This is a genomic window from Streptomyces sp. NPDC053513 (assembly GCF_044544765.1).
Taxonomy (GTDB): Bacteria; Actinomycetota; Actinomycetes; order Streptomycetales; family Streptomycetaceae; genus Streptomyces; species Streptomyces litmocidini.
Genome location: NZ_JBITXP010000033.1, coordinates 1 through 57,671, shown reverse-complemented (window position 1 = coordinate 57,671; position 57,671 = coordinate 1). Strand labels below are relative to the sequence as shown.

At 71.6% G+C, this 57,671-nt stretch carries 49 protein-coding genes; 33 read left to right on the top strand and 16 right to left on the bottom strand.

The window, feature by feature from the left end:
* Positions 1-430: 430 nt before the first annotated feature.
* Positions 431-1,735 carry a hypothetical protein gene (locus tag ACIGW4_RS34415; protein ID WP_399585338.1) on the top strand — a complete coding sequence of 435 codons (1,305 nt, stop codon included), beginning with the start codon at positions 431-433 and terminating at the stop codon, positions 1,733-1,735.
* A gap of 63 nt (positions 1,736-1,798) precedes the next feature.
* Here ACIGW4_RS34415 and ACIGW4_RS34410 read toward each other — a convergent pair whose 3' ends face one another.
* From ACIGW4_RS34410 to ACIGW4_RS34395, 4 genes are all read right to left on the bottom strand, one after another.
* Entirely contained in the window at positions 1,799-4,018 is a 2,220-nt protein-coding gene (locus ACIGW4_RS34410; RefSeq protein ID WP_399585335.1) for an FG-GAP repeat domain-containing protein, read from the bottom strand.
* Positions 4,019-4,105: 87 nt separating this feature from the next.
* Positions 4,106-6,343 (bottom strand): FG-GAP repeat domain-containing protein, encoded by a 2,238-nt coding sequence (locus ACIGW4_RS34405; protein ID WP_399585332.1) that lies wholly within the window; start codon positions 6,341-6,343, stop codon positions 4,106-4,108.
* Between the two features lie 108 nt (positions 6,344-6,451).
* Positions 6,452-6,961, bottom strand: a complete 510-nt coding sequence (locus ACIGW4_RS34400; protein WP_399585330.1) for a DUF664 domain-containing protein — start codon at positions 6,959-6,961, stop codon at positions 6,452-6,454.
* Between the two features lie 46 nt (positions 6,962-7,007).
* A complete protein-coding gene (locus ACIGW4_RS34395) occupies positions 7,008-7,406 on the bottom strand; it encodes a DUF1992 domain-containing protein (RefSeq protein WP_123454489.1) in 399 nt (132 codons plus the stop codon).
* A 150-nt stretch (positions 7,407-7,556) separates the two neighbouring features.
* Here ACIGW4_RS34395 and ACIGW4_RS34390 point away from each other — a divergent pair, with 150 nt between their 5' ends.
* Positions 7,557-8,393, top strand: coding sequence for a M23 family metallopeptidase (locus ACIGW4_RS34390; protein WP_123454491.1), 837 nt, complete (start codon positions 7,557-7,559; stop codon positions 8,391-8,393).
* A gap of 105 nt (positions 8,394-8,498) precedes the next feature.
* On the opposite strand, the gene ACIGW4_RS34385 is transcribed toward ACIGW4_RS34390, so the two are convergent.
* On the bottom strand, positions 8,499-8,702 hold the full coding sequence (locus ACIGW4_RS34385; RefSeq protein WP_030208785.1) for a cold-shock protein: 204 nt from the start codon (positions 8,700-8,702) through the stop codon (positions 8,499-8,501).
* A gap of 261 nt (positions 8,703-8,963) precedes the next feature.
* On the opposite strand from ACIGW4_RS34385, the gene ACIGW4_RS34380 reads away from it, so the two are divergent.
* The 5 genes from ACIGW4_RS34380 (at position 8,964) to ACIGW4_RS34360 (ending at position 14,232) form a co-directional block, all read left to right on the top strand.
* Positions 8,964-9,836, top strand: coding sequence for a menaquinone biosynthetic enzyme MqnA/MqnD family protein (locus tag ACIGW4_RS34380; protein ID WP_123454495.1), 873 nt, complete (start codon positions 8,964-8,966; stop codon positions 9,834-9,836).
* 322 nt (positions 9,837-10,158) lie between these two features.
* On the top strand, positions 10,159-11,358 hold the full coding sequence (gene mqnC / locus ACIGW4_RS34375; RefSeq protein WP_123454497.1) for a cyclic dehypoxanthinyl futalosine synthase: 1,200 nt from the start codon (positions 10,159-10,161) through the stop codon (positions 11,356-11,358).
* Between the two features lie 7 nt (positions 11,359-11,365).
* Entirely contained in the window at positions 11,366-11,965 is a 600-nt protein-coding gene (locus ACIGW4_RS34370; protein WP_398710078.1) for a hypothetical protein, read from the top strand.
* Positions 11,966-12,190: 225 nt separating this feature from the next.
* A complete protein-coding gene (locus ACIGW4_RS34365; protein WP_123454501.1) occupies positions 12,191-12,883 on the top strand; it encodes a demethylmenaquinone methyltransferase in 693 nt (230 codons plus the stop codon).
* A 17-nt stretch (positions 12,884-12,900) separates the two neighbouring features.
* Entirely contained in the window at positions 12,901-14,232 is a 1,332-nt protein-coding gene (locus ACIGW4_RS34360) for a geranylgeranyl reductase family protein (protein ID WP_123454503.1), read from the top strand.
* Positions 14,233-14,405: 173 nt separating this feature from the next.
* Here ACIGW4_RS34360 and ACIGW4_RS34355 read toward each other — a convergent pair whose 3' ends face one another.
* On the bottom strand, positions 14,406-15,281 hold the full coding sequence (locus ACIGW4_RS34355; RefSeq protein WP_359591462.1) for a C40 family peptidase: 876 nt from the start codon (positions 15,279-15,281) through the stop codon (positions 14,406-14,408).
* Between the two features lie 657 nt (positions 15,282-15,938).
* Here ACIGW4_RS34355 and ACIGW4_RS34350 point away from each other — a divergent pair.
* The 16 genes from ACIGW4_RS34350 to ACIGW4_RS34275 all read left to right on the top strand — a co-directional run bounded on the left by ACIGW4_RS34350 (position 15,939) and on the right by ACIGW4_RS34275 (position 33,649).
* Positions 15,939-16,298 (top strand): NADH-quinone oxidoreductase subunit A, encoded by a 360-nt coding sequence (locus ACIGW4_RS34350; RefSeq protein ID WP_019888619.1) that lies wholly within the window; start codon positions 15,939-15,941, stop codon positions 16,296-16,298.
* A 19-nt stretch (positions 16,299-16,317) separates the two neighbouring features.
* Entirely contained in the window at positions 16,318-16,872 is a 555-nt protein-coding gene (locus ACIGW4_RS34345; RefSeq protein ID WP_123454506.1) for an NADH-quinone oxidoreductase subunit B family protein, read from the top strand.
* On the top strand, positions 16,869-17,600 hold the full coding sequence (locus ACIGW4_RS34340) for an NADH-quinone oxidoreductase subunit C (protein WP_359591464.1): 732 nt from the start codon (positions 16,869-16,871) through the stop codon (positions 17,598-17,600). The genes ACIGW4_RS34345 and ACIGW4_RS34340 overlap by 4 nt, the downstream gene beginning before the upstream one ends.
* Positions 17,597-18,922 (top strand): NADH-quinone oxidoreductase subunit D, encoded by a 1,326-nt coding sequence (locus ACIGW4_RS34335; protein WP_123454510.1) that lies wholly within the window; start codon positions 17,597-17,599, stop codon positions 18,920-18,922. Before ACIGW4_RS34340 ends, ACIGW4_RS34335 begins: the two co-directional genes overlap by 4 nt.
* Positions 18,919-19,662 carry an NADH-quinone oxidoreductase subunit NuoE gene (gene nuoE / locus ACIGW4_RS34330; protein WP_123454512.1) on the top strand — a complete coding sequence of 248 codons (744 nt, stop codon included), beginning with the start codon at positions 18,919-18,921 and terminating at the stop codon, positions 19,660-19,662. Before ACIGW4_RS34335 ends, nuoE begins: the two co-directional genes overlap by 4 nt.
* Complete coding sequence (nuoF, locus tag ACIGW4_RS34325) at positions 19,659-21,008, top strand: NADH-quinone oxidoreductase subunit NuoF (protein WP_123454514.1); 1,350 nt, start codon at positions 19,659-19,661, stop codon at positions 21,006-21,008. The genes nuoE and nuoF overlap by 4 nt, the downstream gene beginning before the upstream one ends.
* Complete coding sequence (locus ACIGW4_RS34320; RefSeq protein WP_123454516.1) at positions 21,005-23,488, top strand: NADH-quinone oxidoreductase subunit G; 2,484 nt, start codon at positions 21,005-21,007, stop codon at positions 23,486-23,488. The genes nuoF and ACIGW4_RS34320 overlap by 4 nt, the downstream gene beginning before the upstream one ends.
* Positions 23,485-24,849 (top strand): NADH-quinone oxidoreductase subunit NuoH, encoded by a 1,365-nt coding sequence (nuoH, locus tag ACIGW4_RS34315; protein WP_359591466.1) that lies wholly within the window; start codon positions 23,485-23,487, stop codon positions 24,847-24,849. Before ACIGW4_RS34320 ends, nuoH begins: the two co-directional genes overlap by 4 nt.
* Positions 24,824-25,420, top strand: coding sequence for an NADH-quinone oxidoreductase subunit NuoI (gene nuoI / locus ACIGW4_RS34310; RefSeq protein ID WP_399585318.1), 597 nt, complete (start codon positions 24,824-24,826; stop codon positions 25,418-25,420). The genes nuoH and nuoI overlap by 26 nt, the downstream gene beginning before the upstream one ends.
* On the top strand, positions 25,417-26,244 hold the full coding sequence (locus ACIGW4_RS34305) for an NADH-quinone oxidoreductase subunit J (protein WP_123454522.1): 828 nt from the start codon (positions 25,417-25,419) through the stop codon (positions 26,242-26,244). The genes nuoI and ACIGW4_RS34305 overlap by 4 nt, the downstream gene beginning before the upstream one ends.
* Positions 26,241-26,540, top strand: a complete 300-nt coding sequence (nuoK, locus tag ACIGW4_RS34300; RefSeq protein ID WP_017239464.1) for an NADH-quinone oxidoreductase subunit NuoK — start codon at positions 26,241-26,243, stop codon at positions 26,538-26,540. The genes ACIGW4_RS34305 and nuoK overlap by 4 nt, the downstream gene beginning before the upstream one ends.
* 10 nt (positions 26,541-26,550) lie before the next feature.
* A complete protein-coding gene (nuoL, locus tag ACIGW4_RS34295; RefSeq protein ID WP_123454524.1) occupies positions 26,551-28,488 on the top strand; it encodes an NADH-quinone oxidoreductase subunit L in 1,938 nt (645 codons plus the stop codon).
* Positions 28,489-28,493: 5 nt separating this feature from the next.
* The gene (locus tag ACIGW4_RS34290; protein WP_398710088.1) at positions 28,494-30,092 is read left to right on the top strand and encodes an NADH-quinone oxidoreductase subunit M; all 1,599 of its coding nucleotides are present in this window, start codon (positions 28,494-28,496) and stop codon (positions 30,090-30,092) included.
* Positions 30,089-31,738 (top strand): NADH-quinone oxidoreductase subunit NuoN, encoded by a 1,650-nt coding sequence (gene nuoN, locus ACIGW4_RS34285; RefSeq protein WP_123454528.1) that lies wholly within the window; start codon positions 30,089-30,091, stop codon positions 31,736-31,738. Before ACIGW4_RS34290 ends, nuoN begins: the two co-directional genes overlap by 4 nt.
* Before the next feature lie 124 nt (positions 31,739-31,862).
* Positions 31,863-32,780, top strand: a complete 918-nt coding sequence (locus ACIGW4_RS34280) for a helix-turn-helix domain-containing protein (protein WP_399585313.1) — start codon at positions 31,863-31,865, stop codon at positions 32,778-32,780.
* Positions 32,781-32,821: 41 nt separating this feature from the next.
* On the top strand, positions 32,822-33,649 hold the full coding sequence (locus tag ACIGW4_RS34275; protein WP_399585310.1) for a carbohydrate-binding protein: 828 nt from the start codon (positions 32,822-32,824) through the stop codon (positions 33,647-33,649).
* 3 nt (positions 33,650-33,652) lie between these two features.
* Here ACIGW4_RS34275 and fahA read toward each other — a convergent pair whose 3' ends face one another.
* The gene (gene fahA / locus ACIGW4_RS34270; RefSeq protein WP_123454534.1) at positions 33,653-34,879 is read right to left on the bottom strand and encodes a fumarylacetoacetase; all 1,227 of its coding nucleotides are present in this window, start codon (positions 34,877-34,879) and stop codon (positions 33,653-33,655) included.
* A gap of 294 nt (positions 34,880-35,173) precedes the next feature.
* On the opposite strand from fahA, the gene ACIGW4_RS34265 reads away from it, so the two are divergent.
* From ACIGW4_RS34265 to ACIGW4_RS34255, 3 genes are all read left to right on the top strand, one after another.
* Positions 35,174-36,499, top strand: coding sequence for an LPXTG cell wall anchor domain-containing protein (locus ACIGW4_RS34265; protein WP_399585306.1), 1,326 nt, complete (start codon positions 35,174-35,176; stop codon positions 36,497-36,499).
* A gap of 295 nt (positions 36,500-36,794) precedes the next feature.
* Entirely contained in the window at positions 36,795-37,805 is a 1,011-nt protein-coding gene (locus tag ACIGW4_RS34260; RefSeq protein ID WP_093874606.1) for a polyprenyl synthetase family protein, read from the top strand.
* A 132-nt stretch (positions 37,806-37,937) separates the two neighbouring features.
* Entirely contained in the window at positions 37,938-39,116 is a 1,179-nt protein-coding gene (locus ACIGW4_RS34255) for an outer membrane lipoprotein carrier protein LolA (protein ID WP_398710097.1), read from the top strand.
* Between the two features lie 69 nt (positions 39,117-39,185).
* Here the strand turns inward: ACIGW4_RS34255 and ACIGW4_RS34250 are convergent, their stop codons facing one another.
* Complete coding sequence (locus tag ACIGW4_RS34250) at positions 39,186-40,502, bottom strand: M28 family metallopeptidase (protein ID WP_399585303.1); 1,317 nt, start codon at positions 40,500-40,502, stop codon at positions 39,186-39,188.
* A gap of 346 nt (positions 40,503-40,848) precedes the next feature.
* Here ACIGW4_RS34250 and ACIGW4_RS34245 point away from each other — a divergent pair, with 346 nt between their 5' ends.
* Entirely contained in the window at positions 40,849-41,496 is a 648-nt protein-coding gene (locus tag ACIGW4_RS34245) for an NADPH-dependent F420 reductase (RefSeq protein ID WP_123454542.1), read from the top strand.
* On the opposite strand, the gene ACIGW4_RS34240 is transcribed toward ACIGW4_RS34245, so the two are convergent.
* Entirely contained in the window at positions 41,445-42,086 is a 642-nt protein-coding gene (locus ACIGW4_RS34240) for a DUF4291 domain-containing protein (RefSeq protein WP_399585301.1), read from the bottom strand. The genes ACIGW4_RS34245 and ACIGW4_RS34240 overlap by 52 nt on opposite strands.
* 47 nt (positions 42,087-42,133) lie before the next feature.
* Complete coding sequence (locus ACIGW4_RS34235) at positions 42,134-42,583, bottom strand: helix-turn-helix domain-containing protein (RefSeq protein ID WP_123454546.1); 450 nt, start codon at positions 42,581-42,583, stop codon at positions 42,134-42,136.
* 99 nt (positions 42,584-42,682) lie between these two features.
* Between ACIGW4_RS34235 and ACIGW4_RS34230 the strand changes: the two genes are divergently transcribed.
* On the top strand, positions 42,683-44,071 hold the full coding sequence (locus ACIGW4_RS34230; RefSeq protein ID WP_399585299.1) for an MFS transporter: 1,389 nt from the start codon (positions 42,683-42,685) through the stop codon (positions 44,069-44,071).
* A 29-nt stretch (positions 44,072-44,100) separates the two neighbouring features.
* Positions 44,101-44,433, top strand: coding sequence for a DUF6401 family natural product biosynthesis protein (locus ACIGW4_RS34225; RefSeq protein WP_123454549.1), 333 nt, complete (start codon positions 44,101-44,103; stop codon positions 44,431-44,433).
* 73 nt (positions 44,434-44,506) lie between these two features.
* On the opposite strand, the gene ACIGW4_RS34220 is transcribed toward ACIGW4_RS34225, so the two are convergent.
* The 3 genes from ACIGW4_RS34220 to ACIGW4_RS34210 form a co-directional block, all read right to left on the bottom strand.
* A complete protein-coding gene (locus tag ACIGW4_RS34220) occupies positions 44,507-45,325 on the bottom strand; it encodes a hypothetical protein (RefSeq protein ID WP_399585297.1) in 819 nt (272 codons plus the stop codon).
* A 129-nt stretch (positions 45,326-45,454) separates the two neighbouring features.
* Positions 45,455-46,438, bottom strand: coding sequence for an EamA family transporter RarD (gene rarD, locus ACIGW4_RS34215; RefSeq protein WP_399585362.1), 984 nt, complete (start codon positions 46,436-46,438; stop codon positions 45,455-45,457).
* A 158-nt stretch (positions 46,439-46,596) separates the two neighbouring features.
* Positions 46,597-47,463, bottom strand: a complete 867-nt coding sequence (locus tag ACIGW4_RS34210) for an SDR family oxidoreductase (RefSeq protein WP_359591481.1) — start codon at positions 47,461-47,463, stop codon at positions 46,597-46,599.
* Positions 47,464-47,575: 112 nt separating this feature from the next.
* Between ACIGW4_RS34210 and ACIGW4_RS34205 the strand changes: the two genes are divergently transcribed.
* The 4 genes from ACIGW4_RS34205 to ACIGW4_RS34190 all read left to right on the top strand — a co-directional run bounded on the left by ACIGW4_RS34205 (position 47,576) and on the right by ACIGW4_RS34190 (position 53,256).
* Positions 47,576-47,956: a winged helix-turn-helix transcriptional regulator gene (locus tag ACIGW4_RS34205; protein ID WP_398710105.1), complete on the top strand. Its 381-nt coding sequence runs from the start codon at positions 47,576-47,578 to the stop codon at positions 47,954-47,956.
* An 85-nt stretch (positions 47,957-48,041) separates the two neighbouring features.
* Positions 48,042-48,842 carry a hypothetical protein gene (locus ACIGW4_RS34200; protein ID WP_398710107.1) on the top strand — a complete coding sequence of 267 codons (801 nt, stop codon included), beginning with the start codon at positions 48,042-48,044 and terminating at the stop codon, positions 48,840-48,842.
* Between the two features lie 5 nt (positions 48,843-48,847).
* Positions 48,848-51,082 carry a bifunctional serine/threonine-protein kinase/ABC transporter substrate-binding protein gene (locus ACIGW4_RS34195; RefSeq protein ID WP_123454557.1) on the top strand — a complete coding sequence of 745 codons (2,235 nt, stop codon included), beginning with the start codon at positions 48,848-48,850 and terminating at the stop codon, positions 51,080-51,082.
* Positions 51,083-51,084: 2 nt separating this feature from the next.
* A complete protein-coding gene (locus ACIGW4_RS34190) occupies positions 51,085-53,256 on the top strand; it encodes a bifunctional serine/threonine-protein kinase/ABC transporter substrate-binding protein (protein WP_399585294.1) in 2,172 nt (723 codons plus the stop codon).
* 65 nt (positions 53,257-53,321) lie between these two features.
* Here ACIGW4_RS34190 and ACIGW4_RS34185 read toward each other — a convergent pair whose 3' ends face one another.
* From ACIGW4_RS34185 to ACIGW4_RS34175, 3 genes are all read right to left on the bottom strand, one after another.
* Positions 53,322-54,374 (bottom strand): 2-oxoacid:ferredoxin oxidoreductase subunit beta, encoded by a 1,053-nt coding sequence (locus ACIGW4_RS34185; protein WP_359591491.1) that lies wholly within the window; start codon positions 54,372-54,374, stop codon positions 53,322-53,324.
* Positions 54,367-56,304, bottom strand: coding sequence for a 2-oxoacid:acceptor oxidoreductase subunit alpha (locus tag ACIGW4_RS34180; RefSeq protein WP_359591493.1), 1,938 nt, complete (start codon positions 56,302-56,304; stop codon positions 54,367-54,369). The genes ACIGW4_RS34185 and ACIGW4_RS34180 overlap by 8 nt, the downstream gene beginning before the upstream one ends.
* A 313-nt stretch (positions 56,305-56,617) precedes the next feature.
* A complete protein-coding gene (locus tag ACIGW4_RS34175; protein ID WP_359591498.1) occupies positions 56,618-57,289 on the bottom strand; it encodes a response regulator transcription factor in 672 nt (223 codons plus the stop codon).
* Between the last annotated feature and the right edge of the window lie 382 nt (positions 57,290-57,671).

The following is a 57,671-nucleotide window of genomic DNA, read 5'->3' as shown; positions in this document are numbered from 1 at the left end:
GACCCCATCTGTGTAACGGGTCCAGGAGGGGAGGAGCTTTCCGTCGACGGAGCGGATGGTCAGAAAGCCCGTCGGACCAGTGCCCGTTATGGACCCGCCGGGATACGGGAAGACGTCCTGCTGTGGCGACTGTCCGACGGCCGCTGCCATGGCCCCTGTCGTCGCCATGGCCGCCGGCGCGGCCGCGACTGGCGCGCTCGTCGTGACGGCGAGGGCCACGGCGGCGGCTGCCGCGAGGCGGGGCCGGGATGTGCGTGCTCGGGACAAAACGGTGGTCCTCCCCCAGAGGTGCGGGCGCGGCGCTGTCTCGCCACGCCCGCAGGACTTCCGAGGAGATCGAAAGGTTGTACGGCCGGTCGGGCAACTCTGTGGTTCCGGCGGGGGTCGAGGACGCGAACGGAAGAAAACAGACCAACCGTTGGGGAGTTCCATGGCACGACGCAAGCAGGCGACAGTTCTGGCGATCGCGGCGGCCCTGGCCGTCGGGATCGCTCCCTCGGCCCTCGGCGGGGCGTCGGCGGTCGCCGCGACCGGGCCCGGCGCGGGCGCCGCCGCCCTGGCTTCGACCGGGACCGTCCAGCAGCAGGGCGGGCCGCTGGTGGTGGCCGCGGGCGAGGAGGGGGCGGTCACCACCCGCGTCGAGGTCTACCTCTCGCGGTACATCCAGGGCAGGGTGCGGGCGCGCCTCCTGCTGCCGACCCCGCCGTACGACGCGGGCGACGAGGACCTGAGCGACCAGTACGGTTCCGTCACCTCGACCTGCGCCGTCAACGGCGGTGCGTTCCAGCCCTGTTCGTGGGACCAGCCGCAGTACGTGACGGCGCTCCCGGACGCCGACATGAACTGGAAGCTCACCTACGACATCCGGATCGACGCGTCGAGCGGCGCCGAGCGGTTCGGGGACCTGACGGCCACCCTCGAACTCTTCGACGAGAACGGGCTCGTCACCGATCGCGGGCCCGTCGCCTTCAGGTTCGTCAAGGGCACCCCGGAGGCGAACCTCCGGACGACGGTCCTCGCCCGCGACAAGTCCGGTGTCCTCTGGCAGTACCCCTCGGGGGGCCGTACCGACCAGCCGCTCCGCGCCCGCAAGCGCATCGGCGGCGGCTGGAACGCCTACACCGCGATCACCTCGGTCTCCTGGCGGAACGCGGCCGGGCACGGCGACCTCGTCGCCCTCGACCGGTCCGGGGTGCTCTGGTACTACGAGGGCTCGAACAACCCGGACGCCCCCTTCAAGCCGCGCCAGAAGGTGGCCACGGGCTGGGAGCGGTACACCGCCCTCGCGAGCTACGGCCACGGGCTCGTCGCCCGCGACAAGGACGGCGTGCTCTGGAGGTTCAACCGCGGCGGCGCGAGCGCCCCGGTGCCGCTGTTCGAGTCGCGCACCCGGATCGGCGGCGGCTGGAACACCTACGACGCCATCGCCGCCCCGCCGGGCGGCTACAACGCCGCGGCCCGCGACCGGGCGGGAGTCCTCTGGGCGTACGGCTCCGGCTATCCGACCTACAAGCCGCGCATCCGCGTCGGCGGCGGCTGGAACACCTACGACGCCCTCGCCTGGACCGAGAACCTCGACGGTGCCAGGAGCAGCGCGGACTTCATCGCCCGCGACAAGGCGACGGGGTACCTCTGGCTCTACCAGGGCTTCTACAACCAGGACAGCGTCCTGGTCCCCGTCGGCCCGCGCACCAAGATCGGCTGGGGCTGGGGCATCTACGACATGATCATCTGAGCAGGAGTCGGGGCGGGACCGGCGACGCCCACGCGGACGTCGCCGGTCCCGTTCCGGTGTCCGTCAGAACAGGGTCGCGGGCGTCGCGGTGAGGGCGTCAGGCGTTTCGAGCCCGATCCGGCCCGACAGCGGTGCCTTCCAGTCCCCGGTGCCCCGGTAGAGCGCGAGGCTGTAGCGGGTGCCGCCTGCGAGTCCGTTGACCACCACGTCGGCGGTGCCGTCGCGGTCGGCGTCGCCGATGCCGACGATCTCGCCGTACTGGTTCCAGCCGCCGCCGATGCGGGTGCGGGCGGCGAAGGTGCCGTCGCCCTTGCCGAGGTACAGCCAGAGGACGCCCGCGGTGTCGCGGGCGACGAGGTCACCGGCCCTGCCGCCGGCGATGTTCCCGGCGGCGGTGATCTTGTTGTAGACGCCCCAGCCGTGACCGATCTTGGTGCGCGGGGCGAAGGGGGCGGACGTGTTCCCCGTGCCCTTGTGGAGCCACAGGTCGCCCGCCTTGTCGGTGGCGACGAGGTCGGGACGGCCGTCGCCGGTCAGGTCGCTGCCACCGGTGATCTTGTTGTAGACCTGCCAGCCACCGCCGATCTTCATACGCGGCGAGAAGCCCTTCCCGGTGCCGCTGTGCAGCCACAGGGCGCCGCTCCGGTCACGGGCGACGACGTCGGCGTGCGGGGACCCGGCGACGTTCCCGGGCGTGACGATCTGGTCGTACGCGTCCCAGCCGGTGCCGAGGACCGTCTTCTCCAGGGGGATCGAGAAGCCGCCGAACCACAGCGTCCGGCGCCCGTCGACGGCGAACAGCGTGCCGCCGCTCCGGTAGAGCAGGTCGGGGGAGCCGCTGTCCGAGAAGTCGTGGGGGTGCGGCTTGCTCGCGACGGTGAGTGTGCCGGTGCGTACGACGGAGGGCCCGATGCCGTTGGCGGGCGTCGCCGTCACCTTCCAGGCGTACGCGCCGTTGGGGGCGGCGGTGAAGTCGTTGAGCAGGCCCTTCCATCTGTCCCCGGCAGCCCACTTCTCCCCGAAGGAGTAGGAGGTCCAGCGCTTCCCCGACGCGGTGTGGGTCAGCTCGACGTACGACTTGATGAAAGCCGTCCGGTTGAGCCGCCACCGCAGGGTCGTGTCGCCGCTCTCCGTGCTGAAGTCGATGGTGGCGGGGAGCTGCTGGCCGACGATGTCGAGGGCCGTGGGCACGCCTGTGCTCGCCACGAGCGTCGCGGTCGGGGTGCCGTCCGGGCCGGGGGCGATCCGGTAGAGGCCCTCGCCCTTCTCGATCGTGCCGCCCAGCGCCAGCTGCTCGCCGCCGGCGCCGCCGCGCAGGGATTCGACGGTGTCGAGCAGCTTGACCGTCCGTCCGTCCTTCAGGGAGCGGGCGGTGAGGGCGTGCAGGGGGTTGGGGCTGTCGGCCTTGGCGCCGCCCGGCACGGCGTACGTCACCCAGTCGTCGCCCACCGATTCGAGCGCGAGCGAGGCTCCGGAGCCGAGAGGGGTCCGGGAGACCTCGGCCTCGCCCCGTCGTGCCACCGCGAGGGTGATCGCGCCGGTGGCGGGGTTCCGCTCGGTCCAGGCCAGGTGGGTGGCGGACGCGGTGGCGTCGGCGTCGGACTGGGCCGCCGGAGCGGGACGGTCCTCCACGACCTTCGCGGTGGCGGTGTCGACGAGGGCCACGCGGCGGCCGGACACCCCGTCCTTCGTGCCGCTGTAGAGGAGGACGACGGTGTCGGGCGAGGTCATGTTGACCCAGTGGAAGACCGCGTCGGCGGGCAGACCGGGGACCGTGCGGTCCACGAGCGTGCCCTCGGGCTTGCCGAGGAGGTGGAGGTCGGTCCCGCCGCCCGCACGCGGGGCCGACATCACCAGGGTGCTTCCGGCGAGCCGGTGGAAGGTGGCGGAGGGGCCGAGGGCGCTCGTGTCGATCACGACGGGGCCGGCGCCGGTCGCCATGTCGTACAGCTTCCGGACGCTTCCCTCCGTCTTCATCACGATGTCCGTCTGGACGCCGCCCCAGTAGTCGCCCGCCGGCAGCGTCGTCGTCACCCCGTCCGCGTACCGCGTCCAGCGGTGGACGGTGCCCGACTGCTCGTACACGCGTGTCAGGAAGCCCGACGGGCCGTTGCCGGCCACCTTCGCGCCGGGCTGCAGCGTGAGCGCTTCCTGCTGCTCGGCGGCCCGGACGGCCGGGGGCGCCGCCAGGGCGGGGGCGGTCGTCAGGGTGACCGGGGCGACGGCGAGGGCAGCGGTGACGGCCAGGGCGAGCCGGCGGCGCGGGGGACGGGCAGGGGGCACGGGAGGCTCTCTCTCCAGGGTTACGGGCACGGCGGAACCCGCCATGCCCGTAACCGACTTACGAGGAGACCGAAGGGTTGTACGCGATCAGGCGACCGAGTTGAACTTGCTGCCCTCGCCCGCGTACAGGTTCGTGTTCTGGCGGCTGAACGGCGCCGTGTACGAGCCCGTCGAGCGGTAGACGGACGTGCCGCCCGCCCCGTACCCGATCAGGTCCGGCCGGCCGTCGCCGGTGACGTCACCGGCGCCGACGAGCTGGCTGAACGCCTGCCAGCCCCCGCCGACCTTGACCCGGGAGGCGAAGGTGCCGTTGCCGGTGCCGAGGTAGAGCCAGAGGACGCCCGCGGTGTCGCGGGCGACGAGGTCGCCGGCGGCGCCGCCGGCGATGTTGCCGACCGCGGTGATCTGGTTGTAGATCCCCCAGCCGCCGCCGACCTTCACGCGCGGGGCGAAGGGCGTGGTGGAGGAGCCGGTCCCCTTGTAGAACCACAGGACGCCGGAGGCGTCGGTGGCGAGGAGGTCGGAGCGGCCGTCGCCGTTGAGGTCGGAGCCGCCGGCGAGCTGCTTGTAGCCGCCCCAGCCGCCGCCGATCCTCACGCGCGGGGCCAGGGTGCCGTCGCCCTTGCCGAGGTAGTGCCAGAGGTAGCCGGAGCCGTCCAGGGCGATCACGTCGCCGTGGGAGGTGCCGGCGATGTTGCCGACGGCCTCGATCTGCTTGTAGATCTGCCAGCCCGTGCCGATCCTCGTCCGGCGGGCGGTCGCGGTCTGCCCGTCGACCGGCCAGTCGAAGAGGTCGTCCCGCCACAGGTTGCCCGAGGCGTCCCGGGCGATGACGTCGGTGGAGCCGTTGTCGTTGAGGTCGTGCGCGTTGGCCTGGCGCTGGACCTGGAAGCTGCCGGAGATGCTCGCGGGGCTGCCGACGCCGTCGGTGGGGGTGGCGGTGACCTTCCAGGTGTAGACGCCGTTGGGGGCGCTGGCGCCGTCCAGGACGCCGTTCCAGGCGTAGGTGAAACGGTTGCCCGAGACGGGCGCGTCCAGACGCTTGGTGAGCTTCCTGCCCGTGGTGACGTGCGTGAGCGTGAGGTCCACGGTGGCGTTGCCCCGCGACAGGGTCCACTCCATCGGGAGCGTGGTGCCCGCCTTCTCCAGGTCGACGTAGGTGGGGACCCGGGCGTCGGCGAACTGCACGGACAGGACCCGGCCGGTGGAGGACTCGAGCGTGACCGTCGGGCGGGCGCCGCCGCCGTCGCCGATCCGGAAGAGGCCGTCGCCGTCCGAGTTGAACCCGCGCACGAGCAGGGAGCCGTCGGGGGCGTGGGACGCGCTGGAGAAGTTGTCCAGGACCTTGTACGGCTGGGCGCCCGCGTCCATGAGGTTCCGTGCGTACAGCGGGCTCGGAGACTCCGCGGTGGCGGTGCCCGGGACGCCGTAGAAGACCGTGTCCCCGACGATGCCCGCGACGACGGCGCGGGTCAGCTCGCCGGTCAGGGGGATGCGCGCGACCGTCGTGGTGCCGGTCCGCTGCGCGCTGAACTCGACGCCGCCGTCCTGCGAGGCGTGGACCCACCCCTTCCAGGCGGCGGTGAGGGCGCCGGTCGACGACTGGTCCCACTGGGAGGTGCCCGCGCTGCCGCCCCAGTCGACGACCGAGGCGCTGTTCACGTTGGACGTGGCCGTCCAGTACACGATCCGGTCGGTGGGGATGTACGGCTCCCGGACGCTGCCCAGGACGACGAAGTCGTTGCCGCGGGAGGCGACGACCTTGTAGTCGATGTTCTTGGGGCGGGAGGAGAGCTTGCTCTTCTTGGTGACGCCGTTGACCTTCGAGAGCTGCCAGAGCTCGTGGTAGTCGTCGGTGGTCGACACGCTCACGAAGAGGTTCTCGTTGACCACGCCGACGAGCTTCGTGCTGCCGGACGGGAACTCGGCCCCGATGTTGAAAGAGGCGCGCCAGGCCCCGCCGTTCTTCATGTCGCGTACGGAGATGGTGTTGCCGTCACCGGTCACGAGGAAGTCGGAGTTGCTGTCGTAGCCGGTGGTCCCGGTGCCGACCGTCGTCACCGAGCCGTCCTCGTACGCGTGCCACTCCAGGATCGTGGTGCCGTCGCCGTCCTTGCGGGACGTGAGGTAGCCGGTGGTGCCGATGCTGACGATCTCGGCGTCGACGGGCAGGTTCGCCGCGTCGGCGGCGGAGACGGCCGCCCGGACGGCCGTCGGGACGGCGGCGACGGCCGGTACGGCGACGAGCGTCCCGGTCACGGCGGTGACGGTGGACAGCGTGAGCAGCGCGGCGGCGAGCCGGCGGCCGGACGGACGGTGCTGCAAGGAAACCCCCAGTGGAAACGGGTACGGCGCCTGCCGTACCCGTTTCCAGACTCTTGATCGACTCGGGGGGTTGTACGACCGTCGAGCAGATTTCCGGATGGGCCCGCCTCAGCCCCGCCGTTCCATCACGCCCCGCGCGTACGCCGCCTGCCCGGCGTGCTGGAGGTCGTCCGCGATCACCGACACCAGCCGGACGCCGAGGGTGACCGGCGGGTCCCAGCGGGTGTCGACGATCCGGTCCAGGTCCGCGTTCGTGACCGTACGGACCAGTTCCTCCGTACGGGCGTGCACGGCGTCGTGGTAGCCGAGCAGCAGCTCCGCCGACGCGCGGACCTCGCCGACCTGCGCGCTCGTCTGCCCGTAGCCGGTGGCGCGCTTCGGGAAGGGCAGCCCGAAGCGGTCCGCCCAGCCGTCCGAGGTCCACAGCTGGTCCGTGTCGAAGGCGTCCGCGAGGTGGTCGTCCTGGACCCGGGTGAGGTGCCAGACGAGCCAGGCGACGGAATTCGCGTCGGGATCGATCCGTACGGCGAGCTCCTCGTCCGTCAGCCCCTCCACGGCCTCGTGGACGACCTCACGGATCCGGCCGAAGGCGTCGACCAGCAGACCGGCACTGTTCATGGGAGCTCCTCGGGGTCGGGGGCCGGGACCGTCGGGACCCGGGGGTTCAGGAACGATCCTGCCGCCACCGCTCCACCGCCGCCTCCACGTCGAAGGGCCTCAGGTTCAGCGGGGGACCCGCCGGCGGGCGGACGAGCGCCTCGGCGATCCTGGTGTTGATCTCCCCGAGGACGCGGCGGACCTGGCTCTCCGAGACGGCCGCGGCGGCCTCCGCCTCCGCGTCCTCGGCCGCCTTGCGCAGGGCGAGGGAGGGCGGCAGGACGGACGCGCCCTCCCGGTGCATCTTCCCCTTGATCCACCACAGCTCGTCGTACGGGGCCGAGTCGTCGGGGAGGGGCTTGCCGAAGCCGGGCAGGCCGCGGAAATCGCCGCGCTCCGCCGCCTCGCGGATCTGTCTGTCGACGAACGACTCGAAGCTGACTCCGGGCGGCTTGCGTTCGGTCATGTGTCCAGACTACGTATCCACCGCCCGACCGGTGTGGTCCTCGCGGGCTACTGCCGCGCGCGGTCTTCCGGCACGCTGTGGTCCGTTCCACGCGCGTCGACCCTTGCCCCGCCCATGTTCCGCCGATCCCCGACCCGTACCGGAGGACGCATGCGTGCACGGATCACCCCCCTCGGCACCCTGCTCGCGCTCGTCGCGGGCCTGCTCACCGCGCTCGTCACCACCACCCCCGCCCAGGCCGCGCCGCTCTTCAAGGCGCCGTACCCCTGCGGGCAGACCTGGACCTACAGCCACCACTCGGCCGAGGTCCGCCAGGCGCTCGACTTCGTCCGTTCCGACGGCGGCGCCACCGCCGGCACCCCGGTCCTCGCCTCGGCGTCCGGCACCGCCTACCGCTACTCCCAGCCGACCGGCGCCGGGAACTACGTCGTGATCGACCACGGCGGCGGCTGGAAGACGTACTACTTCCACCTCAGCGCCTACTCCGTCGCCGACGGCGCCGCGGTCGCCCAGGGGCAGCAGATCGGCACCACCGGCTCCACCGGCAACAGCTCCGGCGCCCACATCCACTACGAGCAGCTCTACAACGGCGTCGGCCAGAGCATCGTGATCAACGGCGTCTCCCTCGCCCCCTACCCCGGCTCCTACGGCTCCAGGTTCCTGACCAGCGACAACGGCTGCTCGGGCGGGGGCGGCGGAAAGTACTGGGTCGACACCTTCGCCAACGCCACCGGCTACGCCCAGGCGAACACGAACGACCCGCAGGGCGTGCTGAACGCGGGCACGAACTACGTCTACTGCAAGGTCTGGGGCGCGGAGGTCCGCGACGGCTCCGGGAACTACAACCACTGGTGGCTGAGGACCGACCTCGACACCGTCTACGCCGGGAAGAACGGCCGCGGGGCGTACGTGTCCGCGTACTACCTGTCCCGCTGGGGCAACGACGAGGCCCGCGACAACAACGGGACCGTGATCCCGAACTGCTGAGACGCCCGCGCCCGGAAAAGGGCAGGAGCCCCGGCTCGTGCCGTGAGGCACGGAGCGGGGCTCCTTGGGTACTGCTCTAGTCGTGCGTTCGCCGACCCGGGCAACTTAGGCCGGGGTGACGTTCTCCGCCTGCGGGCCCTTCGGGCCCTGCGTGACGTCGAAGGTCACGAGCTGGTTCTCCTCGAGCGAGCGGAAGCCGTTCGCGTTGATCGCGGAGTAGTGGACGAAGACATCCGGGCCGCCGCCGTCCTGGGCGATGAAGCCGAAGCCCTTTTCAGCGTTGAACCACTTCACGGTTCCGGTAGCCATGAGCCCTCCTATGGGCCAAAGGGTCGCCCTGCTCCAGAACCTGCAAACAAGTCTGAAAACTACAAAAGCCTGCGGGTCACATGCTCCGCAGGCTCTGTACTGCAAGGGAAACCAAACTGCAACTTGCGTTGAGCGTAGCACGCAGGACGCTCGCGGCGGTAGAGGGAAAGATCACGTCACCCGCATGTTTGATTCCGTTCCGTGTGCTGACGCGCGTGCCCCGCCGATGCCCACACTCCGAGACGGGTCTAGCCTCGCGATGTGGACAAAGCAACCGACGACCAGCAGCGCAGCCGGCCCCGCGTCGGACACATCCAGTTCCTGAACTGCCTCCCCCTCTACTGGGGCCTCGCCAGGACCGGGACGCTCCTCGACCTCGAGCTCACCAAGGACACGCCGGAGAAGCTCAGCGAGCGGCTCGTCCGGGGCGATCTCGACATCGGCCCGATCACCCTCGTCGAGTACCTCCGGAACGCGGACGACCTGGTCGCCCTCCCCGACATCGCCGTCGGCTGCGACGGGCCCGTCATGTCCTGCGTGATCGTCTCCCAGCGGCCCCTGGCGGAGCTCGACCGCGCGCGCGTGGCCCTCGGCTCCACCTCCCGCACCTCCGTACGCCTCGCCCAGCTGATCCTGGCCGAGCAGTACGGGGTCGAGCCCGACTACTACACCTGCCCGCCGGACCTCGGCCTGATGATGCAGGAGGCGGAGGCCGCCGTCCTCATCGGCGACGCCGCGCTCCGGGCCTCCCTGCACGACGCGCCCCGGCTCGGCCTCCAGGTCCACGACCTGGGGCTCATGTGGAAGGAGTGGACGGGCCTGCCGTTCGTCTTCGCCGTGTGGGCGGCGCGCAAGGACTTCCTGGCGCGCGAGCCGGAGACCGTCCACGAGGTGCACCAGGCGTTCCTGGCCTCGCGCGACCTCTCCCTCGAAGAGGTCGCCAAGGTCGCCGAGCAGGCCGCCCGCTGGGAGACCTTCGACGCCGAACTCCTGGAGCGGTACTTCCGCACGCTCGACTTCCGTTTCGGCCCCGAGCAACTCGCGGGAGTACGGGAGTTCGCCCGCCGCACCGGACCCACGACCGGCTTCCCGGCGGACGTCGCGGTGGAACTCCTGCCGCCCCCGGCGCGATAAGCGGCGGAGCCGCGGGGAATGGGACGGGAAAGAAATGCCGGTGGGCCCTCCCGGGCTCCGGGCGGCTCTTTCCCGGCGCCCCCCGGAATGCTGGCGCTCCCCCCGCGGCTCCGGTAAATGCGCCGCGCCCGCGAGGCGCCCGGAATTCACCGGATATTCGCCGGACCCCCGCCCGCCCCTCCCCGGTGCCTCACTCCCCGTCCACCCTCCGCCCCCGCCCCCGGCCTCCGGCGGCCGCCGAACGGCACCCTGCGGAAGTCGCCGGAAGCACTGGCGTAGGCTGGCTCGGTCTGTCATAACCCCTCCGAAAGGGACGCACCCGGTGACCGAGAAGGCCGAACTCCAGTCCGTTCTCGACCGCGCCGCCGCGGGTGGCCGGATCACTCCCGAGGAGGCGCTCGACCTCTACCGCTCGGCGCCCCTGCACGCACTGGGCGCCGCCGCCGACGCGGTGCGCCGCCGCCGGTACGCGGGGACCGAGCACATCGCGACGTACATCATCGAGCGGAACATCAACTACACGAACGTCTGCGTGACGGCGTGCAAGTTCTGCGCGTTCTACGCCGCCCCGAAGGACACCGCGAAGGGCTGGACCCGGGACCTCGACGACATCCTGCGCCGCTGCGCGGAGACCGTGGAGCTCGGCGGCACCCAGATCATGTTCCAGGGCGGCCACCACCCGGACTACGGCGTCGAGTACTACGAGAAGCACTTCGCCGCCATCAAGAAGGACTTCCCGCAGCTGGTCATCCACTCCCTCGGCGCCTCCGAGGTCGAGCACATGGCCCGCATCTCCGGCGTCTCCGTCGAGGAGGCCATCACCCGCATCCACGCGGCCGGCCTCGACTCCTTCGCGGGCGCCGGCGCCGAGCTGCTCCCCGAGCGGCCGCGCAAGGCCATCGCCCCGCTCAAGGAGAGCGGCGAGCGCTGGCTGGAGATCATGGAGATCGCCCACAAGCTGGGCGTCGAGTCCACCTCCACCATGCTGATGGGCACCGGCGAGACCAACGCCGAGCGGATCGAGCACCTGCGCATGATCCGTGACGTGCAGGACCGGACGGGCGGCTTCCGGGCCTTCATCCCGTACACGTACCAGCCGGAGAACAACCACCTCAAGGGCCGCACGCAGGCCACGCTCTTCGAGTACCTGCGCATGATCGCGATCGCCCGGCTCTTCCTCGACAACGTCGCCCACATCCAGGGCTCGTGGCTCACCACGGGCAAGGAGATCGGCCAGCTGACCCTGCACTACGGCGCGGACGACCTCGGCTCGATCATGCTGGAGGAGAACGTCGTCTCCTCCGCCGGGGCCAAGCACCGCTCCAACCTGCGCGAGATGATCGACATGATCCGCACGGCCGACCGCGTCCCGGCGCAGCGCAGCACCACGTACGAGCACCTCGTCGTCCACGACGACCCGGCGAACGACCCGGTCGACGAGCGCGTCGCCTCGCACATCTCGTCCACGGCGATCGCCGGGGGCACGGCGCACCCCGAGCTGAAGCTCCTCGACGCCCACTGACGCGCCCGTGCTGACCCTCCACGTCGCCGAGGCGACCCCCGAGAGCGCCGTCCTCGTCGACGGCGCCCTCGTCGCCGCCGTCGGCCCGTACGAGGACCTGGCCGCCGCCCGCCCCGAGGCGCGGGTGCGGCGGTGGCCCGGCATCCTCACTCCGGGACTCCTCAACCCGTACGGCCCCGAGCTGCTCGAACAGACCTACTACCCGGACCCCCGGGAGGCCGCGGAGTTCGGCACCGAGCCGATCACGGGGGAGCGGGCGCGGGAGATCTTCCGCGCCGACCCGGCGCGGCTCGGCGCCGGCGCGCGGCGCGGGGTGCAGCGGATGCTGGCGCACGGCACGGTCGCGGTCGCCGGCGAACTGCGCGGCCGGGCCGCGGTGGACGCGGTGCGGAGGGCCGGTCTCGCCGTCGGGCAGCGGCCCCCGTCCCTGCCCGGTCCGCCGTCCTTCTCCCCGGTGCCGCTGATCCTGCTGCCCGCCCCGGCACCGGGCGGCCCCGCCCGGTTCGCCGTCTTCGACGTCCCCGACCGGGCGGCCCTGGTCCGCCTCGGCGCGTCGACCTGCGTCGCCACCGTCCTCGGCGGCCGTCTGGTCCACCGGCGCCGGTAGCCGGGACCCGGCTCACCCGCCCCGGACGGGGGCGTCCTTCCTCTGGACCGGGTACTCGTCCGCGTACTGCGGCAGACCGGTGACGGCATCCCGCTCCCTTCGTCAGCGCTGTCACCCTTCCTTGAGCGCGCCGGTCCGGGAGGAGGCCGAAGCCGATTCCCGGAAATCTCGTGGGCGCCGGGGCCGGTCCCCGGCCGTCCGGGGGGCGGCTGCCACAATGGCCGGGTGAGCCGAGCATCCCTGGACAAGCAGCCGCACGAAGTCGCCTCGATGTTCGACGACGTGGCGGCGAACTATGACCTCACCAACGACGTGCTCTCCCTGGGGCAGGACCGGCGCTGGCGCAAGGAGGTCGCCAAGGCGGTCGACGCGCGGCCCGCGCAGAAGGTCCTCGACCTGGCCGCCGGGACCGCGACCTCCTCGCAGCCGTTCGTGAAGGCGGGGGCGTACGTCGTCCCGTGCGACTTCTCCCTCGGGATGCTGCGGGTCGGCAAGAAGAACCACCCGTGGATGCCGTTCACGGCGGGCGACGGCATGAACCTGCCGTTCCGCGACGACGTCTTCGACGCGGTCACCATCTCCTTCGGGCTGCGGAACATCCAGGACACCGACCGGGCGCTGCGCGAGCTGTACCGGGTGACGAAGCCCGGCGGCCGGGTCGTCATCTGCGAGTTCTCGCACGCCACCTGGGCGCCGTTCCGCACGGTGTACGAGGAGTACCTGATGCGCGCGCTGCCGCCGGTGGCCCGCGCCGTGTCCTCCAACCCCGACGCGTACGTGTACCTCGCGGAGTCCATCCAGTCCTGGCCGGACCAGGCGACCCTGGCGGGCATGATGCAGAAGGCCGGCTGGTCGAAGGTGGCCCACCGGAACCTGACGGGCGGCATCGTGGCCCTGCACCGCGGCTTCAAGGCCTGACCCCGCCCCTCCGCCCGATGAAATTCCCCCATCCTTCCCTCGACCCCTCCGGGAGATCCGCCGTGACCGAGCAGCCCCTCTCCGAGCACACCGCCGATGTGATCGTCGTCGGGGCAGGCCCGGCCGGCTCCACCACCGCGTACTACCTGGCCAAGGCCGGACTCGACGTCCTGCTCCTGGAGAAGACCGCCTTCCCGCGCGAGAAGGTCTGCGGCGACGGCCTCACGCCGCGCGCCACCAAGCAGCTCGTCGCCATGGGCATCGACATCTCCGAAGAGGCCGGCTGGCTGCGGAACCGGGGCCTGCGGATCATCGGCGGCGGCGTCCGCCTGGAGCTCGACTGGCCGGAGCTCGCCTCGTACCCGGACTACGGACTCGTCCGCAAGCGCGACGACTTCGACGAGCAGCTCGCCCGCCAGGCGCAGAAGGCCGGCGCCCGGCTGTACGAGCGCTGCAACGTGGGCGCGCCGATCATCGACGACCGCACGGGCCGGATCACCGGCGTCCACGCCAAGCTCGGCGAGGAGAAGCGCGAGGTCACCTTCCACGCCCCGCTCGTCGTCGCCGCCGACGGCAACTCCACCCGGATCTCCCTCGCCATGGGCCTGCACCGGCGCGAGGACCGGCCGATGGGCGTGGCGGTCCGGACGTACTTCACGAGCCCCCGCCACGACGACGACTACCTGGAGTCCTGGCTGGAGCTGTGGGACCGCCGGGGCCCGCAGGACCGTCTGCTGCCCGGCTACGGCTGGATCTTCCCGATGGGCGACGGCACCTCCAACGTCGGCCTCGGCATCCTCGACTCCTCGAAGGCGTTCCGGGAGCTGGACTGGCGCGAGGTCCTCAAGGCCTGGTGCGCCTCCATGCCGGAGGACTGGGGCTACACCCCGGAGAACATGACGCAGCCGATCCGCGGCGCCGCCCTGCCGATGGCGTTCAACCGCCAGCCGCACTACACCAAGGGCCTGCTGCTGGTCGGCGACGCGGGCGGCCTGGTCAACCCGTTCAACGGCGAGGGCATCGCGTACGCCATGGAGTCGGGCCAGATCGCGGCCGACGTCATCGTCCAGGCGCACGCGCGCGCGACGCCCGCCCAGCGCGAGCTGGCCCTGCGGAACTACCCGCAGGTCCTCAAGGACACCTACGGCGGCTACTACACGCTGGGCCGCGCGTTCGTGAAGCTCATCGGCAACCCGAAGATCATGAAGCTCGCGACCCAGCGCGGTCTGACCCACCCGATGCTGATGAGGTTCACCCTCAAGATGCTGGCGAACCTCACGGACCCGACGGGCGGCGACGCCATGGACCGCATCATCAACGGCCTGTCGAAGGTGGCGCCGAAGGCCTGAGCGCCGTCAGGCGTGGCGCCCGGAGACCCCGGCGAACCGCCGGCCCACCGGGGGCCGGGGCACGCGGGCGCCACACCGCCCCGGCCGAGGCGCTGCGCCGCTGATCCGCCGGCACGCCGAAGGGCCGTCGCTCCCCCGAGGAGTGACGGCCCTTCGGCACGCTGCGGGACGGATCAGAGGATGCGGACCGCGCCCGAGGGGGTGTCCCAGTCCATGGAGTGCTGGACCACGCCGCTGGACGGGTTCTGCGCGCCCACGTACTGGCCGCCGCCGACGTAGATGGCGACGTGGTACGAGCCGCTGCGGCTGCCCCAGTACAGGATGTCGCCCGGCTGCAGGTTGCTCAGGGAGACGGAGGTGCCCATGCTCGACTGCTCGTACGAGATGCGGGGCAGGTCGATGCCGGCCGCGCGGTAGGCGGCCTGGACGAGGCCGGAGCAGTCCCAGGAGTTGGGGCCGGTGCCGCCGGAGACGTACGCGTCGCCGATCTGGGCCTTGGCGAAGGCCACGATCGCGGCGGCGGAGCCGGTGGGGGCCTGCGTCTGGCTGCCGCTGTCCGAGGCGGTGGAGCCGCTGTCCGAGGACGAGCCGCCGTCGTTCGAGGAGCTCTGGGTGGAGAGCTGGGTGCGGGCGGCGTCGCGGGAGGCGCGGGCCGCGGCCTCCTGGCGCTCCTGCTCGGCCTTGAGGCGGGCCTCCTCGGCCCGCTCGGCCGCGGCCTTGCGGTCGGCCTCGGCCTTGGCCTTCTTGGCCTCCTTGGCGGCCTTCTGCAGCGCCGCGTCCTCCTGGGACCGGAGGCTCTGGTCGAGCGCCTCCTGCTGGGAGGCCTCGGCGGAGGCGGCGACGGCGCTGGCGAGGCCGCCGGCGGCGTCGAGGGAGCCCAGGGTGGGCATTTCGATGGTCTCGGTCACCGGCTCGGCATTCGCCGGCCCGGCAGCACCGGCCACCGCGATGGTGCCGAGGACGCCACCGGCAACTCCGGCGCGGAGCGCGAGCTTCGAGGCGCTGCGGCGGGGCTTCCGGTGGCTGGGTATGTGAGCGGTGTGGGACATGGGAACAACCGCTATCAGGGCGCGACGGTTCCCTTCAAGAAACGTGGGGTGCGCCACAGTTGCGTTTGGAATCCGTGAATCCGCTCCCGTCGCAACCTTATTGACGCCGTAACGGGCAAATCGGGCATGGCTCATCCGGCCCTTGATCACGGGTTTTCATTGAAAAGCCCGAATTGCCCGACGCTTACCACCTCTTGACGCCGATGGCCAAGCCCTCTTCTTTTGAAGCTCCTGTGACGTGACGCAGGTCACACGCCGCTCGTGAAAACGCGCACGCGTCCACCTCCGTACGCCGGACCCCCCGACCGGGCGACGGTCGGTTTCCTTATCACCCGGACGCGTTCCCCGCCAATTTGCCTGCACTGGCCAACACTTGATAGTGCGACACCCCTTCCGAACAGCTATTTCCGGTCCGGATGTCACATCTGGTGATCACCTGCGTGCTTCGCGCAACAAGATCACCGCTCATCCGACTTCATGATCCTTCGTCAGGTGGTGGAGATCACAAAGTCCGCGCTGTACCCCGTGTCGCAGATCACAGAGGGGCGGGCATAAGATGCGGGGCAGCCGGGCTTGTGAACTGCCTCACATGGGGCGATCTTCCGGGGCCCGGCGGTGCGGTCCAACGGTCAAGGACGACTGGAAGGAGCGAGGAGCGTGAATGCGTACGCGCCCGTCCTCGTGCTCGGTGCCCTGGGTGCGGGGTTTGCGATCTTCTCCGTGGTCATGGCCACGCTTATCGGGCCCAAGCGGTACAACAGGGCCAAACTGGAAGCGTACGAGTGCGGCATCGAGCCGACGCCCACTCCCGCCGGGGGCGGCCGCTTCCCGATCAAGTACTACCTGACGGCGATGCTCTTCATCGTCTTCGACATCGAGATCGTCTTCCTCTACCCCTGGGCCGTCACCTTCGACGCCCTGGGGCTTTTCGGGCTCGTGGAGATGTTGCTCTTCGTGCTCACCGTCTTCGTCGCCTACGCGTACGTGTGGCGTCGCGGCGGCCTGGAATGGGACTGAGGGGCTGAGAGGCACACTCATGGGACTCGAAGAGAAACTCCCCAGCGGCTTTCTGCTGACGACGGTCGAACAGGCCGCGGGCTGGGTGCGGAAGGCGTCCGTGTTCCCCGCGACCTTCGGCCTCGCCTGCTGCGCCATCGAGATGATGACCACCGGAGCCGGCCGGTACGACCTGGCCCGCTTCGGCATGGAGGTCTTCCGCGGCTCGCCGCGCCAGGCCGACCTGATGATCGTGGCCGGACGGGTCAGCCAGAAGATGGCGCCCGTCCTGAGGCAGGTCTACGACCAGATGCCCAACCCGAAGTGGGTCATCTCCATGGGCGTCTGCGCCTCCTCGGGCGGCATGTTCAACAACTACGCGATCGTGCAGGGCGTCGACCACATCGTGCCGGTCGACATCTACCTGCCCGGTTGCCCGCCGCGTCCGGAGATGCTCATGGACGCGATCCTCAAGCTCCACCAGAAGATCCAGTCCTCCAAGCTCGGCGTGAACGCCGAGGAGGCGGCCCGCGAGGCGGAGGAGGCGGCGCTCAAGGCGCTGCCGACGATCGAGTTGAAGGGTCTGCTCCGTTGAGTGACGAGACACCCAACCCCGACAAGGACCTCAGCGCGCAGAACCTGCCAGGTCAGCGCGGTGATCACGGCGAGGAGGTCCGCGTCCAGCGCGGCATGTTCGGCGCCCAGAGCGGGGCCGACACCTCCGGCTACGGCGGCCTGGTCCGCTCGATCCGGCTCCCCGGACCGGCCGCCCGGCCGTACGGCGGCTGGTTCGACGAGGTCGCCGACGAACTGGAGGGCGCCCTGGAGGAGCAGGGCCTCCTGCCCGGGAACGCCATCGAGAAGACGGTCGTCGACCGCGGCGAGATCACCTTCCACATCGAGCGCGAGCACCTCGTCCGCGTGGCCCGCACCCTGCGCGACGACCCGGCCCTCCGCTTCGAGCTCTGTACCGGCGTCTCCGGCGTCCACTACCCGGCCGACAAGGGCCGCGAGCTGCACGCCGTCTACCACCTGCGCTCGCTGACCCACGGCCGGCTGATCCGCCTGGAGGTCTCGGCCCCCGACGCCGACCCGCGCATCCCGTCCCTCGTCGCCGTCTACCCGACGAACGACTGGCACGAGCGCGAGGCGTACGACTTCTTCGGCATCGTCTTCGACGGCCACCCCGCCCTCACCCGGATCATGATGCCGGACGACTGGCAGGGCCACCCACAGCGCAAGGACTACCCCCTCGGCGGCATCGCCGTCGAGTACAAGGGCGCCCAGATCCCGGCTCCGGACCAGCGGAGGTCGTACTCGTGAACAGCACCGACGCGTCGTCCGCACGCGAGACGACAGAAGGCGCCGTCTACACGGTGACCGGCGGCGACTGGGAAGAGGTCGTCCAGTCCGCCGCGAAGGCCGACGACGAGCGCATCATCGTCAACATGGGCCCCCAGCACCCGTCCACCCACGGCGTGCTCCGCCTGATCCTGGAGATCGACGGCGAGACCGTCACCGAGGCCCGCTGCGGCATCGGCTACCTCCACACCGGCATCGAGAAGAACCTCGAGTACCGGACCTGGACGCAGGGCACCACCTTCGTCACGCGCATGGACTACCTCACCTCGTTCTACAACGAGACGGCGTACTGCCTGGGCGTGGAGAAGCTCCTCGGCATCACCGACCAGATCCCGGACCGCGCCAGCGTCATCCGCGTGATGCTGATGGAGCTCAACCGGCTCTCCTCGCACCTGGTCTGCATCGCCACCGGCGGCATGGAGCTCGGCGCCACCACGATCATGATCTACGGCTTCCGGGACCGCGAGATGATCCTGGACCTGTACGAGCTGATCACCGGCCTGCGCATGAACCACGCGTTCATCCGCCCCGGCGGCCTCGCCCAGGACCTCCCGCCCGGCGCCGTCGACGCCGTGCGCGAGTTCGTGAAGACCATGAAGAAGAACCTGCCGGAGTACGACAAGCTCGCCACCGGCAACCCCATCTTCAAGGCCCGCATGCAGGACGTCGGCTACCTCGACCTCACCGGCTGCATGGCCCTCGGCGCCACCGGCCCGATCCTCCGCTCGGCGGGCCTCCCGCACGACCTGCGGAAGACCGACCCGTACTGCGGCTACGAGAACTACGAGTTCGACGTCCCGACCGCCGACACCTGCGACTCCTACGGACGCTTCCTCGTCCGCCTGGAGGAGATGCGGCAGTCCCTGCGGATCGTCGAGCAGTGCCTCGACCGCCTGGCCCCCGGACCGGTCATGGTCGGCGACAAGAAGATCGCCTGGCCCGCGCAGCTCGCCCTCGGCACGGACGGCCTCGGCAACTCCACCGACCACATCGCGAAGATCATGGGCACCTCCATGGAGGCCCTGATCCACCACTTCAAGCTGGTCACCGAGGGCTTCCGGGTCCCCGCCGGGCAGGCCTACGCGGCCGTCGAGTCGCCCAAGGGCGAGCTCGGCGTCCACGTCGTCTCCGACGGCGGCACCCGCCCGTACCGGGTCCACTTCCGCGACCCGTCCTTCACCAACCTCCAGGCCATGGCCGCGATGTGCGAAGGCGGCCAGGTCGCCGACGTCATCGTCGCCGTCGCCTCCATCGACCCCGTGATGGGAGGCGTCGACCGATGACCGACCAGATCAGCCTGGGCATGCCCCAGCTCCCCGCCCCCGCGTACCCGGCGGACGTCCGCGCCCGTCTGGAGGAGGACGCCCGGGCGATCATCGACCGCTACCCGGGCTCCCGCTCCGCGCTCCTGCCGATGCTGCACCTCGTGCAGTCGGAGGAGGGCCACGTGACCCGCACCGGCATGCAGTTCTGCGCCGACATGCTCGGCCTGACCACCGCCGAGGTCACCGCCGTCGCCACCTTCTACACGATGTACCGGCGCAAGCCCTCCGGCGACTACCAGGTCGGCGTCTGCACCAACACGCTCTGCGCGGTCATGGGCGGCGACGCCATCTTCGAGGAGCTCAAGGCCCACCTCGGCGTCGGCAACGACGAGACGACGGCCGACGGCAAGATCACCCTCGAACACATCGAGTGCAACGCGGCCTGCGACTTCGCACCCGTCGTGATGGTCAACTGGGAGTTCTTCGACAACCAGACGCCTGAGTCCGCCAAGAAGATGGTCGACGACCTCCGGGCCGGACGCACCGTCGAACCCACCCGCGGCGCCCCGCTCTGCACCTTCAAGGAGACCGCCCGCATCCTCGCCGGCTTCCCCGACGAGCGCCCCGGCGCCGTCGAGGCCACCGGCGGCGCCGGCCCCGCCTCCCTCGTGGGACTGCGCCTGGCGAAGGGCGAGAAGCCGCACCACCGAATCGTCCACCCGCGTGGTGAGACCTCCGGACAGGAGGGGGAGGAATGACCTTGGCCGCCGAGATCAACAACAGCAGCCCCGAGAAGCTCCTGGCGCCCGTCCTGTCGGCCTTCTGGGACCAGCCGAACTCCTGGACCCTGGAGACCTACGAGCGCCACGAGGGCTACCAGGGACTCAAGCGGGCCCTCGCGATGAGCCCCGACGACCTCATCGCGTACGTCAAGGAGTCCGGCCTCCGCGGACGCGGCGGCGCCGGCTTCCCCACCGGCATGAAGTGGCAGTTCATCCCGCAGGGCGACGGCAAGCCGCACTACCTCGTCGTCAACGCCGACGAGTCCGAACCCGGCACCTGCAAGGACATCCCCCTCCTCTTCGCCAACCCGCACTCCCTCATCGAGGGCATCGTGATCGCCTGCTACGCGATCCGCTCGAACCACGCCTTCATCTATCTGCGCGGCGAGGTCGTCCCCGTCCTGCGCCGCCTCCACGAGGCCGTCCGCGAGGCCTACGCCGCCGGCTACCTCGGCACCAACATCCTCGGCAGCGGACTCGACCTCGAACTCACCGTCCACGCCGGCGCCGGCGCGTACATCTGCGGTGAGGAGACCGCGCTGCTCGACTCGCTCGAAGGGCGCCGCGGCCAGCCCCGGCTGCGCCCCCCCTTCCCCGCGGTCGCCGGTCTGTACGCCTGCCCCACCGTGGTGAACAACGTCGAATCCATCGCCTCGGTTCCCGCGATCCTGAACAAGGGCAAGGACTGGTTCACGTCGATGGGGACCGAGAAGTCCCCCGGCTTCACCCTGTACTCGCTCAGCGGGCACGTCGCCTCGCCCGGCCAGTACGAGGCCCCCCTCGGCATCACCCTGCGCCAGCTCCTCGACATGAGCGGCGGGATGCGCCCCGGCCACCGGCTCAAGTTCTGGACCCCCGGCGGCTCCTCCACCCCCATGTTCACCGACGAACACCTCGACGTGCCCCTCGACTACGAGGGCGTCGGCGCCGCCGGCTCCATGCTCGGCACCAAGGCGCTCCAGTGCTTCGACGAGACCACCTGCGTCGTCCGGGCCGTCACCCGCTGGACCGAGTTCTACGCCCACGAGTCCTGCGGCAAGTGCACGCCCTGCCGCGAGGGCACGTACTGGCTCGTCCAGCTGCTCCGTGCCATCGAGAACGGGGCCGGCACCCTCGCCGACCTCGACAAGCTCAACGACATCGCCGACAACATCAACGGCAAGTCGTTCTGCGCCCTCGGCGACGGCGCCGCCTCGCCGATCTTCTCCTCGCTGAAGTACTTCCGCGAGGAGTACGAGCAGCACATCACCGGCCGGGGCTGCCCCTTCGACCCGGCCAAGTCGACCGCCTGGGCGGACAACCACAAGGAGGTGACCGCATGACCGTCACCACGTCCCACCCCGCGGGCGGCGGCAGCCCGGCCGTACCGCCCGAGGACCTCGTGACGCTGACCATCGACGGCGCCGAGATCTCCGTCCCCAAGGGGACGCTGGTCATCCGCGCCGCCGAACAGCTCGGCATCGAGATCCCGCGCTTCTGCGACCACCCGCTCCTCGACCCCGCCGGCGCCTGCCGCCAGTGCATCGTCGAGGTCGAGGGCCAGCGCAAGCCCATGGCCTCCTGCACCATCACCTGCACCGACGGCATGGTGGTGAAGTCGCAGCTCACCTCGCCCGTCGCCGAGAAGGCCCAGCACGGCGTGATGGAGCTGCTGCTCATCAACCACCCGCTGGACTGCCCGGTCTGCGACAAGGGCGGCGAGTGCCCCCTGCAGAACCAGGCCATGTCCCACGGACAGGCCGAGTCCCGCTTCGAGGGCGTCAAGCGGACCTACGAGAAGCCGGTCGCGATCTCCACCCAGGTGCTGCTCGACCGCGAGCGGTGCGTCCTGTGCGCACGCTGCACCCGCTTCTCGAACCAGATCGCCGGCGACCCGATGATCGAACTCGTCGAGCGCGGCGCGCTCCAGCAGGTCGGCACCGGCGAGGGCGACCCCTTCGAGTCGTACTTCTCCGGCAACACCATCCAGATCTGCCCGGTCGGCGCCCTCACCTCGGCCGCCTACCGCTTCCGCTCCCGCCCCTTCGACCTGGTCTCCTCGCCGTCCGTCTGCGAGCAGTGCGCCGGCGGCTGCGCCACCCGCACCGACCACCGGCGCGGCAAGGTCATGCGGCGGCTCGCCGCCGAGGACCCGGAGGTCAACGAGGAGTGGATCTGCGACAAGGGCCGCTTCGGCTTCCGGTACGCCCAGCAGCGCGACCGGCTGACCACGCCGCTCGTCCGGAACCCCGAGTCCGGTGAGCTGGAGGCCGCCTCCTGGCCCGAGGCCCTGGAGGCCGCCGCCCGCGGGCTCGTCCGCGGCCGGACCGGCGTCCTGACCGGCGGGCGGCTGACCGTCGAGGACTCCTACGCGTACGCCAAGTTCGCCCGGGTCGCCCTCGACACCAACGACATCGACTTCCGGGCCCGGATCCACTCCGGCGAGGAGGCCGACTTCCTGGCCTCGGCCGTCGCCGGACGGGGACGCGACCTGGACGGCACGGGGGTCACGTACACCTCGCTGGAGGCCGCCCCGGCCGTGCTCCTCGTCGGCCTGGAGGCCGAGGAGGAGGCGCCCGCCGTCTTCCTGCGGCTCCGCAAGGCCTGGCGCAAACACGGCCAGAAGACCTACGCGGTCGCCCCGTTCGCCACCCGGGGCCTGACGAAGGCCGGCGGCACCCTGCTGCCGGCCGCCCCCGGCACCGAGACCGAGTGGCTCGACGCCCTCACCTCCCGGGTCGGCCTCTCCGAGGACGGCGCCGCCGCGGCCGAGGCCCTCCGCCAGGAGGGCGCCGTCCTCGCCGTCGGCGAGCGGCTCGCGGGCGTGCCCGGCGCGCTCACCGCCGCCCTGCGCGCCTCGATCGCCACCGGCGCCCGCCTCGTGTGGATCCCGCGCCGCTCCGGCGAGCGCGGCGCCGTCGAGGCGGGGGCGCTCCCGGCGCTGCTGCCCGGCGGCCGGCCCGCGACCGACCCCCGCGCGCGTGAGGAGGTCGCCGCCGCCTGGGGCGTCCGCGAACTCCCGCACCGCTACGGCCGCGACACCGGCCAGATCGTGGAGGCCGCGGCAGGCGGCGAACTCGCCGCGCTGCTCGTCGCCGGCGTCGAGGTCGCCGACCTGCCGGACCCGGCACGCGCGCGTGAGGCCCTCGACACGGCGTTCGTGGTCTCCCTGGAACTGCGGCCCGGCGAGGTCACCGAGCGCGCCGACGTGATCCTGCCGGTCGCGGCCGTCGCCGAGAAGGCGGGCACCTTCCTGAACTGGGAGGGCAGGGCCCGGCTCTTCGAGGCCGCGCTCAAGCCCGAGCAGATGACCCGGCCCCTCGCGCCGACCGACGCCCGCGTGCTCCACATGCTGGCCGACGCCCTCGACGCCCACCTCGGCCTGCCCGACCTGCGGTCCGTGCGGCGCGAGATGGACCGGCTCGGCGGCTGGGCCGAGGAGCGGGCGACCGAGCCCGGCGTGCCCGGCCGGGCGGCGCCCCGGCCCGGCGACGGCGAGGCCGTCCTCGCCGGCCACCGGCTCCTCCTCGACCTCGGCAGGCTCCAGGAGGGCGACGCCGCCCTGGCCGGCACCCGGCACGCGGCGGTCGCCCGGCTCTCCGCCGCCACCGCCGCCGACACCGGCGTCAAGGACGGCGACGTCCTGGAGGTGACCGGCCCCGCCGGCTCGGTCGCCTTCCCGCTCCAGGTCACCGAGATGCCCGACCGGGTCGTCTGGCTCCCGCTGAACTCGACGGGCCGGGGCGTCCTCTCCGACACCGGCGCCCGCCCCGGCGACCTGGTCCGCGTCGGCCCGGCGACCCCGCAGGAGGTGCAGGCATGACCCCGAACGTCCTGGCCGCCGAAGACCTGTCCATGTTCGGCACGGACCCCTGGTGGCTCGTGCTGGTCAAGGCCGTCTTCTGCTTCGCCTTCCTGATGGTCACCGTGCTCTTCTCCATCGTGTGGGAGCGCAAGGTCGTCGCCTGGATGCAGCTGCGCGTCGGCCCCAACCGGCACGGCCCCTGGGGCATGCTCCAGTCCCTCGCGGACGGCATCAAGCTGATGCTGAAGGAGGACGTGATCGTCCGGCGGGCCGACAAGGTCGTCTACGTCCTCGCCCCGATCATCGCCGCGATCCCCGCCTTCATGGCGATCGCAGTGATCCCCTTCGGCCCGGCCGGCAACGAGGTCTCGATCTTCGGGCACCGGACCGCGATGCAGCTCACCGACCTGCCGATCGCGATGCTGTACGTCCTCGCGGTCGCCTCCGTCGGCATCTACGGCATCGTCCTCGCCGGCTGGTCCTCCGGCTCCACGTACCCGCTCCTCGGCGGCCTGCGGTCCTGCGCGCAGATGATCTCGTACGAGATCGCCATGGGCGCGGCCTTCGCCTCCGTCTTCCTCTACTCCGGGTCGATGTCGACCTCGAAGATCGTCGAGGCGCAGGCGGACCGCTGGTTCGTGATCCTGCTGCCGGTGTCGTTCATCATCTACATCGTCACGATGGTCGGCGAGACCAACCGCGCCCCGTTCGACATGCCGGAGTCCGAGGGCGACCTCGTCGGCGGCTTCAACACCGAGTACTCGTCCATCAAGTTCGCGATGTTCATGCTCGCCGAGTACGTGAACATGGTGACGGTCTCGGCCGTGTCGGTGACCCTCTTCCTGGGCGGCTGGCGGGCCCCGTACCCGGTCTCCACCTTCTGGGAGGGCGCCAACCACGGCTGGTGGCCGATGCTCTGGTTCGTCGTGAAGGTGCAGCTGCTGCTGTTCTTCTTCATCTGGCTCCGCGGCACCCTGCCCCGCGTCCGCTACGACCAGCTGATGAAGCTCGGCTGGAAGGTCCTCATCCCGGTCGCCGTGGTCTGGCTGATGCTGGTCGCCACCGTCCGCGCGCTGCGGAACGAGAACATCGCCTTCTCCAACATCGTGCTGTACGTGGCCGGCGCCGTCCTCGCCCTGCTCCTCCTCTCCTTCGTGGTGGACGCGCTGCGCGACCGGAAGGCGAAGGGGGCCGCGGCCGGTCCCGCCGAGGAGCCGGCCTTCGACCCGATGGCCGGCGGCTTCCCCGTACCGCCCAAGCCCGGACAGTCCCTGCCGCCCGTGCCGCGGCGCAGGTCCCGGTACGACCGCGACCTCGTTGTCAGTGGTGGCCCCGATACTGCTACTGCGAGTGATGGAAAGGAGACGGACGGTGTCTGATTTCCAGAATCCGGTGGCCGGCTTCGGCGTGACCTTCAAGGCCATGTTCAAGAAGCGGCTGACCGAGCAGTACCCGGAGCAGCAGAAGACGACGGCGCCCCGCTTCCACGGCCGGCACCAGCTCAACCGTCACCCCGACGGTCTGGAGAAGTGCGTCGGCTGCGAGCTGTGCGCCTGGGCCTGTCCCGCCGACGCCATCTACGTGGAGGGCGCGGACAACACCGACGAGGAGCGCTACTCGCCGGGCGAGCGGTACGGCCGCGTCTACCAGATCAACTACGCCCGCTGCATCCTCTGCGGACTGTGCATCGAGGCGTGCCCCACGCGCGCGCTGACGATGACCAACCAGTTCGAACTGGCCGACTCCTCCCGCGAGAACCTGATCTACACCAAGGAGCAGCTCCTCGCGGGCCTGGAGGAGGACATGGTCGACACCCCGCACGCGATCTTCCCCGGCATGACCGAGCAGGACTACTACCGGGGGCTCGTCACCGAGGCGGCGCCCGGCACGGTCCGCCAGGTCGCCGTCTCCAAGGGGGAGAAGGGCGAGCCGGAGGGGACGGACGCATGAGCGCGAACCTGGCCTCGTACACGACGTCCACCGGTGAGGCCTTCCAGTTCTGGGTCCTCGGCACCGTCGCCGTCGTCGGCGCGCTGTCCACGATCCTGATGAAGAAGGCCGTGCACTCGGCGCTCTCCCTCGCCGGCACGATGATCGTCCTCGCGGTCTTCTACCTGGCGAACGGCGCGTACTTCCTCGGCATCGTCCAGATCGTCGTCTACACCGGCGCGATCATGATGCTCTTCCTCTTCGTCGTCATGCTGGTCGGCGTCACCGCCGCGGACTCGCTGAAGGAGACCATCAAGGGCCAGCGCCTGCTGGCCGTCGTCTGCGGTCTCGGCTTCGGCATCCTGCTCGCCGCCGGCATCGGGAACGCCTCGCTGACGGAGTTCGCCGGACTCGGCACGGCCAACAGCGCCCACGGCGGGAACGTCGAGGGCCTCGCCGCCCTCATCTTCACCAAGTACGTCTTCGCCTTCGAGATCACCGGCGCGCTGCTGATCACGGCGGCCGTCGGCGCGATGGTGCTCACCCACCGGGAGCGCACCGAGCGGGCCCGCACCCAGCGCGAGCTGTCCGAGCAGCGCGTGCGCGAGGGCAAGCACGTCCCGCCGCTGCCCGCGCCCGGCGTGTACGCCCGGCACAACGCCGTGGACATCGCCGGTCTGCTGCCCGACGGCACCCCGTCGGAGCTCACCGTCATGCGGACCCTGCGCAAGCGGGGCCAGATCCGGGACGTGTCCACCGAGGCGATGGCCGACCTCAAGGCCCTGGAGCAGCGCTCCGAGGAGCGGCTCGGCCGGGACCGGGACGAAGAGGAGGCCACCCGGTGAACCCCGTCAACTACCTGTACCTCGCCGCCCTGCTGTTCACCATCGGTGCGGCCGGGGTGCTGATCCGGCGCAACGCGATCGTCGTCTTCATGTGCGTCGAGCTCATGCTCAACGCCTGCAACCTCGCGTTCGTCACGTTCTCCCGCATGCACGGCAACCTCGACGGCCAGATCATCGCCTTCTTCACGATGGTCGTCGCCGCCGCGGAGGTCGTCGTCGGGCTCGCGATCATCGTGTCCGTCTTCCGTGCCCGCCACTCGGCCTCGGTCGACGACGCCAGCCTGATGAAGCTGTGAGGGGCTGACCGTGGAAAATCTCATTGCGCTGCTCATCGGGGCGCCCCTGCTCGGCGCGGCCGTCCTGCTCCTGGGCGGGCGGCGGCTGGACAAGAGCGGGCACTGGCTCGGCACGCTGCTCGCGGCCGTGTCCTTCGTGATCGGTCTGGCGCTCTTCGCCGACATGCTCGGCAAGGGCGCCGAGGACCGGGCCCTGCACCAGCGGCTCTTCACCTGGATCCCCGTCGAGGGCTTCCAGGCGGACATGGCCTTCCAGCTCGACCAGCTGTCGATGACCTTCGTCCTGCTGATCACCGGGGTCGGCACGCTCATCCACGTCTACTCCATCGGATACATGGAGCACGACGAGCGCCGCCGCCGGTTCTTCGGCTACCTCAACCTGTTCGTCGCGGCGATGCTCCTGCTCGTCCTCGCCGACAACTACCTGCTGCTGTACTTCGGCTGGGAGGGCGTCGGTCTCGCCTCGTACCTCCTGATCGGCTTCTGGCAGCACAAGCCCACCGCGGCCACCGCCGCGAAGAAGGCCTTCCTGGTCAACCGGGTCGGCGACATGGGCCTCTCGATCGCCATCATGCTCATGTTCACCACCTTCGGCACCTTCGCCTTCGGGCCGGTGCTCGGGGCGACCGGCGAGGCCTCCGAGGGCAAGCTGACCGCGATCGGCCTGATGCTGCTCCTCGCCGCCTGCGGCAAGTCGGCCCAGGTGCCGCTGCAGTCCTGGCTCGGGGACGCGATGGAGGGCCCGACCCCGGTCTCGGCCCTCATCCACGCGGCCACGATGGTGACCGCCGGTGTCTACCTGATCGTCCGCTCCGCCGACATCTTCAACGCGGCGCCGGACGCGCAGCTCGTCGTCACCGTCGTCGGCGCGGTCACGCTCCTCTTCGGTGCGATCGTCGGTTGCGCGAAGGACGACATCAAGAAGGCGCTGGCCGGTTCGACGATGTCGCAGATCGGCTACATGATCCTGGCGGCCGGCCTCGGCCCCATCGGCTACGTCTTCGCGATCATGCACCTGGTGACGCACGGCTTCTTCAAGGCCGGCCTGTTCCTCGGCGCCGGTTCGGTCATGCACGGCATGAACGACGAGGTCGACATGCGGAAGTACGGCGGCCTGCGGAAGTACATGCCGGTCACCTTCGTCACCTTCGGCCTCGGCTACCTCGCGATCATCGGCTTCCCGGGCCTGTCCGGCTTCTTCTCCAAGGACAAGATCATCGAGGCGGCCTTCGCCAAGGGCGGCACCGAGGGCTGGATCCTCGGCGCGGTCACCCTGCTCGGCGCCGCCATCACCGCGTACTACATGACCCGCGTGATGCTGATGACCTTCTTCGGCGAGAAGCGCTGGCAGCCGGCGCCGGACGCCGACGAGGCGCCCAGCGCCGAGCCGGCCGCCGAGCACGCGGCGGGCGCCATGCCCCACCCGCACGAGTCGCCCAAGTCCATGATCATCCCGATGGTCCTGCTGGCCGTCGGCTCGGTCGCCGGAGGCGCCGTCTTCGAGTTCTCCGGCTTCGTCGAGTGGCTGGAGCCGGTCACCGGCTTCGCGCACGGCCATTCCCCGGTCAGCGCCGCCGCCGTCACCGCCGCCACCGTCGCCGTCATGGTGATCGGCGTCGGCCTCGCGTACCTCCAGTACGGCCGCCGGCCCGTTCCGGTGGTCGCTCCGCGCGGCTCGCTCCTCACCCGGGCCGCCCGCCGCGACCTGCTCCAGGACGACTTCAACCACGCCGTCTTCGTCACCGGCGGCACGCACCTGACGCGCTCGCTGGTCTACGTCGACCACAGCCTGGTCGACGGCGTCGTCAACGGCACCGCGGCCGCCGTGGGAGGCCTCTCCGGCCGGCTGCGCAAGCTCCAGAACGGCTACGCCCGCACGTACGCGGTCTCCATGTTCGGAGGTACGGCGGTGCTGATCGCCGCGACCCTGCTGATGAGGGCGGTGTGACTCCCATGTCCCCAGTGGTCAACGCGGGCTTCCCGCTCCTCACGGCGACGGCGCTGCTGCCGGCGGCCGGCGCGGTCCTCACCGCCGCCGTCCCCGCCGCCCGCCGCACCGCCGCCAAGTGGCTGGCGCTGCTCGTCTCGCTCGCCACCCTCGTGCTCGCCGCCGTCGTCTTCGCGGGCTTCGAACCGGGCGGCGACCGCTACCAGTTCGTCGAGTCGTACTCCTGGATCAAGGACTTCGGCGTCCGGTACGAACTCGGCGTCGACGGCATCGGCGTGGCGCTCATCGCGCTCACCGCCCTGCTGGTCCCCTTCGTGATCCTGGCCGGCTGGCACGACGCCGACCCCCTGGAGACCTCCTCCAGGCGGTGGCGCCCGACGCAGGGCTTCTTCGCCCTGATCCTCATGGTCGAGGCGATGGTGATCCTCTCCTTCGAGGCCACCGACGTCTTCCTCTTCTACATCCTGTTCGAAGCCATGCTCATCCCGATGTACTTCCTCATCGGCGGCTTCGGCGACCGCGCCCACAGCGGATCCGACGAGAACGCGGCGGCCCAGCGCTCGTACGCGGCGGTCAAGTTCCTCCTCTACAACCTCGTCGGCGGCCTGATCATGCTGGCCGCCGTCATCGGGCTCTACGTGGTCGCGGGGAACTTCTCGCTCACCGAGATCACCGCGGCCCGGGCGAACGGCTCGCTGGAGATGGCGGCCGGCACCGAGCGGTGGCTGTTCCTCGGCTTCTTCTTCGCCTTCGCCGTGAAGGCGCCGCTCTGGCCGCTGCACACCTGGCTGCCGAACGCGATGGGGGAGGCCACCGCCCCGGTCGCCGTCCTCATCACCGCCGTCGTCGACAAGGTCGGCACCTTCGCGATGCTCCGCTTCTGCCTCGGGCTCTTCCCCGAGGCGTCGAAGTGGGCCACGCCCGCGATCGTCGTCCTCGCCCTCATCAGCATCGTGTACGGGGCGCTGCTCGCCGTCGGCCAGCGGGACATCAAGCGCCTGGTCGCCTACGCCTCGATCTCGCACTTCGGCTTCATCATCCTGGGCATCTTCGCGATGACCAGCCAGGGCCAGTCCGGTGCCACGCTCTACATGGTCAACCACGGCATCTCGACGGCCGCGCTCATGCTCGTCGCCGGCTTCCTGATCTCCCGGCGCGGCTCGCGGCTCATCGCCGACTACGGCGGTGTGCAGAAGGTCGCCCCGGTGCTCGCCGGCACCTTCCTGATCGGCGGCCTCGCGACCCTGTCGCTGCCCGGACTCGCCCCGTTCGTCAGCGAGTTCCTGGTGCTCGTCGGCACGTTCGCCCGGTATCCGGTGGCCGGGATCGTCGCCACCACCGGCATCGTCCTCGCCGCGCTCTACACCCTCGTCCTGTACCAGCGGACGATGACCGGGCCGGTGAAGGAGGAGGTCCGGGCGCTGCCCGACCTGAGGGCGCGCGAGCTGGCCGTGGTCGTCCCGCTGATCGCCGTCCTGATCTTCCTCGGGGTCTTCCCGAAGCCGCTGACGGACGTCGTCAACCCGGCCGTCCGGCACACCCTGTCCGACGTCCAGAAGAAGGACCCCCAGCCCCAGATTCAGAACGTGGAGGCGGCCAAGTGAGTTCCATGGCTGTCCACAGCTTGTGGACGACAGCTGCCGGGCCGCTGGAGAAGATCCCGGCACCCCACATCGAGTACACGCAGCTCTCGCCCGTGCTCATCGTGCTCGGCGCCGCGCTCGTCAGCGTCCTCGTCGAGGCCTTCGTGCCCCGCAGGGCCCGCTACCACAGCCAGGTCTTCCTGTCCGTCCTCGCGCTCGCCGCCGCCTTCGCCGCGATCGTCGGCCTGGCGGCGGGCGGTTACGGCTCCACCAAGGCCCACATCGCGGCCATGGGAGCCGTCGCCGTCGACGGACCCGCCCTCTTCCTCCAGGGCACCATCCTCCTCGCCTCCCTCGTGGCGGTCTTCACCTTCGCCGAGCGCAGGCTCGACCCGGCCGACCACGGCCACAAGGTCGACTCCTTCGCCGCCGAGGCCGCCGCCGTCCCCGGCAGCGACCAGGAGAAGGCCGCGATCAAGGCCGGGTTCACCACCACCGAGGTCTTCCCGCTCGCGCTCTTCGCGATCTCCGGCATGCTGGTCTTCCCGGCGGCCGACGACCTCCTGACGCTCTTCGTCGCCCTGGAGGTCTTCTCCCTCCCGCTGTACCTGCTCTGCGCCGTCGCCCGCCGCAAGCGGCTGATGTCGCAGGAGGCGGCCGTCAAGTACTTCCTGCTCGGCGCCTTCTCCTCGGCCTTCCTGCTCTTCGGGATCGCCCTGCTCTACGGCTACGCGGGCTCCGTCTCGTACGCCACGATCGCCCGCGTCGTCGACGGCTCCATCGGCGCCGTCGACCCGGCGCTCGCCGACACCATGGGCAACGACGCGCTGCTGCTCATCGGCTTCGCCATGGTCCTCATGGGGCTCCTCTTCAAGATCGGCGCCGTGCCGTTCCACATGTGGACCCCGGACGTCTACCAGGGCGCCCCGACGCCGGTCACCGGCTTCATGGCCGCCGCGACCAAGGTCGCCGCGTTCGGCGCGCTGCTCCGCCTGCTGTACGTGGTGCTCCCGGGCCTCACCTGGGACTGGCGCCCGGTCATGTGGGGCGTCGCCATCGTCACCATGCTGGGCGGCGCGATCGTCGCCATCACCCAGACCGACATCAAGCGGCTCCTGGCGTACTCGTCGATCGCGCACGCGGGCTTCCTGCTCGCGGGCGTCATCGCCGCCACCCCGAGCGGGATCTCGTCCGTCCTCTTCTACCTGGGGGCGTACTCCTTCGTGACGATCGGCGCGTTCGCCGTCGTCACCCTGGTCCGGGACGCGGGTGGCGAGGCCACCCACCTGTCCAAGTGGGCCGGGCTCGGGCGCCGTTCGCCGCTCGTCGCGGCGGTCTTCGCGGTCTTCCTGCTGGCCTTCGCCGGCATTCCGCTGACCTCCGGCTTCTCCGGCAAGTTCGCGGTCTTCAAGGCGGCGGCCGACGGCGGCGCGGGCGCCCTCGTGGTGGTCGGCGTGATCTCCTCGGCGATCGCCGCGTTCTTCTACATCCGGGTCATCGTGCTCATGTTCTTCAGCGAGCCGAAGGCGGACGGCCCCACGGTCGCCGTGCCCTCGGCCCTGACGAGCATCACGATCACGGCGGGCGTCGCGGTCACCCTGGCCCTCGGCCTCGCCCCGCAGTACTTCCTGGACCTGGCGAACCAGGCGAGCACGTTCGTGCGGTAGCCCGGACGGCACGCGCGAAGGGCCCGGCTCGGGGGCGAGCCGGGCCCTTCGCGTTCCTGACACGGCCCGCGGCGCATGGCATCGTGGACGACCGAATGGTCTGGACCAGGCGAGGAGGCGGGCGATGCGCGGGACGACGGCCTTACCGGGGACTCCCTGTCTCGCTCCCCGGGGCGGGGAGCCGCCCGTCCACCGGCTGGAGGTGCGGGCGCCGGGGGAGGTGCCCTTCGCGGCGGGCGGCTTCGACGCCATGGGGCCGATGTCGCGGGCCGCGTTCCCGCACCGGCACACCTTCTACGAGATCGTCCACGTGGTGGAGGGGAGCGGCGCGCACGTGCTCGACGCCGAGCGGTACGAGGTGCGGCCGCCGCAACTGGGGGTGATCCTGCCCGGACAGGTCCACCACTGGGAGGGCGTGCGGGGCCTGGAGGGTTCGCTCGTGCTGTTCACGCCCGAGTTCCTGCTCGGCGACGGCGACGAGGGCCTGCTGCGGCGGCTCGGCGAACGGCCCTGGGTGGGGCTCGACGACGCCTCCCACGAGCGGACCTCGCTGCTGATGGCGGAGCTCGCCGAGGAGTACCGCTGCGGCGCCGACGGGTTCGCCGGAGTGCTGCGCTCCCTGCTCCACGTGCTCCTCGTGCGGGCCGCCCGGCTGCCCGGAGCCGCCGTCCGGCCGGCGCCCGTGCGGGGGATCGCCGAGGAGTTCGTCCGGCTCGCCGGGCGGGCCGGGGCCGACGGCCTGTCCGTACGGGAGTGCGCCGAGCGGCTCGGGGTCAGCCCCGGCCACCTCGCCGAGGCCGTCCGGGCCGCCACCGGCCGCACTCCCGCCGCCCTCCTGCGCGAGGCCCGCACCCGCGAGGCCCAGCGGCTCCTCGTCAGCACCGGAATGTCGATACGCCAGGTCGCGTCCCGGGTCGGCTTCGCGGATCCCGCGTACTTCTGCCGCTTCTTCCGCCGGGAGACCGGACGGACCCCGGGGGACTTCCGAAAACACCACGACCGCCGGGATCCGTCCATCGAAGCCGGCGGCCCGCACGCCTAGGTTCGTTGCCATCCCCCCAGGCCCCCCACGGAGGAGCAGGCATGGACAACGAGACCGCCGCCGGACACCTCACCCGCAAGACCGTGCTGCGCGCCGCGCTCGCGGCCGGGATGGCGGCGCCCGCCGTCCTCATGGGCGTCCCGGCGCTCGCCCGCACGCTGACCGACGCGGAGGCGGCGCCCGCGCTCACCCCGGAGTGCGACGACGGCGACGACCCCACCCCGGAGCAGACGGAAGGACCGTACTTCAAGCCGAACTCGCCGCTGCGGACCAGCCTCCTGGAGGCCGGCACCCCCGGCGTCCGGCTCACCGTCAGCGGTTACGTCTTCGGGCGCGCCTGCCGGCCGATACCGGGCGTCCTGCTCGACTTCTGGCAGGCGGACGTCAACGGCGCCTACGACAACACCGGATTCCGCTTCCGCGGCCACCAGTTCACCGACGCCACCGGCGCCTTCGAGCTGACCACGATCGTGCCCGGCCTCTACCCGGGCCGCACCCGCCACATCCACGTCAAGCTCCAGGCGCCGGGGCGGCCGGTGCTCACCACCCAGCTGTACTTCCCGAACGAGCCGCGGAACAACACCGACACGATCTTCGACCCCCGGCTCCTCATGACCGTCCGGGACGCCGGCACCGCGAAGGAGGCCGCCTTCGACTTCGTCCTGAACGTCCCGCAGGACCCCGGCCCGACGCCGACGCCCACCCCGACGTCCACGGGGGTCCCCGGCGGGACCTGGGCCGCCGGGACCGCCTACCGGGCGGGGGACGCCGTCACGTACGGCGGCCCGGGCTACGTGTGCCTCCAGGCGCACACGGCCCAGGCCGGCTGGGAGCCGCCGAACGTCCCCGCCCTGTGGCGGAGGACCTGAGGCTCAGGCCGAGGGGACGATCCGGCCGCGGACCTCGCCGAGCGCCACCCGGGTGCCGTCCGGGCCCGGCGCCCAGGCCGTGAGGACGACCTCGTCGCCGTCCTCCAGGAACGTCCGCTTGCCGCCCGGCAGTTCGAGGGCGTCACGGCCGTTCCAGGTGAGCTCCAGGAGCGAGCCGCGCTGGTTCACCTCGGGCCCGGAGACCGTGCCGGAGCCGTACAGGTCGCCCGTGCGGAGCGAGGCGCCGTTCACCGTCATGTGGGCGAGCTGCTGGGCCGCCGTCCAGTACATCGAGGAGAACGGCGGCTCGGCCACCACCTCGCCGTTGATCTCCACCGAGATCCGCAGGTCGAAGCCGCCCGGCTCCTCCTCGGCCGCGTCGTCCAGGTAGGGGAGGAGCGGGTAGTCGCGGGCCGGGGGTGCCGTACGGGCCGCGTCCAGGGCCTCCAGGGGCGTCACCCACGCCGACACCGAGGTCTGGAACGACTTGCCGAGGAACGGGCCCAGCGGCACGTACTCCCAGGCCTGCACGTCCCGCGCCGACCAGTCGTTGAGCAGCGTCAGACCGAAGACGTGCTCCCGGAAGTCGGAGAGCGGGACGGGCTTGCCCAGCTCCGAGGGCGTGCCGACGAGGAAGCCGACCTCCGCCTCGATGTCCAGCTTGACCGACGGGCCGAAGACCGGGGCCGGGTCGGTCGGGGCCTTGCGCTGCCCGGAGGGGCGCACGACGTCGGTGCCGGAGACCACGACCGTGCCCGCGCGACCGTGGTAACCGATCGGCAGGTGCTTCCAGTTGGGGGTGAGCGCGTCGCCGTCCGGGCGGAAGATGCGGCCCACGTTCGTCGCGTGGTGCTCGCTCGCGTAGAAGTCGACGTAGTCCGCGACCTCGTACGGCAGGTGCAGCGTCACCGCGTCCAGCGGGTGCAGCAGCGGCTCGATGTCCGCCCGGTGCGCGGGCACCGTCACCCAGGCCGTCAGCGCCCGGCGGACGTCGCGCCAGGCGGTCCGCCCGGCCGCGAGCAGCGGGTTGAGGCTGGGCTGCGCGAGCAGCGCCGCGTACGGGGAGCCGAGCGCGTGCGCCGCGGCACCCGCGTCCAGGACGTGCCCGCCGATGCGGACGCCGAGCCGGCGCCGCCCGGGCTCGTCGGCGGTGGAGAAGACGCCGTACGGGAGGTTGTGCGGGCCGAAGGGATCGCCCTCGGCCAGATCGAGCGGGCTGTGCTCGGACATCGGTGCGTGCCTCGCTTTCCACGTGTGTGGGGGACACGTTACGGGGCGGGCCGCCGGGCGCTGATGACATGGATCACACAGAAACCGCGGCCTCCGTGGGCAACTGCCCGCATTCGCGCGGTTTGTGTCCCCGGTGCCCCCGGAACACCCCTGCGAGCTGTGGAAACAGGGCTCCCCGCGACCCCCTCCCCGCCCTACGATCATGCCGGGTGCCGCGCCGCGTGAGGTAGCCGCTGGCGCGCACCCGCCACCATTCTTCGCAGCTTTCTCTCTGACCAGGAAAAGGTCCGCAACGTGAAGATCCGCCGCATCCTGGCGACCGCAGTGGCCGCCGCCGTGACCACTCCGGTCGTGTTCCTCTCGGCCGCCCCCGCGTTCGCCGACACCAAGCCGTCGGCCCCGTCGACGCAGAAGCCCGCGACCCACGAGGACGACCCCGACGAGGACATGCCCTCGATCGAGGAGCTGAAGGCCGCCGTCGCGCTCGCGCAGAAGGAGTACGACGACGCCGTCGTCGAGCTCGCGAAGGCCAAGACGGACGTCGAGGCCCTCACCAAGGCCGACCACCCGCTGGCGGTCGCCGCCGCCGAGGCGAAGAAGGCCGCCGACGAGGCCGCCGCCAAGAAGACCGCCGCCGACGAGGCGCTCGGCAAGGCGGAGCAGGCCGTGAAGGACCTGCCCGTCGACGCGACCGAGGAGCAGAAGGCGGCCGCCGCGGCCGCCGTCACCGAGGCGAAGAAGGCCGCCGACGAGGCCGCCCTCGCGAAGACCGCCGCCGACACGAAGGCCAAGGCGGCTTCCACCGCCCTGGACGACGCGCGCGTGCAGGCGTTCCGGGTGCTGGAACTCGCCAAGAAGGCGAAGAAGGCCGCCGAGGAGAAGCTCGCCGAGGCCAAGGACGAGCTGGAGTTCGCCGAGGAGATGGAGGGGGAGTGCGCCGACGAGGCCCCCCTCAAGGTCGCGCTGACCGGCCCCAAGAAGGTCACGGCCGGCAAGAGCGCCCTCTTCTCGCTGCGCGTCAGCAACGAGACGGGCCGGAACCTGGACGCGGTCGAGGCCTACGTCAACGCCCTGCGGGCCCCCGAGTCCGACGACGAGGTCATCGACGAGGACACGGACCTGACCGACCGCTTCATCACCGTCGAGTGGTCCTCCGCCGACCACCTGGAGTGGACGCGCTTCACCGAGAAGTACCCCTCCATCGAGATCGGCGAGATCGCCAAGGGCGGTCACGCCGACGTGAAGCTGCGCCTCACCGTCGACGCGGACGCCCCGGCCGGCAAGGGCGTGGCCTTCGCCTTCAGCGCGTACGAGAACAACGACGGCAGCTGCGGCACCGGCGACGACTTCGCGACCATCGACTTCCAGATCGCCGCCGCCGACAAGGGCGACAAGCCGAAGCCCACGGACACGCCGACCCCGGCGCCGACCGTCACCACCGGCGGCAACACGAACACCACCCAGCAGGGCGGCTCGTCCGCCACCCCCGTGAACGGCACCCTCGCCGCCACCGGCGCGAACGACACCCTGCCGCTCGGCCTCGCCGCCGCCGGGGCCGTCGTCCTGGGCGCCGGCGCGCTGGTCGTCGCCCGCCGCCGCAAGGCCGGCGCCGACGCGTAAGGACCGCCCGGATCCCCCGTACGGCCGCGCTCCGGCCGCCGTGCGGGGGATCCGCCGTACCGGGGGCGCCGCCCGCCGTTCGGATCCCCGTCGCTCACCGTTCGGGATGAAACGCTCACTTCCGGTCGTATGAGCTGATCGCGAACATACCGGGGGTGACGGGAAGGCGCCCACGGTGATCGAAACGTGACCGGATACGCTGGCTTGAGTGAATGGACCGACACATCGACAATCCGAATGAGCGGTGTGCGGTCCGGACAGCGTCAGCAGGCGTCAGCAGACAGGAGACCCCCTCGTGACCGTCGTCGGGCCGTTCGGTCTTAGCGTGCGGGACCAGGCTCTTGAGGCCGATGTCCAGACCGGTTTGGCGGCTGTGGAGGCGGGCCTCCTGGACGCCACCAAGAGCGATGTCCCCTTCATCACGGAGGCCGCGCAGCACCTCGTCCTGGCCGGGGGGAAGCGGTTCCGCCCCCTGCTCGTGATGCTCGCCGCCCAGTTCGGCGACCCCTACGCGCCGGGCGTCGTGCCCTCCGCCGTGGTCGTCGAGCTCACCCACCTGGCCACGCTCTACCACGACGACGTCATGGACGAGGCCGACGTCCGCCGCGGCGTCGACAGCGCCAACACCCGGTGGGGCAACTCGATCGCCGTCCTCACGGGTGACTTCCTCTTCGCCCGCGCCTCGCACACGCTCGCGGACCTCGGCCCCGAGGCCGTACGCATCCAGTCCGAGGCGTTCGAACGGCTCGTGACCGGCCAGATCCTGGAGACGGCCGGCCCGATGGACGGCCGCGACCCCGTCGAGCACTACCTCGACGTCCTCGGCGGCAAGACCGGCTCCCTCGTCGCCGTCTCCTGTCGCTTCGGCGCCATGATGTCCGGCGCCGACGAGAGCGTCGTCGACACCCTCACCCAGTACGGCGAGCGGCTCGGCGTCGCCTTCCAGCTCGCCGACGACGTCCTCGACATCGCCTCCGACTCCCACGAGTCCGGCAAGACCCCCGGCACCGACCTCCGCGAGGGCATCCCGACCCTCCCCGTCCTCCACCTGCGGGCCGCCGCGGCCGCCCACGGGCGCCCGGAGGACCTGGAGCTCGTCGCCCTGATCGACGGCGACCTCAGCGACGACGAGCGGCACGCCGAGGCCCTGCGCCGGCTGCGCGCCCACCCCGCCCTGGAGCAGGCCCGCCGGGACACCGTGCGGTACGCCGAGGAGGCGCGCGCCATGCTCGCGCCGCTGCCCGACGGGTACGCGAAGGCGGCCCTGGCGGAGATGTGCGACGCCGTGGTCCACCGCGCGGGCTAGCCCTTCTCAGGGTCGGGTCATCCCGAAGCAGTACGCGAGGTTGATCCCGAGGGCTGACGATTCCGTGCCCCCGCCTTGGTGAGATGGAGACATCATCCACAGGGGCAGCACGGCACGGAGGTAACGCAGACCATGGCAGAGACCCGTAAGGCGAGCCGGTTCGTCGTCCCGGTCGCGGTGGCAGGAGTGGCCGCGGCGACCATCGGGCTCGTTCCGGCGCTGGCGGCGTCCGGCGACCCGGACCTGCCGAAGATCACGGCCCGGCAGCTCATCGAGAAGATCGCCGCCTCGGACACCCAGACCCTGTCCGGCACCTTCAAGATCTCCACCGACCTGGGGCTGCCGTCCCTCGGCGGCCTGGCGTCCGGCCTCGGGGGCCTGGACGGCGGCTCCGCGTCGGCGGACCCCTCCCAGAAGCTCACCGAGCTCGTCTCGGGCAGCCACACCCTGCGCGTGGCGGCGGACGGCCCCGAGCGCCAGCGGCTCACCCTGCTCGACGGATCCGACGAGTACAGCCTGATCCACAACGGCGACGACGTCTGGGCCTACGACAGCAAGTCGAACGAGGCCTTCCACGAGAAGGGCGCGTCGTCCGGCGCCCCCGAGAAGGACCGGGAGCTCCCCGGCACGCCCAAGCAGCTCGCCGACGAGGTCCTGAAGGCCGCGGGCGACACCACGTCGATCACGGTCGACGGGACGGCGAAGGTGGCCGGCCGGGACGCGTACCAGCTGGTGATCAAGCCGAAGCAGAGCGGTTCGACGGTCGAGTCGGTGAAGATCGCGGTGGACGCGGCGAACGGCACCCCGCTGAAGTTCACCCTCTCCTCGGTCGAGGGCGGCAAGCCGGTCGTCGACGCGGGCTTCACGAAGGTCGACTTCGGGAAGCCGGCCGCCTCCGAGTTCGCCTTCACCGCGCCGAAGGGCGCGAAGGTGACGGAGGACGCGGCGGAGAGGGCCGAGAAGGGCGAGAAGGTCCCCGGGGGCCTGCCGGAGGGCTTCGAGGAGGCCGTCCCCGGCCTCGGGGACTTCGGGAAGGACTTCGGGGAGGGCGGCGGCCCGGACCTCATCGGCGAGGGCTGGACGACGATCGCGAAGATCGACACGGGCGCGCCGGCACCCAAGACCGACGAGGCGCCGAAGGAGGTCCAGGGCTTCCTGGACTCCTTCGGCGACAAGGTCACCGGGAAGTTCGGCTCGGGCACCGTCTTCAAGACGAAGCTGGTGAACGCCCTCCTCACCGACGACGGCAAGGTCTACGTCGGCGCGGTGACGAAGGACGCCCTGGTGGACGCGGCGAACGCCGGCGAGTAGCGGCCGGGTTGGGACCCCGGGCGGGTCGGGGGCGATGGTCACCGACCCGCCCGGGAGCTCTTCGCGGTCCTACGGGAACGTCAGCTTGAAGCCGCTGATGTAACCCGTGTCGACCGACGCCTTGTCCTGGACGCGGAGCTTCCAGACGCCGTTGGCGACCTCGGAGGAGGCGTTCACGGTGTACGTCTGGTTGATGTTGTCGGCGCTGCCGCCGGCCCGGTTGCTCAGGTTGTAGACCGAGCCGTCGGGGGCGATCAGGTCGACGACCAGGTCGCCGATGTAGGTGTGGACGATGTCCACGCCCACCTTGAGGGTCGAGGGCGCGTTGCCCGCGACGCCGCTGACGGTGACCGAGGAGGTCACCGCGGCGCCGTTGTCCGGGATGGGGACGTCCGCGGTGTTCTCGAAGACCGTGCCGGTCGGCGGGGTCGTCGTCCCCGAGGACAGGTTCCAGACCGCGTACGCGATGGCGTCCGCGTTCCGGTCCAGGGCCGTGTCGTTGATGTTCGCCGTGGTGTCGCAGGACGAGTGGTAGCAGCGGTCGAAGGCCTGCCCGGCCGTACCGCCCCACTTCTGCGCCTGCGCCGACGTCTTGGTGTAGTCGGCGCCGGAGAACAGGCCGCCGACCGGTATGCCCACGTTCTTGAAGGGCGCGTGGTCCGAGCGGCCGTCGCCCTCGGTCTCGATCTCGGTGGGGATGCCGAGCCCGGCGTAGTAGTCCTTGAAGGTCTGCTCGATCGTCGGGTCGTCGTCGTAGACGAAGTAGCCCGGGTTCGGCGAGCCGATCATGTCGAAGTTCAGGTAGCCCTTGATCTTCGAACGCTCGGTGCTGGGAAGGTTGTTGACGTAGTACTTCGACCCGACGAGCCCGAGCTCCTCGGCGCCCCACCAGCCGAAGCGCAGGTGCTTCGTCGGCTGGAGCTGGGCGCGGGAGACGGCGAGCGCGGTCTCCAGGATCGCGGCGGACCCGGAGCCGTTGTCGTTGATGCCGGGGCCCGAGGTGACCGAGTCCAGGTGCGAGCCGGACATGATCACCTGGTTGGGGTCGCCGCCCGGCCAGTCGGCTATGAGGTTGTAGCCGGTGGCGCCGTTGTAGCTGAACTGCTGGAGCGTGGTGGTGTAGCCGGCGGCGTCCAGCTTCGCCTTCACGAAGTCGATCGAGGCCTTGTAGCCGGTACGGCCGTGGGCGCGGTTGCCGCCGTTGGCGGTGGCGATCGACTGGAGGTCCGCCAAGTGCTGCTTGACGTTGGCCAGTGAGATGTCGGGCGCGGCGACGGCCGAGGCCGCGGCCGGGCTGGCGGAGGCGCTGGTGCCGGTGAGTCCGGCGAGCGCGAGCGCCGTGAGTGCGGCGGCCGCGGTGGCGCGTCTGGGAACGGAGAGGTTCATGTGGGGGCTCCGGATTCCGAACGGGGATGGGACGGAACGTGCGAGACGCCTCGGGCGGCGGTGCCACGAGGCGTTGGAGCTGTACGAGTGCATGTGCGGTGTTCGGTTGTTCTGTTGTGCGTGCTGAATGTTCAGTGAGAATTTGACTTCACGTCAAGAGCGGAAACCGGTCAGGTGTGTTCGCTCACCGGACAACGGACCCGGAACGTGGTATGCCGCTTCCTCACAGGTCACGACGGATCACGACCGGACGGCCGATGACCTCGATGAAGCGGATCCGGCCGCGGACGACGCCGAGGCACTAGGGTCGGGCTCCCGGCTCGACGTCCTGAAGGAGCGCACGCAGATGAAGATCGCCGTACTGGGAACGGGCGAGGTCGGGCGCCGGCTCGCCACCAAGCTGGTCTCCCTCGGGCACGAGGTCGCCATGGGGTCCCGCACCGCCGACAACGCCGAGGCCGCCAAGTGGGCGGAGGAGCACGGCGGGACGCACGGCACCTTCGCCGACGCCACCGGCTCCGCCGAACTGGTCGTCAACGCGACCGGCGGGCTGGTCTCCCTCGCCGTCCTCCAGGCCGCGGGCGCCGCGAACCTGCGCGGCAAGGTCCTGATCGACGTGTCCAACGCCCTCGACTTCTCGGAGGGCTTCCCGCCCAAGGTCGGCCTGCCCGACGGCAGGAGCGTCGCCGAGCAGCTCCAGAGCGCCTTCCCGGAGACGCGCGTCGTCAAGACGCTCAACACCATGACCAACACCGTCATGGTCGAGCCCGGCCGGGTTCCGGGACACCACAACGTCTTCCTCAGCGGTGACGACGCGGACGCGAAGGCCGTGGTCGCGGAGCTGCTCGCCTCCTTCGGCTGGGCCGCCGACCGGATCATCGACCTCGGCGAACTGTCGAGCGCCCGCGCCACCGAGCAGCTCCTGCCGCTGTGGCTGCGGCTCTACGGGATGCTGGGCACCGGCGACTTCAACTTCGGCGTCGCGGGAGCCTGATGCCGCAGGTGGTCCAGGAGGCCCTCCGGCTCCGGGTAGGGCTCCTCCCGGGGCAGCAGCCGGCCGGCGGCCTCCAGGTCGCCGGCCCGGACCAGGGCGTGGGCCTCGTGGGCGAGCGCGGTCACGTCGGTGACGGAGACCGTCCACTCGTCCGCGTACCGGCGGGTCGCCTCGCCCGCCAGGCCGAGCTGGAGCGAGCGGTACGGGAGGGGCCGCAGGTGCGGGTCGCGCTCGGGGTCCCACTGGACCCGGGCCGGCGACTGCCGCAGCTGCCGCTTCCAGGAGGCCTGGTCGGTGTGGAAGCCGCGCTTGTAGTGGGAGAGGCAGGCGTTCCGCAGGGCCCACTCGAAGCCCTCGCGGGTGATCTCCACGGCGAGGACGGTCTCCTGGCCCTCCTTCGTTCCCCATCCGGAGCGGTACATCATCCACAGGAACGACGGCTTGATCCACGTCATCCGGTCCCGCTTCCAGGCCGCGGGGAAACGGCCGTCGCGGGCGGCGGCCCGGCCGATCTCGGGCCGGTACGCCTGGTAGACGGTGATCGTGCGCCCGGTGTGGAGCGCGCGGATCCGGTACTTCGGTTCTTCCATGCGCCCCAGGGTGCGGGGGCCGCCCGCGGGCGGGCCACCGGTTTTTCTCAGGACGCCCCCGCCGCCTCCCGCGCGTCGTAGGCCTCCCGGGCCGCCGCGATCTCGTGCTGGTGCTGCTCGGTCCAGGTCACCAGGGAGCGGATCGTGGTGTGCAAGGTCCCGCCCAGGGGCGTCAGTTCGTACTCCACGCGCGGCGGGACCACCGGGTGGACCGTGCGCCTCACCAGGCCGTCGCGCTCCAGCTGGCGCAACGTCACCGTCAGCATGCGCTGGCTGATGCCGTCGATCTCGCGCTTGAGCTCGGTGAACCGCAGGACGCGGCGGTCGAGGAGGGCGATGACGAGGAGGGACCACTTGTCGGCGACGCGGTCGAGGATCTGGCGCACCTCGCAGTCCTCGCGGGTGTCCCACTGGAAGGGGTCCGGATCCCCCGCGCCTCCGTGGGTTCCCCCGGTTCCCGCGCAGTGACCGGGGTACTTCGAAGTGCCTTCTTCCATGGCATCCGATGCTCCCGCAGGATGCAGGTGGTTACAAGAGGGAACCGAACCCCACGTTCGTAACCGGCCACCCCAACCCACCCCGCCCTGGAGACAGTTGTGTCCCTCCGTGCCTGGAGTCTGCTCCTCGTCCTCTGCGGGACGATCTTCCTCGAAGGCATCGACGTCGCCATGCTCGCCGTCGCCGTCCCCACCGTCCGCGCCGACCTGGGCCTCACCACCGGCACCGCCGCCTGGGTCATGTCCGCCTACGTCCTCGGCTACGCCGGCTTCACCCTCCTCGGCGGCCGCGCCGCCGACCTGCTCGGGCGGCGCCGGATGTTCCTCGGCTGGCTCGTCGTCTTCCTGGTCTTCTCCGGCCTCGGCGGATTCGCCCAGGAGGGCTGGACCCTGATCCTGGCCCGCTTCGTGACCGGCGTCGCCGCCGCCTTCATGACCCCGGCCGCCCTGTCGATCATCACCACCTCGTACGAGGAGGGTCCGCAGCGCAATCGGGCGCTCCTCGTCTTCGCCGGCACCGCCGCCGGCGGCTTCTCCCTCGGCCTCGTCAGCGGCGGGCTGCTCACCCAGCTCGGCTGGCGCTGGGTCTTCTTCGCCCCCGTCCTGCTCGCCGCCGCGATCCTGCTCGCCGCGCTCCGGCTGGTCCCGAAGGAGCCGCGCCCGACCCGGGCGAAGGGCGGCTTCGACCTCGGCGGGGCACTCACCGCCGCCGGGGCGATGCTGCTCCTGGCGTACGGCGTCGTCCGCCTGGAGCACGGGCTCGACGACTGGACGGTCACGGCCGCCGCGCTCGCCGCCGGGCTCCTCCTCGCCGGGGTCTTCGTCGCCGTCGAGCGCCGGGCCGCCACCCCGCTCGTCCGCCTCGGCATCCTCCGCAGGGCCCCGCTGCTCCGCGCCGACCTGGGCGCCCTGCTCTTCGTCGGCTCCTTCTTCGGCTTCCAGTTCGTCGCCACGCTCTACCTCCAGGAGCTGCGCGGCTGGTCCTCCCTGGAGACGGCGCTCGCCCTGCTCGTCATGGGCTGCGACGCGGTCCTCGCTCCGACGCTGACCCCACGCCTTGTGGCCCGCTTCGGCAACGCCCGGGTGATCCTCGGCGGCTTCGTCCTCGCCGTCGTCTCGTACGCGCTGTTCCTGCCGGTCGGCCCGGACTGGTCGTACGCGGCGATGTTCCCGACCCTGCTGCTCACCGGGATCGCCTTCGCCCTCGCGTACGGGCCGCTCACGATCGCCGGCACGGAGGGGGTCGCGGAGGAGGAGCAGGGGCTCGCGAGCGGGCTGCTCACCACGGCCACCCAGTTCGGCTCGGCGGTCGGCATCGCGGCGGTGACGGCGGCGTACGGTCTCGCGGGCGGCGGCCTCGGCGGCTTCCGGGCGGCGCTCGTCGTGCCCGTGGTGATGGTCGCGCTGGGGGCCTTGATCACGGCGACGGGGGTACGGGGCGGGCGGCGGACCGATGTCCCGGAAGGTGCGACCGAAGTCACGGCCTGAACGCCCCGGTACGCCCCTAATCTGGAGTGATGAACGATTCGCCCGGCAGCCCGCTGATCGAGGTCGCCGCCGCGTACATGCCCCGGCTCTCGGAGTTCTCCTTCGAGCCGGGGCTCGTGGCCGCCGTCGACCAGCACGCGGCGGCCGTGTGCGACGCGCTGATCCCGCCCCAGCGGGGTCCGGAGGGCCGGACCGTCCACCGGGAGGAGCTGGCCGACTACGTCCTCGGGTTCACCGACTGGCTCTCCGAGGTCGACTGGACCGAGCCCGTGGGCCACGACTTCGCGACCCTCCGCCTGACGGCGGTCTGCTGGCTGATCCGGGAGCACGACCTGCTGGGCGGTGTGAGTCCCGGCGCCTGAGCCGGACCGGCGGGCGCCTCCCGGAAGGCGCCCGCATCGGATCCATGGGCGGCTCCATCGGGGCCATGGGCGCCTACATCGGGTCCATGGGCGGCTCGTGGGACCCGCCGCGCTCGTCCCCCTCGCGTCGCACCGCGCGCTCCTGCGCCGCCGGCATCCCGCTCCGGGCGTCCTCGCGGCCCCGCTGGTAGGCCGAGATCTGGTCCTTCGCCCGGCCGCTCTCCTGCTCGGCGGCCGACAGCCAGCGCTCCCAACGGCCCCGCATCGGGGTGACGAGGCCGCCGCCGACGCCGACGATCACGACACCGGCGATCATGGCGAGCACGGCCGTGAGCACCGGGCCGGTGATCGCGGTCGCGATGCCCGCCTGGCCCAGCGCGGCGATGACGCCGAGGCCGACGATGAACGCCCAGGCCGCCGTGGCGAGGACCTTGCCGTAGGAGGCCCGGCCCAGCGCGCCCTCCACGATGTCCCGTACCGCGCGGGCGATGGCCATGGCGACGACGACGATGACGCAGGCGACGATCGCCCGCGGCAGCCAGGCGACGATACCGTTGATCATGACGCTGACCGGGTTGGGACCGAAGACCCCGAAGGCCAGCTGGAGGGCGATCAGCAGGATCGCGTAGTAGAGGATCTTGCAGATGATGCCGGTGGCGTCGTACTTCGATCCCCGGAGGGCGTTCGCGACGCCGCTGCGCTCGGCCATCCGCTCGAAGCCGACGCGGCGCAGGACGCGGTCGGCGACCTTGGCGATCATCTTGGCGACGAACCAGCCGATGAGCAGGATCACCAGGAAGCCGATGAACTTCGGGACGAACGCGGCGACGGCGGACCACGCGTCCGTGAATCCCTTGCCGAAGTCGACCGAGAGGGCGAGGGGCTGCGACATGGGGCCATCACTCCGCTCAGGAGGGGCCCCGTACCGCCGGGGCCTGGACTTGCGACACAACTACGCGCGCGTGCCGCACGCTCCTTGCCGGCGTCCGGGCTGGGCCGATGGGGTGGAAACCGGCGCGGCTCAGGCCTCCCCGCCGGCGTGCCCGTTCGCGGGGACGGCCTGCTGGGGAGCGGCCTGCGCGGAAGGGGCCTGCGTGGAGGCGGTCTGCGCGGAAGGGGTCTCCGCGGAAGCGGTCTCCGTACGGGCCGCGGAGACCGCCGCCTCGACCGCGGCCCGGCTCTTCCGGGCCGTCCGGAGCGCGTCCCAGGTGAGGAGCGTCAGGGCCAGCCAGACGAGGGAGAAGCCGGCCCAGCGCTCCGGCGGCATCTCCTCGTGGAAGTAGAGGATCCCGAGCAGGAACTGGAAGGTCGGCGCGAGGTACTGGAGCAGTCCGAGCGTGGACAGCGGTACGCGGATCGCCGCCGCCCCGAAGCAGACCAGGGGGGCCGCCGTGACGAGGCCGGTGGCGGCGAGCAGCGCCGTGTGGCCGGCGCCGTGGGAGCCGAAGGCCAGCGTGCCCCGCGTCCCGAGCCAGACGAGGTAGCCGAGGGCGGGCAGGAACTGGACGGCGGTCTCGGCGGCGAGCGACTCCAGTCCGCCGAGGTTGACCTTCTTCTTCACCAGGCCGTAGAGGGCGAAGGAGAACGCGAGGGTGAGCGAGATCCACGGCGGCCGCCCGTACCCGACGGCCAGGACGAGCACGGCCGAGAAGCCGACGCCGACCGCCGCCCACTGCGCGGGGCGCAGCCGCTCCTTGAGGACGAGGACGCCGAGGGCGATGGTGACGAGCGGGTTGATGAAGTAGCCGAGGGAGGCCTCGACGACGTGGCCCGTGTTGACGGACCAGATGTAGAGGCCCCAGTTCACGGTGATGACGGCGGCGGCCAGGGTGATCAGGCCGAGCTTGCGCGGGCTGCGCACGAGCTCGGACACCCAGCCCCAGCGGCGCAGCGCGAGCAGGGCGACGCCGACGAAGAGCAGGGACCACACCATGCGGTGGGCGAGGATCTCGACGGCCCCGGCGGGCTTGAGGAGGGGCCAGAAGAGCGGGACCAGTCCCCACATGCCGTAGGCGCCGATCCCGTAGAGCAGTCCTGCTCGTCCCTCGTTCTTCTCGGTCTTCACCCTGGACCTCCCGCCCTGTGCGCCGCGCCTGTCCCGTCGAAGGTAGCGCCGCACGGGGCGGGTTGTCATGCCCGTATCGCCATACGGTCATGACAGCGTCAGGAGGCGGCGAGCGCCTCCTCGATCGACACGGCGATCGGGGTGGTCGGGCGGCCGATGAGCCGGGCCAGGTCGCCGGTCCGCAGGGCGAGCGCGCCGCCCGCGACGGCCCGGTCGACGTCGACCAGGATCTCGGCGAAGGGGCGCGGGACCCCGGCGCCGGTGAGGATCTCCAGGTGGGTCGCGGCGGGGACGTCGCTGTACGTGATCTCCCGGCCGGACCGGGCGGCGACCTCGGCCGCGTACTCGGCGAAGGACCAGGCGGTGTCGCCGCTCAGCTCGTACGTCCTGTTCAGGTGCTCCTCGGCCGGGCCGGTCAGGACGGCGGCCGCGGCGGCGGCGTAGTCGGCGCGGGAGGCGGAGGCGACCCGGCCCTCGCCGGCGCTGGCGACGACGGCGCCGTGGGCCAGGACGGGGGCGAGGTTGGCCGTGTAGTTCTCGGAGTACCAGCCGTTGCGGAGGAAGGTGTACGGCAGGCCGGACGCCAGGATCAGCTCCTCGGTCGCCTTGTGCTCGTCGGCGAGCGTGAAGTCGGCCTCCGGGCCGCCGAGGACGCCGGTGTACGCGAGCTGGGCCACGCCGGCGGCCTTGGCCGCGTCGATCACGGCGCGGTGCTGGGCGACCCGCTGCCCGACCTCGCTGCCCGAGATGAGGAGCACCCGGTCGCCGGCCTCGAAGACCTCCGCCAGGGTCTCCGGGCGGCCGTAGTCGGCGACGCGGAGCTCGACCCCGCGCTCGGCCAGGTCGGCGGCCTTGGCCTTGTCGCGGACGACGGCGACGACGGACTCGGCGGGGACGGTCTCGAGGAGGGCGTCGACGACGAGACGGCCGAGCTGTCCGGTGGCTCCGGTGACGACGATGCTCATGGTGCTTCCTTCTTCCCGTGGGGTCCGGTGGGCGGTGCACTCACCGTGATGCACTCACCGTACGGTGGGCGCTATCTATTCGAAAGTACCCACTTTGAAGTAAGGTACTGGCATGGGAGTAAGTAAGCCGCCGAACGTGAACGAGCCGATGTGCCCCTCGCGCCTCGTCCTGGAGCACGTCACCAGCCGCTGGGGCGTCCTCGTCCTCGCGGCCCTCCTGGAGCGCTCGTACCGCTTCAGCGAACTGCGCCGCACGATCGGCGGCGTCAGCGAGAAGATGCTGGCCCAGACCCTTCAGACCCTGGAGCGCGACGGCTTCGTCCACCGCGATGCCAAACCCGTCATCCCGCCCCGCGTCGACTACAGCCTCACCGCCCTCGGCGAGGAGGCCGCCCGCCAGGTCTGGGAGCTCGCCCGCTGGACCGAGCGCCGGGTCCAGGCCGTCGAAGAGGCACGTGTGCGTTACGACACGGTGCGCGAAGCGTCCCAATGAGGTTGTAGCCCGGGCGAGTTGATCCGCGGCCCCGTACGATCTCGCTCACCGACCGGGGGATCGTGTGAGCGACCGTGGGGGAATCGTGAGGGACGCGTACGGAAGAACGCTGCGCACCGCCGCCGTACTGGCGGCGGGCGCGGCACTCCTGGCGGGCTGTTCGTCGGGAGGCGGCGGGGACGAGGCGAAACCGTCCCGAGCGAAACCGAGCACCAGCGCGCCCGGGACGCCGACCACGTCCCCGACCGCACAGGGCTTCACCCCCGACCCGGAGAAGGCGCCGCGCAACGCGGCCGACGCGAAGCGGATCGCCCTCGCGATCGTGGGGGAGCCCGACGACTGGGGGCCCGACTTCGTCAAGCGCAGCCCGTACCTCAGCGCTCCCGGCTACTGGCCGGTCCTCGACACGGACTGCGCGTGGGAGGCCGGGACCGCGCCCCGGTCCGTCCTCTACAGCGTCACCACCTACAGCGAGATCCCGGCCGCCGGCGGCAAGGGACCCCTCCGGGTCGCCACCACCGTCACCGTCCACCGCACCGACACCGACGCCGACTGGGAGATGGCCTCGACCCTGGAGGAAGCGCTGCGCTGCCCGGAACAGGAGTTGCGTCAGGGCGAACGCATTACCGGCCTCAAGTCGCTCGCCGTCCCCTACGGTGCCGACGAGAACCTGGACACCCTTATGGAGCAGGGCTCGTACCTCGCCGACGCCTTCAAGGGACCGCAGTACTACAGCTGGTACCAGCTGCGCATCGGGCAGGTCAGTATCGCCGCCGTCGTCAAGGGAGCCCCCGGCCGCACCCCGGCGGAGGGCAACACCGCCCAGATCCGGGTCACCGGCCTCATGCAGGCACGCGCCAAGGCGCAGTTGGGAGCCACGTCGTGAGTCCGATGGCCGATCCCGCGCCCGGCGCGCTCCAGCCACTGCTCCCCGCCGACCCGTCCACGATCGCCGGCTACCGACTCCTCGGCCGCCTCGGCGCCGGCGGCATGGGCGTCGTCTACCTCGGCCGCACCGGCACCGGCGAGCTCGCCGCCGTGAAGGTCACCCACGCCGACCAGGCCGACCAGCCCGACTTCCGGGCCCGCTTCCGCCGCGAGGTCGAGGCCGCGCGCCGGGTCGTCAGCCCCTGGGCCGTGCCCGTGACGGGCGCCGACCCCGACGCCCCCGAACCGTGGATGGCGACCGCCTTCGTGCCCGGCCCGTCCGTCGGCGAGGCCGTCCGCGCCCACGGGCCGCTGCCCGAGCGGAGCGTACGGATCCTCGGCGGCGCCGTCGCCCGCGCGCTCGCCGCCGTCCACGCGGCCGGACTCGTGCACCGGGACGTGAAGCCCGGGAACGTCCTCCTCGCCGTGGACGGCCCCCGTCTCATCGACTTCGGTATCGCCCGCACCACCGGGGAGACCGCACTCACCGCGACCGACGTGGTCGTCGGCACCCCGGGCTTCCTCGCCCCCGAGCAGGCCGAGGCCCGCACCGACGCCATCGGTCCGCCCGCCGACGTCTTCGCCCTCGGCTGCCTCCTCGCGTACGCCGCGACCGGCCGCCCCCCCTTCGGCACCGGCGCCGTGGACGCCCTCATGTACCGCACCGTCCACGACGAACCGGACCTCGCCGACGTACCGGAGGACCTGCTCCCGCTCCTGGCGGCCTGCCTCGCCAAGAACCCCGCCGACCGGCCCACCGCCGAGGAGATCGCCGACCGGCTCACCGAGGACACCCCCGGCGCCGCCGCCGACTGGCTGCCCGCGCCCGTCGTCACCACCATCGCCGAACGCTCGGCGGCCATGCTCGCCCTGCCCGACATCGACGCCACGGCGCCCGGCACGGACCCCGACGCCCCCGCGAAGCCCAGCCGGCGCGGTTTCCTGCTGCTCGGCGCCGGTGCCGCCGTGCTCGCGGCGGGCGGCGGCGCCTTCGCCCTGTTCAACCGGGACGACGACACCGGCGCCGACGGGAAGCACCCCGCGCCCAAGCCCCGGAACACCTGGGCCATCGGCGTCCTCGCCGACCTCTCCGGGCCCGCCCGGGAGATCGGCCGGGCCCAGGAGCGCGGCGCCCGGCTCGCCGTCGAACGGTTCAACGCCGCGCACAAGGGCAAGCCCTTCACCCTCGAACTCAAGGTCTCCGACGACCGGGGGCAGAGAACCGGCGCCCTCGCCGCCGCCCGGCGGCTCACCACCGACCCCTCCGTGCTCGCCGTCCTCGGCCCCACCTCTGACTACACCGGCATCGCCGCGCTCCCCGCCTTCGAGGAGGCCGACGTGCCGCTCCTCACCACCTCGGCCGGCTACCACCTCTTCACCCTGCGCGGCGACGCCGGCGGCGTCCCGAACACGACGGTCCTCCGCGCCATCCCGCAGCACTTCATCGCGGGCGTCTACCTCGCCTGGTCTGCCACGCTCCTGCCGCAGATCCGCCGTCCCGGAGTCCTCCAGGAGCGCACCGACGACCCGTACAGCTGGCAGTACACCAGCGGCGTCCGCTACGGCTTCGACCAGGCCGGCATCACGCCGCACTTCCGGGTCGTCCCGGGCCGGGCCGTCGACTACCGTTCGATCATCGGGGAGATGATCGACGCCGGCATCGACGCCTACGTCCACAACGGCGTCCGCTCCACCGCCGTGCTCGCCGCCCGCGCCCTGAAGCAACTCGGCTTCACCGGACCCCGGTTCACCGGCCAGCACGTCTTCGGTCCGGAGTTCCTGAAGGAGGCCGGGAGCGACGCCGAGGGCTGGTTCGTCTGCGCGCCCGTCATGGACCCCGTCCAGCGGGCCGCCGACCCGAAACAGAAGCCCGCCGACCGCAAGCTCACCCAGGACTTCCTCGACGCCCACCGCAAGCGCTACGGCACCGCCCCGGCCTACTACACCGGCGAGTCCTTCGACGTGGTCGGCATGGTGGCGTCCTGGCTCGCCACGAGCGCCGCCAAGGGCCCGCTCACCCGCAAGGGTCTGTGGGGGGCCCTGCGCAAGCAGAAGTACACCGGAGCCATGGGCGGTTACCAGTTCCGTGAGAACGGCGAGCTCAAAGGCATCGGCACCTTCCTCTACGGCGTACAGAAGGGGGCCTACAAGTACCTCGGCCCCGCCCCCGCCGAGCCCAACAAGCGCAAGAAGGCCTGAGCGTGCAGCCGCTGAAGAAGGCCGACCCCTCCTCCCTCGCCGGCTACCGCCTCCTCGGGCGGCTCGGTACCGGCGGCATGGGTGTGGTCTACCTCGCCCGAACCTCCGGCGGCGCGCTCGCCGCGCTCAAGCTGATCCGCGCCGAGCACGCCGCCGACCCCGGCTTCCGGGCTCGCTTCCGCCGCGAGGCGACCGCCGCCGAGCGGATCACCGGCCGCTGGGTCGTCCGCGTCCTCGGCGCCGACCCGGAGGCCCGCGAGCCGTGGCTCGCCACCGAGTACGTGCCCGGGCCCTCGCTCGCCGAGGCCGTCGCCCTGCACGGCGCCCTGCCCGAGCCGACCGTGCGGGCCCTCGGCGCGCGGCTCGCCGACGCCCTCGACGGCATGCACGCGGCAGGGCTCGTCCACCGGGACGTCAAGCCCGGCAACGTCCTCCTCGCCCTCGACGGGCCCCGGCTCATCGACTTCGGCATCGCCCGGGTCAGCGGTGCCACCGCGCTCACCGCGACCGACGCGATGATCGGCACCCCCGGCTTCCTCGCCCCCGAACAGGCCCGGGTCGCGGGGGCGGGCGAGGTCGGCCCGGCCGCCGACGTCTTCTCGCTCGGCTGCGTCCTCGCGTACGCGCTGACGGGCGAACGCCCCTTCGGTACGGGCGCGGTGGCGGCCGTGGTCTACCGCACGGTCCACGAGGAGCCCGACCTCGCCGACGTGCAGGACACCCTGCTCCCGCTCGTCACCGCCTGCCTCGCCAAGGATCCCGCGGACCGGCCCAGCGCCGCCGAGGTACGCGACGCCCTCGGCCCATACGAGGGCCCGCCGGCCGGGAACTGGCTGCCTGCCGGCCTGCCCGCGCTGATCGCCCAGCGCTCGTCGCGGGTCCTCGACCTGCCGGTCGCCGACCCGACCGTGCTCAACCCCGAGGAGCCTCACGGGACTTCGCGGCGCCGCTTCCTCGTGCTCGGCGCGGCCGGGGCCGTCGCGGGCACGGTCGGCGTCACCGCCTGGCTGCTCGGCCGCGACCCGGGAAACGGTACGGGCGGCGGGACCGTACGGACGGCGTACACGCTCGGCGTCGTCACCGACCTCAGCGGCCCGACGAAGGTGGACGGGCGCGCCCAGGAACGCGGGCTGCGCCTCGCCGCGGAGACCTTCAACGCCCGTACGGACCGGCCCTTCGACCTGGTGCTCAAGGTGACGGACGACGGGGCCGACCCGAAGCGGGCCACCGCCGGCGCCCGCGCCCTCCTCAAGGACCCGGCTCTGGTCGCCGTCCTCGGCCCCACGACCACCGGGACGGCCAAGGCGGCGGCGGACGTGCTCGTGGATCTGAGGGTGCCCATGCTGGGCCTGGTGCCGTCGGTCGCGATCGGGGAAATCCGGGGCCAGACAGACGAGCTGCGCACGTACTTCGAGATGCGGCCCAGCGCCGAAGTGATGATCGTGCCCTTCGGCCGCTACCTCAGCGAGCACCACCTGGGCCGCACCGCCGTCATCGAGGACCGGGCCGCCGGCACCTACAGCTGGAGCGCCGCCCAGAGCGCGCGGAACTCGCCCCCCGCCGGAGGCACGGTCACGGTGCACCGGGTCGCGGCGGACACCGAGGACTTCGCCGGGGCGGTCCGGGCGGCACTCGCCACCTCGCCGACGGGCGTGTTCTACATGGGGACGTCGCCGCGCCGTGCCGCCCTGTGCGCCAAGGCCCTGCGGCAGCAGGGCTACAGGGGCCCGCGCGGAAGCGTCGAGGCCGCGCTCGGGCCGGAGTTCCCCGCCATGGCGGGTCCGGCCGCCGAGGGCTGGTACTTCGGTACGGGCTACACCGACCCCGACACGGTCCCGGGCGCGAAGGAGTTCGCGGCCGCGTACCGCAAGCGCTGGAAGCTCGCGACGACGGATCCGGTCGACCGGTTCGCGGTGGAGTCGTACGACGCCCTGAACTGGACGGTTCAGGCTCTCCGGACCGCGATCCGGAGGAACGCGGGGCACCAGGCGGCGGCGGTGGCGAACGCGTTCGCGAAGGACGACCAGGCGTACCGCGGCGTGGCCAGGTCCTACAACGCCCTCTCCAACGACCGATCGGATTCCCAGCTCGTAGGGCTGTCCCTCTGGCAGATCGTGTCCGGAAGGCCCCGCTGCCTCGGCCCGTACACCGAGGCGGCGAAGCGCGACGACTGACCGCGCGGCCGGTCGGGGTCGGCGGACCCGGACCGACCGCGCGGGCGGGCGTCGGCCGACGGGTGTCAGCCCACGACCGTCCAGGTGTCGTTGCCCGCGAGGAGCTGGCCCAGGTCGCCCTTGCCGTACCGCTCGACGGCCGTCTCCAGCTGCTCCGCCATCAGCGTGTCGTACACCGGGCGGTCCACCGAGCGGAAGACGCCGATCGGGGTCTGGTGCAGGGTGTCCGGGTCGGCCAGGCGGGAGAGCGCGAAGGCGGTCGTCGGGGTCGCGGCGTGGGCGTCGTGGACGAGGATCCGGGACTCGTTGTCCGGGGTGACCGTGACGACCTGGAGGTCGCCGGTGGCCGGGTCGCGGACGACGCCCTTCTCGTTCTCGGCGCCGAAGCGGATCGGCTGCCCGTGTTCGAGGCGGATGACCGCCTCCTTCGCCTGGTCCTTGTCCTTGAGGACCTCGAAGGCGCCGTCGTTGAAGATGTTGCAGTTCTGGTAGATCTCGACGAGCGCCGTGCCGTTGTGCTCGGAGGCCTGGCGGAGCACCTCGGTGAGGTGCTTGCGGTCGGAGTCGACCGTGCGGGCCACGAAGCTCGCCTCCGCGCCCAGCGCCAGCGACACCGGGTTGAAGGGGGCGTCGAGGGAGCCCATCGGGGTCGACTTGGTGATCTTGCCGACCTCGGAGGTGGGGCTGTACTGGCCCTTGGTGAGGCCGTAGATCCGGTTGTTGAAGAGCAGGATCTTCAGGTTCACGTTGCGGCGCAGGGCGTGGATGAGGTGGTTGCCGCCGATGGACAGCGCGTCGCCGTCGCCCGTGACCACCCACACCGACAGGTCGCGGCGCGAGGTGGCGAGACCGGTGGCGATGGCCGGGGCGCGGCCGTGGATGGAGTGCATCCCGTAGGTGTTCATGTAGTACGGGAAGCGGGAGGAGCAGCCGATGCCGGAGACGAAGACGATGTTCTCCTTCGCCAGCCCGAGCTCGGGCATGAAGCCCTGCACGGCGGCGAGGACCGCGTAGTCACCGCAGCCGGGACACCAGCGGACCTCCTGGTCCGACTTGAAGTCCTTCATGGACTGCGCGGCCTCGGCCTTCGGCACCAGGTGCAGCAGGGGCTCAGGCATCGATGACCTCCTTGAGGGCGGCGGCGAGCTGCTCGGCCTTGAACGGCATGCCGTTGACCTGGGTGTGGCTGCGGGCGTCGACGAGGTACTTCGCCCGGACGAGGGTGGCGAGCTGGCCGAGGTTCATCTCGGGGATCACGACCTTCTCGTACCGCTTCAGCACCTCGCCGAGGTTCTTGGGGAAGGGGTTGAGGTGGCGCAGGTGGGTCTGGGCGATGGCGCCGCCTTCGCGGCGGATGCGGCGGACGGCCGCCGTGATCGGCCCGTAGGTGGAGCCCCAGCCGAGGACCAGGGTGCTCGCGCCGTCCGGGTCGTCGACCTCGACGTCGGGCACCTCGATGCCGTCGACCTTGGCCTGGCGGGTGCGGACCATGAACTCGTGGTTCGCGGGGTCGTACGAGATGTTGCCGGTGCCGTCCTGCTTCTCGATGCCGCCGATGCGGTGCTCCAGACCGGGGGTGCCGGGCACGGCCCAGGGGCGGGCCAGGGTCTCGGGGTCGCGCTTGTACGGCCAGAAGACCTCGGTGCCGTCGGCCAGCTCGTGGTTCGGACCGGTCGCGAAGGGCGTCTTCAGGTCGGGGAGCTCGTCGACCTCGGGGACGCGCCAGGGCTCGGAGCCGTTGGCCAGGTAGCCGTCGGAGAGCAGGAAGACCGGGGTGCGGTACGTGAGCGCGATGCGGGCGGCGTCGAGGGCGGCGTCGAAGCAGTCGGCCGGCGTCTTCGGGGCCACGACCGGCACCGGGGCCTCGCCGTTGCGCCCGTACATCGCCTGGAGGAGGTCGGCCTGCTCGGTCTTGGTGGGCAGACCGGTGGACGGGCCGCCGCGCTGGATGTCGACGATCAGCAGCGGCAGCTCCAGCGAGACGGCGAGGCCGATGGTCTCGGACTTCAGCGCCACACCGGGGCCGGAGGTGGTGGTGACGGCGAGCGAACCGCCGAAGGCGGCGCCGAGCGCGGCGCCGATGCCGGCGATCTCGTCCTCGGCCTGGAACGTGCGCACGCCGAAGTTCTTGTGCTTGCTGAGCTCGTGCAGGATGTCCGAGGCCGGGGTGATCGGGTACGAGCCGAGGTAGAGCGGCAGGTCGGCCTGGCGGCCGGCGGCGATCAGTCCGTACGAGAGGGCCAGGTTCCCCGAGATGTTCCGGTAGGTGCCGGTGGGGAAGGCCCGGGTCGCGGGGGCGACCTCGTAGGAGACGGCGAAGTCCTCCGTCGTCTCGCCGAAGTTCCAGCCGGCCCGGAAGGCGGCCACGTTGGCCTCGGCGATCTCCGGCTTCTTCGCGAACTTCTGGCGCAGGAAGGTCTCGGTGCCCTCGGTGGGGCGGTGGTACATCCAGGAGAGCAGCCCGAGCGCGAACATGTTCTTGCTCCGCTCGGCCTCCTTCCGGGAGAGCCCGAAGTCCTTGAGGGCCTCCAGGGTGAGCGTCGTCAGCGGCACGGGGTGCACCCGGTACCCGTCGAGCGAGCCGTCCTCCAGGGGGGAGACGGTGTACCCGACCTTGGCCATCGCGCGCTTCGCGAACTCGTCGGTGTTGACGATGATCTCTCCGCCGCGCGGCACGTCCCCGAGGTTCGCCTTGAGTGCGGCGGGGTTCATCGCGACCAGCACGTTCGGGGCGTCGCCCGGGGTCAGGATGTCGTGGTCGGCGAAGTGCAGCTGGAAGGACGACACGCCCGGCAGGGTCCCGGCGGGTGCCCGGATCTCGGCCGGGAAGTTCGGCAGCGTGGAGAGGTCGTTCCCGAAGGACGCCGTCTCCGAGGTGAAGCGGTCACCCGTGAGCTGCATGCCGTCACCGGAGTCACCCGCGAAACGGATGATCACCCGGTCGAGCCGGCGCACTTCCTTCTCGGTGCCGTGGTGGGGCGTCGCCGGGGCGCTGCGCTGCTCCCCGACCAGGGCCTCACCGGCCTCGCTACTGACCTGGCTGGTCACTGAACTGGACCTCCCTCGCGGCAAGGGGACTCTCCGCCGGAGGCGGGGAGAAGGCTCGGGCGCGGCCGGTGACCACCGGTCGATCGTCGATCACTCGCCGATCCCCGGAGATCACCTTTCGTCCCGAGGCCCACCCTACGACGGTAAGGGGGCCCTTCCCGGGACTTCTCGCATCGTGGACCTCTTTTTGAGACGTCCTCTTGTCTGGAATTGTCACGATCTGCCGCCACCCGGAGGTTCCGGAAAGTCGGATTCCGCCTCATCCTTTGGACCTAGGGCCCGGGACCAGGTTATCTGACAGGGTGTCAGACGATCAGGACTTCAGGTACGTCAACACCGCGAGTACCCGGCGGTGATCACCGTCACTCGGGGAGAGGCCCAGCTTCAGGAAGATATTGCTGATGTGCTTCTCCACCGCGCCGTCGCTCACCACCAGCGCCTTCGCGATCGCCGAGTTCGTCCGGCCCTCCGCCATCAGACCGAGGACCTCCCGCTCGCGCGGGGTCAGGTTCGCCAGCACGTCCTGCTGACGGCTCCGGCCCAGCAGCTGCTGCACGACCTCGGGGTCGAGCGCCGTACCGCCCCCGGCCACCCGGACGACGGCGTCCACGAACTCCCGGACCTCCGCGACCCGGTCCTTCAGGAGGTACCCCACGCCCCGGGTGGAACCGGCCAGGAGTTCGGTGGCGTACTGCTCCTCCACGTACTGCGACAGCACCAGCACCCCGAGGCCCGGGTACTCCTTGCGCAGCCGCACCGCCGCCCGCACGCCCTCGTCGGTGTGCGTCGGCGGCATCCGCACGTCCGCCACCACCACGTCCGGCAGCGCGCCCTCGTCCGCGAGCCCCGCCACCGTCTTCACCAGCGCCTCGCCGTCCCCGACCCCGGCGACGACCTCGTGCCCCAGATCCGTCAGGAGCCGGGTCAGCCCCTCCCTGAGCAGGACGGAATCCTCGGCGATGACCACCCGTACCCGCCCCGCCACGTCTTGCGTGCTCACGCCTTGCGCCCCCATGCTCCGGTCCTCCGACAAGACCTTCAGCATGGCACCTGAGCCCCTCACCCGCGCCCACCTGCCCCATCCGGCCGCCCCCGACCCTCGCGGGGCAGCACCCCTACCGGCACGGACCCGCGCCCGCCGGGGCGGCGCCCACCCGCCCGCGCGGGACCTGCGCCCACCGGGGCGGCTCCCCCTGCCTGTGTGGGCCCGCGCCCGTGCTGGGCGTTGCCCCCTGCCCGTGCGGGCCGCGCCCGCCTGAGCGGTTCCCCCTGCCCGTGTGGGCAATCGTCCCGCTGGGGCGGGACGGGTGGGCACACGGGACGGCGCCCTGAGCGGCGCCTCCGCGTCCCGAGCCTGAACCCGCACC

What these genes read in the sequence shown, in the direction of transcription:
- ACIGW4_RS34415 (WP_399585338.1), top strand. Translation starts at nt 431, where the DNA reads ATGGCACGACGCAAGCAGGCGACAGTTCTGGCGATCGCGGCGGCCCTG.
- ACIGW4_RS34400 (WP_399585330.1), bottom strand. Translation starts at nt 6,961, where the DNA reads ATGAACAGTGCCGGTCTGCTGGTCGACGCCTTCGGCCGGATCCGTGAG.
- ACIGW4_RS34395 (WP_123454489.1), bottom strand. Translation starts at nt 7,406, where the DNA reads ATGACCGAACGCAAGCCGCCCGGAGTCAGCTTCGAGTCGTTCGTCGAC.
- ACIGW4_RS34390 (WP_123454491.1), top strand. Translation starts at nt 7,557, where the DNA reads ATGCGTGCACGGATCACCCCCCTCGGCACCCTGCTCGCGCTCGTCGCG.
- ACIGW4_RS34385 (WP_030208785.1), bottom strand. Translation starts at nt 8,702, where the DNA reads ATGGCTACCGGAACCGTGAAGTGGTTCAACGCTGAAAAGGGCTTCGGC.
- ACIGW4_RS34360 (WP_123454503.1), top strand. Translation starts at nt 12,901, where the DNA reads ATGAAATTCCCCCATCCTTCCCTCGACCCCTCCGGGAGATCCGCCGTG.
- ACIGW4_RS34355 (WP_359591462.1), bottom strand. Translation starts at nt 15,281, where the DNA reads ATGTCCCACACCGCTCACATACCCAGCCACCGGAAGCCCCGCCGCAGC.
- ACIGW4_RS34345 (WP_123454506.1), top strand. Translation starts at nt 16,318, where the DNA reads ATGGGACTCGAAGAGAAACTCCCCAGCGGCTTTCTGCTGACGACGGTC.
- nuoE (WP_123454512.1), top strand. Translation starts at nt 18,919, where the DNA reads ATGACCGACCAGATCAGCCTGGGCATGCCCCAGCTCCCCGCCCCCGCG.
- nuoF (WP_123454514.1), top strand. Translation starts at nt 19,659, where the DNA reads ATGACCTTGGCCGCCGAGATCAACAACAGCAGCCCCGAGAAGCTCCTG.
- ACIGW4_RS34320 (WP_123454516.1), top strand. Translation starts at nt 21,005, where the DNA reads ATGACCGTCACCACGTCCCACCCCGCGGGCGGCGGCAGCCCGGCCGTA.
- nuoH (WP_359591466.1), top strand. Translation starts at nt 23,485, where the DNA reads ATGACCCCGAACGTCCTGGCCGCCGAAGACCTGTCCATGTTCGGCACG.
- nuoI (WP_399585318.1), top strand. Translation starts at nt 24,824, where the DNA reads ATGGAAAGGAGACGGACGGTGTCTGATTTCCAGAATCCGGTGGCCGGC.
- ACIGW4_RS34305 (WP_123454522.1), top strand. Translation starts at nt 25,417, where the DNA reads ATGAGCGCGAACCTGGCCTCGTACACGACGTCCACCGGTGAGGCCTTC.
- ACIGW4_RS34290 (WP_398710088.1), top strand. Translation starts at nt 28,494, where the DNA reads ATGTCCCCAGTGGTCAACGCGGGCTTCCCGCTCCTCACGGCGACGGCG.
- ACIGW4_RS34280 (WP_399585313.1), top strand. Translation starts at nt 31,863, where the DNA reads ATGCGCGGGACGACGGCCTTACCGGGGACTCCCTGTCTCGCTCCCCGG.
- ACIGW4_RS34275 (WP_399585310.1), top strand. Translation starts at nt 32,822, where the DNA reads ATGGACAACGAGACCGCCGCCGGACACCTCACCCGCAAGACCGTGCTG.
- fahA (WP_123454534.1), bottom strand. Translation starts at nt 34,879, where the DNA reads ATGTCCGAGCACAGCCCGCTCGATCTGGCCGAGGGCGATCCCTTCGGC.
- ACIGW4_RS34255 (WP_398710097.1), top strand. Translation starts at nt 37,938, where the DNA reads ATGGCAGAGACCCGTAAGGCGAGCCGGTTCGTCGTCCCGGTCGCGGTG.
- ACIGW4_RS34250 (WP_399585303.1), bottom strand. Translation starts at nt 40,502, where the DNA reads ATGAACCTCTCCGTTCCCAGACGCGCCACCGCGGCCGCCGCACTCACG.
- ACIGW4_RS34245 (WP_123454542.1), top strand. Translation starts at nt 40,849, where the DNA reads ATGAAGATCGCCGTACTGGGAACGGGCGAGGTCGGGCGCCGGCTCGCC.
- ACIGW4_RS34240 (WP_399585301.1), bottom strand. Translation starts at nt 42,086, where the DNA reads ATGGAAGAACCGAAGTACCGGATCCGCGCGCTCCACACCGGGCGCACG.
- ACIGW4_RS34235 (WP_123454546.1), bottom strand. Translation starts at nt 42,583, where the DNA reads ATGGAAGAAGGCACTTCGAAGTACCCCGGTCACTGCGCGGGAACCGGG.
- ACIGW4_RS34225 (WP_123454549.1), top strand. Translation starts at nt 44,101, where the DNA reads ATGAACGATTCGCCCGGCAGCCCGCTGATCGAGGTCGCCGCCGCGTAC.
- ACIGW4_RS34220 (WP_399585297.1), bottom strand. Translation starts at nt 45,325, where the DNA reads ATGTCGCAGCCCCTCGCCCTCTCGGTCGACTTCGGCAAGGGATTCACG.
- rarD (WP_399585362.1), bottom strand. Translation starts at nt 46,438, where the DNA reads ATGTGGGGACTGGTCCCGCTCTTCTGGCCCCTCCTCAAGCCCGCCGGG.
- ACIGW4_RS34210 (WP_359591481.1), bottom strand. Translation starts at nt 47,463, where the DNA reads ATGAGCATCGTCGTCACCGGAGCCACCGGACAGCTCGGCCGTCTCGTC.
- ACIGW4_RS34205 (WP_398710105.1), top strand. Translation starts at nt 47,576, where the DNA reads ATGGGAGTAAGTAAGCCGCCGAACGTGAACGAGCCGATGTGCCCCTCG.
- ACIGW4_RS34195 (WP_123454557.1), top strand. Translation starts at nt 48,848, where the DNA reads ATGGCCGATCCCGCGCCCGGCGCGCTCCAGCCACTGCTCCCCGCCGAC.
- ACIGW4_RS34185 (WP_359591491.1), bottom strand. Translation starts at nt 54,374, where the DNA reads ATGCCTGAGCCCCTGCTGCACCTGGTGCCGAAGGCCGAGGCCGCGCAG.